Raw genomic sequence first — 57671 nt, 5'->3', positions numbered from 1 at the left:
GCTGGGCAAGGATTTCGCCACTCTCAGCGAAAAGGCGCGCGGCGACTTGCGCAACGCCTCGCTGGGCTTCGTCTACCAGTTCCACCACCTGCTGCCCGAGTTCTCGGCGCTCGACAACGTCGCCATGCCGCTGATGATACGGCGCATGAAGCGTGCGCCCGCCACCGAGCTGGCGCAGCAGATTCTCACGCGCGTCAACCTGGCCAAGCGCGTCACGCACACGCCGGGCGAATTGTCGGGCGGCGAGCGCCAGCGCGTGGCCCTGGCCCGCGCCCTCGTCACGCAGCCGGCCTGCGTGCTGGCCGATGAACCGACGGGCAACCTTGATCACGCCACGGCCGAACAGATATTCGACCTGATGCTGGAACTGTCGCGCACCCTGGGCACGGCCTTCGTCATCGTCACCCACGATATCGAACTGGCCAGGCGCTGCGACCGCGTGCTGCGCCTGACGGACGAAGGGCTGCAGCCGTACCAATACTAAGGAACCGCCATGCTGTGGATCGACACGCACTGCCACCTCGACGCGCATGAATTCGGCAGCGAATCGCTGCAGGTGGCGGCGCGCGCGGCCGCGCAGGGCGTGGCGATGATCGTCGTTCCCGCCGTCGAACGGGCCAATTTCGCCATCGTGCGCGACCTGGCGGCAGCGGCGCCCAACACCTGCTATGCGCTCGGTATCCACCCGATCTACGTGCCGCATGCCACCGACGACGACTTGATCGCCCTGCGCGAAGCCGTGGCGCTGGCCATGCATGATCCGCGCTTTGTCGCCATCGGCGAGATCGGACTCGATTTCTTCATTCCCATGCTGTGCGAACCGGCCATGCGCGTCAAGCAGGAGCATTTTTTGCGCGAGCAGCTGAAAATCGCCCGCGACTTCGACCTGCCCGTGCTGGCCCACGTGCGCCGCTCGCAGGACATCGTCCTCAAACATGCGCGCCAAATCCGCCCGAACGGCGGCATCGCCCATGCGTTCAACGGCAGCTTCCAGCAGGCGCAGGGCTATATCGATCTAGGTTTCAAGCTCGGTTTCGGCGGCGCCATGACCTTTACGCGCGCCTTGCAGATACGCCGCATGGCGAGCGACCTGCCTTTGGACGCCATTGTGCTGGAGACGGACGCGCCCGATATTTCGCCCAGCTGGATCCACCCGGGCCGCAACAGCCCCGAAGAATTGCCCCGCATCGGCGCCGTGCTGGCCGAATTGCGCGGCCTGGAACTTGCCGACGTGGCGGCGCAAACCAGCGCCAACGCGCGCGCCGTGCTGTCCCGATTACCCTTGATGGAGTGAAACCATGAACAAGAAAATGCTTGCGGGCGCCCTGGCGGCCTGCCTTTCCGGCGCCTTGGCGCCCGCCCTGGCGGCACCCGGCGCCCAGTGCGACGGCATGCCGCGCCTCGACGTCACCACGCCGGCCGGCTTTTGCGTGGCCGTGCTGGCCGACGGCCTGAAATTTCCCCGTGGCGTGCTGCCGCTGACGAATGGCGACATCCTCGTCACGGACATGACGGGATGGACGCCGAAGCAGGGTAAATTGTGGCTGTTGCAGCGCAAGGCGGCCGGCCCGGGCTACGAGCGCAAGCTGCTGCTCGACAAGCTCGACCGCCCGAACGGCATCGTGCAGGGGCCGGACGGCTTGGTCTACGTGGGCGAGGTGGGACGCATCTTCCGCTTCGACCTGCGCGATCCCGCCCGCGCCATCACCGACGTGATCGGCGGCACGGCCAAGACGCCGCGCCTGCCGGGCCTCGGTTTGCACCTGTTGACGAACATGCGTTTCAGCCCCAAGGGCGACCTGTATGTGAACGTGGGTTCGAGCACCGACCATTGCGAGAACGATGGCAAGGCGCCCGATCCGGCCAAGGCCTGTGCTTCGGCGGAAGGCCCGGAAGCGCTGGGCGCCATCCGCGAATACACGATGGCATGGCCGGCCGGCACGGTGACGAGCTGGCGCACGCATGCGCGCGGCTTGCGCAATTCGATGGCGCTGGCCTTCCACCCGGCCACGGGCGAACTGTGGCAGGCGGAAAACGCGCGCGACGCCATCCAGGCCGCCATGCCACAACTCAAAAGCGACGAGAACCTGCCGCATGAGGAACTGAATCTGATCAAGTCCGACCGGCACTACGGCTGGCCGTACTGCTACGACGACAATGTGGCCAGTCCCGAATATCCGAAAACGGCTTGCGACGCCCAATTTGCGGCGCCCGAGCGCCTGCTGCCCGGCCATGCGGCGCCGCTGGGCATGACCTTTTATACGGCCAGCCGCTACCCGGCGCTGTACAAGAACAGCCTGATCATCGGCTACCACGGCTACCGCAGCAACGGCCACCGCCTGGTGGCCCTGCTGCCCGACAAGGCCGGCGCGCCGCTGGGCAAGTCCGTTGAATTGATCGGCAACTGGGAGCGCAAGGGCAAGCAGGGCAGGGGCGCGCCCGTCGACGTCAAGCAGGGCCAGGATGGCGACATCTATATGGCCGATGACCATAATGGGCTGGTGCTCAAGCTGCACTACGAGGCGGGCAAACCGTAAGCGGCCTTCATCCGACGTCCTCGCTGGCGTTGCGGCGGGTGTCGGCTTATGGCCTTTGGCCTAAGCCGACCTACATGCTCAAGTAGGTCGGATTGGCGTGGCTATGCCGCGCGTAATCCGACGTCATTGTTGGCATTACGGGTGCGGTCGGTTTACGCTTGATCTCGCTCAGTGCGGAGCTGCCGCATCCTCCTACAATCGGCCTGATGTCCTTGTCGACCAGGGATGACGGGAGGCTGACGTGAAACCTGCATTCATCAAGCTGCGTGAAAATTACTCCAGCGTGGCGGCCGTCGATCAGGCGGCCCTGTTCCGCGAAATCGGCTGGGAAGACTTGATCGGCAAGGACAGCTTTGCCAACACCTGCGCCATCCGCGTCAGCCTGGCCCTGATCAAGGCCGGGGTCCAGGTCAAGGGTCGCATGGCGATACGCAAGGGGGCATTCAAGGGCGCGCTGATCGAACCGGGGCAGGCCAAGCTGTCGCACATGCTGGCCAGCCCCTCGATGTTTGGCGCGCCCGAAAAATTTACCGGGGATGATGCCATGGAAGGCATCGGCCAGCGCCAGGGCGTCGTCGCCTTCTTTCGCATTCCCGGCTACCTGGGCGGCGCGGGCGGGCATATCGACATCCTGCTGCCCTCCATCGGCGTGAAGGTCTGCGGCAGCGAATGCTACTGGGATTGCGGCGAGGTCTGGTTCTGGCCCGTCAGGTGACGCTTATTTGAACTTCTTCGACCGTCCGCGCGAGGCCGCATTGTGCGCGCGCAGGATGGAATCGACGCGCTCGGACGCATCGCGCGACAGGTGTTGCGCCACCGCGATATCGGGGAAGAATTCGGGCAGACGGTAGCTGAGCCAGGCATACGCGGAATAGTAGCGGCAAGTGTCTTCCACCTGCTGCAGATTCTGCGTGCCGCCGCCGTACGCGTGCTGGCGCAAGGTGCTCGTTTTTCCCTGCGACAGATTCTTCGCCCAGTGCTCCCACGCCGTCTGCAGGGACGGCACCTTGCTCGATATCGGCACCAGCGACAAGGTAAATTTGTCGGCCACGGACAGGGGCAGGGTGTCGAGCCAGACGGCGCGCTCCTTCTGGTCTTCCGTGATGCGCGGGAAGAAGAAGCCGTCCGGCACGTCGATATTGTGGATGAAGCGGCGCAGCAGTTTACTGAGCGACAGCTCTCCCGTCACCGACGAAATCCGGTGCAGATGTTCCAGCGAGGGCGCCACGGCAAAGCCGCTGGTGTTCAGCGGGTGCAGCTTTTCCTTCAGCAGCGCGCGCATCACTTCATGCGTCTCGTTGTCGTAGCCGGCCACGAGTCCCTCTTCATGCACGCCATAGCGGCCCGCGCGTCCGGCGATCTGGCGCGCCAGCGCGGCCGAAATCTCTTCCTCTTCACGGCCATTGTATTTGACGCAGGTGGTCATGACGATGCGCGCGATCGGCATGTTCAGGCCCATCGCCAGCGCATCCGTGCCGACGACGATGTCGGCCGTGCCGTCGCGGAAGCGCTGCGCCTGCGCGCGCCGCACTTCGGGCGACAGGTTGCCGTAGACGGTGGCCACCGATAATCCCGTTTCCGTGATCATGTCGCGCCACATCAGCACTTCGCGGCGCGAAAAGGCGATGACGGCGTCGCCGCGGCGCAGGTTGCGCACCTTGCGCACGGCCGTCGGCTCCATCGACAGGGGCGCCATGCGTTTCAGGACGTGCACTTCCAGCGGGCAGTCCAGGCGTTCGGCCAGCGCCTCGATGGCGCGCCGCGCTTCCGGCGCCCCCACCAGGTAGACGGTGTGGGCCGGTGCGCCGCAGACGGCCGCCGTCCACGCGGCGCCCCGGTCCGGGTCGGCCAGCATCTGGATCTCATCGATGACGGCCACTTCGACGACGGTTTTCGTATCCAGCATTTCCACCGTGCTGGCCACGTGCGTGGCGCCGTCGACGACCCTGCGCTCCTCGCCCGTGATCAGGCTCACGGCCAGCGGCTTGCCATGCGGCGCGGCTTCCTGCAGGCGTTCATAGTTTTCCAGGGCCAGCAGGCGCAATGGCGCCAGATAGATGCCGCTCTTTGCCTTGACCAGCGCTTCCATGGCGCGGTGCGTCTTGCCGGAATTGGTCGGTCCGAGCAGGGCGATGAAGCGGCGCGGCAGGCGTCGCGCCATCTCGAACGAGGCGGGGTATTCGGCCAGGTTGATGCTCTGGCGCGTGCGTGCCGCGTGCTGCTCTTCCTGCTGGCGCTCGATGGCGTGGTTGAAGCGCTGGCGGATGCGGTCGAAGACCATGCCGGCCGGCTCGGACGTCTGCATGTCGGCCAGCGTGTGCAGGAACACCATCGGGTCCGCGTCCACGTCCTCGCTCAGGCCCGCGATATCGGCGACGAAATCGACCACGTGTTGGCGCAGTTCCTCGAAGACGGCCGCGCTGGCCCGCTCGCGCACCAGGGCCAGCTTGGTCTCGCGGTCCATCTTGCGCCACTTGGCCGGCCGCGCCAGCACGCCCTGTGCAGGCACGAGTGCATACGGCACCACCAGGTGGCCTGCCTTGACGACGCCGGAAAAGCGCACGAAGACGCGGCCTTCCATCTTGACCAGGCGGATATGCTCGGCCAGCTCCCCCAGTTCCGCGACCAGGGTGGCGTCGTTATTGTCTTCGCTGCTGTCGGAAAGGTCGGTGGAAGTATCGGGAGGAAGTGCGGAGGAAGTCATGTCGTGCCTGGGTGTTGAAGTAAGCGAGGCCGATTATACCGTGCGCAGGGTAAAGATTTTCCCCCGGAGCACGGTGCCGCTGCCGCACGAGCGCTGATCTGTAAAGCGATGATTCCTTGAGGCGGATACGCAACTGGCAACCATGGAGGGCGGCGCTGCCGCCTGCTTGCCAATCATCTTGCTTGAACGCGAAATGGGAATCCGATATCCGGTGCTTTGCGCTTATCGGTTTTCCCTGCGACATTTTTATTCGGCTGGAATTTTCATGAATGTATTTTTATTAACTTTGTTAGTTTTTTGAATTTAACATTAAAATTTCAATTGCCGTGGCGCCGATGGTTACAAAGAGTATGTTTTTATCGATAGCCAGGGTGATGATATTCGTATCGCGCCTGTATTTTTCATTGTGTGAAGAATTGGCCGATGGCGCGCAATGAATTGAATTGTCTTGACAATTAATAATGGCGAGCTGATCATGGGTTCAGATTTTGCAGGGATATTTTGGTATCTTTTCAAAATATCTGAAATTGACCGCGACGTACGGCATTATTCTGGATGCCGCTCTGGCTATCGGCTGGGGCGTGCCGTTGATATGCACGGCTTTGATTTGACGGTGCTCCAGGATACGTTGGAGGCCGCAGGATTTTCCATTTCGCGCTGACGTACGACCAGCGCGCGATGACACCCGACATACCTGTGTATGTGGCCCTGCGCCAGAGGATGGCGCGCGCGGGGATTCATCAGCCATCCGACTTTGGGAGAACTCCATGAATAAAAAGCTCGCTGCATTTCTTTTTGCGTCAGGCCTCGGTTTGGCGGTGACTGCGACGCCAGCCTTTGCCAATTGCTATAGCGCCTGCGCTGCCGAATGGCGGGCTTGCATCGCCGCCGGTACCTCTCAAGCCGAGTGCGGCGCCGAGCGGTCCGCCTGCCTGCAATCCTGCAATTGACGGGAGGAATACTGCGCGCTGCGGCAGCCGCTATCGTAGCCTGTTGCCGCTGACGCCGGCAAGCCATGGCGCCCATGGCAGTTCAGGCTGCCCGTGCGCGCACGACGCGTAGTCCCCAGCCGGTGGCGATCAATCCGTCGCCGGCTTGCAGCGGCGCTGCGGCGTCCATGAACGCATGACCTTCGCCGCAGGCCAGGTCGAGCACCGCCAAGGGGTTATTGCTGACCGACACGAGGTCGGTCAGTACGGCATAGGACAAGGCGTAGCTGGTGGATGCAGTGCATGAGCGTTCTTATCCAGTGCACCATTGCGCCAGATCAGACGGCAAGGCGTGGAAAGCGATCACAGTAGCTGAGCCCCTTTCGCTGCGAGCCGATTTTGCCTTGATTCTGCCTTCCCATGCGCATCCTGATACTCGGCTTTGCCGCTGGTGCCGCCTGGTTGCAGACGCAGGCAAGCTTGCCGCCGCACGCGGGCGCGCTGCTGTCGGTGATCGCTGGCGCGGCGCTGCTGATGGCGCGGCTGTTGTGCCGACACGCGCGCTGGCGTTCCGGTTGGCGTTCCGCTATTGCGCTCTCGGCCGGCGTGGGGCTGGGCTTTTATTGGGCCGCCTGGCTGGCCCAGTCCGCCATGACGCCGCAGCTGGCGCTGGCCGACGAGGGGCAGGACATCGTCGTGACGGGCACGGTGGCCAGCTTGCCGTACCGCTTCGAGCAGGGCGTGCGCTTCAATTTTGCCGTGGAGAAGGGACTCAATGCAAAGGTGCCGCCCCTGATCGCCCTGTCCTGGTACGCGGGCTTTCGCGATGAGGTGACGAACGAGGTGGGCGACGTGCAGCCGGGCGAGCGCTGGCGGCTGACGGTGCGCCTGCAGCGCCCGCACGGCAACGCGAATCCCATGGGCTTCGACTACGAAGCGTGGCTGGTGGAGCAGGGCGTGCGCGCCACCGGTTACGTGCGGCCGCAGCCGCGCGCGGACACGCCGAACGTCCGCCTGGCGGCCTTCGTGCCCGGTTTCGGCAACGTGGTAGAGGCCAGCCGCGCGGCCTTGCGTGCGCGCATCGCGCACAGTTTAGATGGCAAGCAATATGCGGGCGTGATCGTGGCGCTGGTGGTGGGCGATCAGCGCGCCATTCCCCAGTCGGACTGGCAGGTGTTCAACCGCACGGGCGTCAGTCATTTGATTTCGATTTCCGGCCTGCACATCACGATGATCGCGGGACTGCTCGCCCTCGGGGCGGGCGCGCTGTGGCGGCGCTCGTTTTTCACGGACCGGCAGCTGCCCTTGCTGCTGCCGGCGCAAAAGGTGGCGGCGCTGGCTGGCGCGCTGGCGGCGTTCCTGTACGTGCTGCTGGCCGGCTTCGGCGTGCCCGCGCAGCGCACTTTATATATGTTGCTGGTGGTGGCGCTGGCCCTGTGGCTGGGGCGCATCACCAGCATCGTCCATATCCTGTGCCTGGCGCTGGGCGTGGTCGTGCTGCTCGATCCCTGGGCCTTGCTGTGGCCCGGTTTCTGGCTGTCGTTCGGCGCCGTTGCCACCATGCTGTACGCGACGGCGGGCCGCACCACGGCGCCTTTGCCGGAAAACGCCAGCCGCTGGCGCCGCCTGCGCGCGGCCGTGGCGCTCGGTGCGCATACGCAATACGTGGTGACGGTGGGGCTGGTGCCGTTGACGATGCTGCTGTTTTCGCAAGTCTCGCTCGTGTCCCCCGTGGCGAATGCGCTGGCCATTCCCGTCATCAGCCTGGTCGTCACGCCCTTGTCGCTGGCGGGCAGCCTGCTGCCCGCGCCTTTGTGCGACGGCTTGTTGCTGCTGGCGCATGCCATCGTGCAGATGCTGGCGCAGGTGCTGGACTGGCTGGGCGCGCGCCGCTTCGCCGTCTGGACGGCGCCCGCGCCCCCAATGTGGAGTTTTTGCTGGGCACTGTTCGGCACGGCCTGGCTGCTGGCGCCGCGCGGATGGCCGCAGCGCTGGGCGGGGATGCTGGGCTGGCTGCCCCTGTTGACGGCCTTGCCGTCCAGCCCGCCGCCGGGCCAGATGTGGATCACGGCCTTTGATGTGGGGCAAGGCATGGCCGTGCTGGTGGAAACGCATGGACACCGCTTGTTGTACGACACGGGGCCCGCCTACAGCCTCGATTCCGACGGCGCCAGCCGCGTCATCGTGCCGTATCTGCGCGCACGGGGCATCGCTACGCTCGACGGCGTGATCATTTCCCACAGCGACCTTGATCACGCGGGCGGCGCTATCTCTCTGCTGGAGAACGTGCAAGTGGGTTGGCTTGCCTCGTCGCTGTTCGATGGACATCCGGCCGTCGAGGCCCGGCGGCAAGCCGGGCGTCCGTATCTGCACTGCATGGCGGGCCAGCGCTGGACCTGGGAAGGCGTGCACTTTGCCATGCTGCACCCCTTGCCCGCCAGCCACACGGACATCAGCTTGACGCCGAACGCCCGCAGCTGCACCGTGAAGATCACGGCAGGCAAGCATGCCATCTTGCTGGCCGGCGACATCGAGGCGGCGCAGGAAGCACAGTTGCTGGCGCGCTCGGCCGATGGCGACCTGGCCGCCGACGTGCTGCTGGCGCCGCACCACGGCAGCGGCACCTCGTCGACACCGGCCTTTCTGAACGCCGTCCATCCGGCCCTGGCGATTTTCCAGGTCGGGCACCGGAACCGCTACAAACATCCGAAGCCGCAAGTGTATGCGCGCTATGGCGACATGGGCATTGCGCGGCTGCGCACGGATGTAACGGGGGCGGTGGTGCTGGAATTTGGCGAAGATATCGATGCGACGTTGTACCGGGCCAGCCGGCCACGGTACTGGCATGGGCGATAAGGCAGTGCGCCTCATCGGATGCCGGACAGGAGACCCATTATGTGCGATGAATGCAATCCCTTCGAACGCTGGTTGGCGAAGGCCGACGCTGCTTACCGGCGCTTGCGTTTGATTCGGTGGGATCAGGGGTTACGTTATGTGGAGGGGATTTCGCCAGCGTTGGCGCAGGCGATACAGCATACGGGTATTGGTATCGCGAGCGGCTTGTTTACTGGCTTGATCTTGTTTGGATTGCAATTTACGATTGATCAGCCTGTCAATGACATGGCCAAATCGCTACAGCGCAAATTCATTGTGCATTACCAGGATATTCCAGCACCCTTGTTCAATCTTGTCCTTTTTCTGGTGGCATGCACCATGTTGTTGACTGCCGAGTGGGGGCATTTTTTCAGGCAGAAAGTGCTGGTGCCTGTCATACATGGCATCTCGCATACAGTGTCAATTAGCACCGGGATGTTATTGTCGCTCGTCTTTTCGGACGTGCTGACGACGAGTTTTCTGCCGAATATCGGACAATGGTTATTCAGCCTCCTTATTATTTCGATAGTGTGGCTACTCGCAGTGACGATGAACGCAGTTATTTATTTATGTCGCTACGGCGTGGTGGGGCTATGGCGAAAGAAGAGCTGCGCTGGCGAAGAGTGTCCTGCACCGCAAAAAAAGTACGAGGTCCTGCACTTTATTTTTCCACTGGTGGGAATTTTTCTCATCTTTTACCTGTGGGGAGATGTCAAGCGCAGCGCCGTACAGGTGGCCGATGCCGCCAAGGCCAGCAAGGTGGCGGACTGTGCAGTTGCACACTAGCTGTTTTCATATTCGCTTCAGCAGCATCTCAACGGAAGAACCCAATCGAGGAGCGTTGATTGTTACATTTAAGCAGCCATTATCTGATCAGCCTGGCCCAGGCCGCCGACATCGACGCCATCACGACCTTGTTGCAAGCTAATTCCCCATCGCACGGCAGCAGCCTGACGGGCGAGTTTTCGCGCGACAAGGTGGCCAGCATGGCGGATGGCGAATCGCCCGTCATTGTGGCGCGGCGCGCAGCGGACGGGCCTGTCGTTGGCGTGTTGTTCAGCGCTGCAGCTGCCGCCGCGCAGGCGCCCGTGGTGCTGGCCATGCTGGCCGCGTATCGGGGAAGTGACAAGGCCTATGTGTATGGCCCCGTCTGCATCGCGGACTCGGAGCGGGGGCAGGGCTTGCTGGCGCTGTTGTACTCTGTCATGCGGGCGCGACATGGGGGTGCGGAGGCGGTGCTGTTCATCCGGCGCGACAATATCAGCTCGCTGCGTGCGCATGAACGACTGGGCATGCGCGAGGTGGCCGCCTTTGTTTTCGATGGCGCGCAGTTCGCCGTGTATAGCGACGTCATCGCCGCGAAATAGATGCTAACTTGCCCGTTCATCGGGTATTTCCAGCCCTCGCTGCCGCACATATTCCAGAAATAACCTTGCCCCCTTGGCCATCCTCGACGTGCCATACACGGCATGGATGCTCGGGTCCAGCTCCTTCGATGAGGTCAGCCGGTATGCCGTGCAGACGCGGCGCAAGGTGCCGGCGGCGACAAACGGCTCGGCCAGCCAGCTGGCCAGGCGCACGATGCCGGCGCCTTCCAGGGCGGCTTGAAAAGTGGCGATGCCGGAAGTAAAACGGAAGCGGGGCTGCACCTGGTAGCGCACGTTGCGCGTAGCCGAGACGAAATGCCAGTCGCGCAGGATGCGGGGGGCCGAGTGCATGATGATGTCGTGGCCGGCCAGCTCTTCCGGTTCGTCCGGCGCACCCATGCGTTCTATATACTCGGGCGAGGCGTACATGTAGCGGCGGTAGTTCCACAGGGGATAACCGATCAGCTCGCTGGACTGGGGGAAGGCGCCGCGGATGGCAAAGTCGAGCTTTTCCTGGATGGGGTCGATCGATTTGTCCGAGAAATGAATGTCCACGGACACGTTCGGATAGTCGCGCGAAAATTGCGCCACCACTTTCGGCAGGAAGCCCAGCGACAAAATTTCCGGCGCGGAGAGGCGCACCCAGCCTTGCGGCGAGTTGCTCAGCTCTGCCAGCTGGTCTTCCGCCTCGGCCTGTGTTTCCAGCAAGTGCTTGGCCGACGCGTAATAGGTTTCGCCGGCCGTCGTCAGGGTGAACTGCTTTTGCGTGCGCAGGATCAGCTCGGCGCCGATGGCGTCTTCGAGGAACTGGATGGCGCGCGTGACGGCCGACGGCGAGCGTCCCAGCATGCGCGCCGCGTGGATGAAGCTGCGCTTTTCCACCACGGTGCAAAAGGCGCGGATCTCCCACATCAGTTTCATCGACATCGCGTCACTCCCGGCAAAAGAGGCCAGTAGACCGCATGGGGCGCATTCCGTCAAGCGTTACGCCTGATTGCGTTTTCCGCAATTTGAAGTTGCATCGGAAAAAGTGTCTGACGCCTATACTGCCGCTGTCGCCCATTCCATATTGCCTATCATGCTGACCATCTCGCTGCTGTGTTTATTTGCCTTCTTTGCTGGCCTGATCGATGCCGCCGTGGGCGGGGGCGGGCTGATACAGCTGCCGGCCCTGTTCAACCTGATGCCGAACATGGCGTCGACCTCCTTGCTGGGCACGAATAAACTGGCGTCCGCCTGCGGCACCACGTTTGCCGCCCGCTCATTTGTCGGCAAGGTGCACATCCCGTGGCTGCTGGTGCTGCCCGCCGTGGCCAGCGCCTTCGTCATGTCCTTCATCGGCGCGGCCGCCGTGTCCTACGTGCCGCAGCAGGTGGTGCGCCCCATGGTGCTGGTATTGATCATCATCATGGCCATCTACACCTTCATCAAGAAGGATTTCGGCACGACGCGCGAAGCGCGCCCCATCGGCCCGCGCGAGCGCCTCCTCGCCATCGTCATCGGCGGCGCCATCGGCTTTTATGACGGCCTGTTCGGGCCGGGCACGGGCAGTTTTTTGATTTTCCTGTTCATCCGCGTCTTCGGCTTCGATTTCATCCTCGCCTCGGCCTGCTCGAAACTGGTGAATATCGCCACCAACGTGGCCGCGCTGGCCTTCTTCATTCCCGCCGGCCACGTGGTCTACGCGGTGGCAGCGCCCATGGCCGTGTGCAATATCCTGGGCGCCCTGACGGGCACCTGGATCGCCGTGCGCCGCGGCGCCGCCTTCGTGCGCATCCTCTTCCTCGTGCTGCTGGTGCTGCTGATCGTGAAGTTGTCCTACGACATCTTCTTCAAGTAAGTTTTTGAACGACAACAAGCCATGAAAACCATCCAGGGCGTGCTGTGGGACAACGATGGCGTGCTGGTCGATACCGAACAGCTGTTTTACGAAAGCAACCGCGACTTGCTCTTGCCCTACGGCATAGACTTGACGCCGAAGCAATTTTTTGACTGGTTCCTGGACAATAACTACGGCGCCTGGCATCTGCTGCTGGGACAGGGCCATGCCATCGAGCTGGTCGAGCGCCTGCGCGCCGAGCGCACCGAGCTGTTTGCGCAACGCCTGCGCCAGGCGGGGCAGCTGGACATCCCCGGCATCGGGCAAGTGCTGGCGGCGCTGCGCCCGCATGTGGCCATGGGCGTGGTCACCAGCGCCTATGAGCAACATTTCCGCATCAGCCATGCGGCCACGGGCTTGCTCAGCCACTTCGACTTCGTGCTGACGCGCGAAATGTATGGCGAGAGCAAGCCGGCGCCCGACGGCTACCAGCTGGGCTTGCAGCGCCTGGGCCTGGCCGCCGCCGACTGCGTGGCCGTGGAAGACTCGCCGCGCGGCTTGCGCGCCGCCAGGGCGGCCGGGCTGGAATGCATCGTCGTGCGCAATCCCATGAACCGTCACCATGCGTTTGACGATGCTTTTTGCGTGGTCGATTCCAACGCCGAGCTGGGCGACGTACTGGCCTCGTTCGTGCCCGGCATGGCGCCAGCGCGCCCGCTGCCAGCCCGCAAATTAGAGGTCTTCCTCTGATCCGTCTTGCCGGCATGCCATTACAATTGCCTATCGCATTCACCGGCCTCGTCCCACGATGACCCTCCCGCAACTGCACTTTGCCCACGCCAACAGTTACCCTGCCGGCACCTACCGCAAGCTGTTCGGCTTGCTGGGCCAGCACTACACCGTGCAGGCGCTCGACATGCATGCGCACGATCCGGATTACCCCGTCAGCACGGGCTGGCCCGAGCTGGTGCGCGAGTACATCGACGACCTGGAACGCCGCTACAGCGCGCCCGTGATCCTCGTCGGCCATTCGCTGGGCGGCATGCTCAGCGTGATGGTGGCCAAGCAGCGGCCCGACCTTGTGCGTTGCGTGGTCTTGCTCGATTCGCCCGTGGTGGCGGGCTGGCGCGCCTTGCTGGTGCGCCTGGCGCGCAACACGGCGCTGGGCGAGCGGTTTTCCCCCTCGCGTTTTTCCGCCAGGCGGCGCAAGCTGTGGCCCGATGCGCAAGCCGCATATGAACACTTCGCGGCCAAGGACATGTTCGCCATCTGGGCGCCGCAAGTCTTGCGCGATTACATCGACAGCGGCCTGGCTCCCCATCCGGACGGGGTGCAGCTGCGGTTTACGCGCGAAGTGGAAACGCAGGTCTACCGCAGCTTGCCGCACCATATCGGCGGCCTCGTCAAGGATGGTTTGCCCGTGCCCATCGGTTTTATCGGCGGCACGGAATCGGTGGAATGCCGCCAGGCGGGCTTGACGGCCACGCGCAAGCTGGTCGGCAAGTTTTTCCGCCAGGTGCCGGGCGGCCATCTGTTTCCCATGGAAAACCCGGAACTGACGGCGCAAGTGGTGCGCGAGATGATCACGGCATTGCTGGCGAAACAATAGCCTTCCGCCAAGGATTTTCAGGGGATGGGGGCCAACAGCGGCGGATTTTCGCGTAAAATCCTGCCATTCGGGCCGCGCCTGCACCTGGCGCGCCGCCCCAGCCATTCGATATTCTAGAAAGATACTGCTGCGATGACGATTAAAAGCGATAAATGGATACGCCGCATGGCGGAAACAACGGGCATGATCGAGCCGTTCGAACCGGGCCAGGTCAAGGAACGCGACGGCAACCGCATCGTTTCCTACGGCACCTCCAGCTATGGCTATGACATCCGTTGCGCCGACGAGTTCAAGTTGTTTACCAACATCAACACCACCATCGTCGATCCCAAGGATTTTGACGCGAATAACTTCGTCGACGTGTCGGGCAAGGGCTATTGCATCATCCCGCCCAATTCCTTCGCGCTGGCCCGTACCGTGGAATATTTCCGCATTCCCCGCAACGTCTTGACGATTTGCCTGGGCAAGAGCACGTATGCGCGCTGCGGCATCATCGTCAACGTCACCCCGTTCGAACCGGAATGGGAAGGCTATGTGACCCTGGAGTTTTCGAATACGACACCGTTGCCGGCGAAAATCTACGCCAACGAAGGCGTGGCGCAAGTGCTGTTCTTCGAATCCGACGAAGTGTGCGAAACCTCGTACAAGGACCGCGGCGGCAAATACCAGGGCCAGGTCGGCGTGACATTGCCGAAGACCTGATTGATTGCTGGAACGGGCAGGGCGCCAGTCCTGCTTTAAATCTGTTTCAGCAGCCACGCCTTCAGCGCGGTTGACGGCTGGTACAGGGGAACATGGCCGCGCAGCAAGATTTGCGCGCTGCGCCGGTAGGCCGCGCCGTCGATGGCGATGTTGCCCGTCACCCCGTCCTGGCGCGCCACGATGGTGGTGTCCAGGATGCCGGCCGGGTTGGCTAGGCCCAGTTCCATCTCTGTTTCCGCTTGCTTGACTGGCGGCACGCCGCGCGCCAGCGCATGCGCCACCGTGCCCGGTATCAGGCAAGCGGCCGCCAGGCAGCAGCCGCCCGAGACGGCCAGCGAGGCGTGGCCCGATTGCGGCGTAAAGTAACGCACCGCAATATTTCCCTCTCCCGCCGCCGGCCCCACGATGCAGAACTTGGGGATGGTTTCGCTGCGTTCCAGTTCCGCCAACGTCATCAACCCGCCATCGCGCTTGCGCAAGCCCATCAGCAGTCCCGCCGCGCTCCACACCTGGCGGATCGCCTGCATGAAAGCCGTATCCGCTTCCAGTTCCGCGATGGACTCGTGCGCCGTCTTGCCGAACTGGCTCGCTGGCGCGATGACCATGGGCACGGCCACATCCACGCACGAGACCACATAACCGTGCACTACATCCTGCGCATTGCCTGTTGGTAATAATTTTCCCGTCTTGGCGCCGGCCGGCTGCCGCAGGAACAGGTCCACGCGGGGGAAGCTGCCGGTCACGCCAGGAATGCTGGCGGCCGTAAAGCTGCCGTCGCGTTCGCGCGCCATGCGCGAGGTGGTGATGACGCCCGTGTTGGTGTTGCGGATATCGATATCGTGCGCGCCGATGGCCAGTGCCTCGATCACGCCGCTGTCGAGTCCCCACAGTTGCAGGGCGGACGACATATTGCCGCAGTTCACGCTCCAGTCGATATCGCCGTGTTCGCCAGCCAGCTGGGCCAGGGTGCTGACCAGGCGCGGCTGGCCCGCATGCTGTTCCACCTCGGCGAGGAAGACTTTATTGCTGGTGGGCGTGCCCCGACCCAGGCCCGTGATTTGCCGGTTGCCCGGCTGCCGGCCGGACTGGGGCACGCCCATCAGGTGGCGCAGCAATTCCTCGCGCAGCGTTTGCTCGGCCGGCACGCAGGTCCCGTGCAAGACCAGGCCCGTCGATGTGCCACCACGCATGTGGTGGACGGGAAACTCGATCACGCCGCAGCGTTGGCGGGGCACGAGGTCGGGCAGGGCGGGCAGCAGGGGCGTCATCATCATGGATCGTGGTCAAGGCAGGAAGCGCCAGTGTGCCAGTTTTTCTTGCTGGCGTGCAATCGGATGGTGCGCGCGGCGTCTTTACATGGCTTTACCCGCCTTTACACTTGCCGCCCTGTATTGAGTACCTTGCGCGCCGATAATAAGGTGTTGAATAATCAGGGAGGCAATATGGTAGCGGCAATCGGTTCCGGCAGCGCAGTCGGCGCGGCCGGCAGCGCCAGTGCGGGCAGCAGTGCGCAGATCGCGGCGCTGCAAAAGCAGATCACGGCGGCGCAAAAACAGTTGACGGAGTCGCAGAAGGGCGAGCAGACGGACGCGTCGCAAAAGCTGCAGCAGCAGCTGGCGCAGCAAATCCAGGCCTTGCAGGCGCAAATTGCCCAGCTACAGGCGGCGGCCGCGCAGAAGGCGGCGCAAGGCGAATCCCAATCGGCCAGCAGTGCCGAGACCGTGGCGAGTCCCGCCAGGTCAAGCGCGTCGACCCTGGGCAGCATCATCGATACGCAGGCGTAACAACACATCCACGCGCCAGGCTCGCCGGAAGGTCAGCCTGGCGTTTTGACAGGCAACAACATTTCCACGCACAAGCCGCCACCGCTGCGCAAGCTGGCCCCGATGCGGCCGCCATGGGCATTGATGACGTGCCGGGCGATAGCCAGGCCCAGGCCGTGTCCATCCGTGCTGTGCTGGGTATTACTGGCGCGGAAGAACGGTTCAAAAATGCGCGCCAGGTCCGCGCCAGCCACGCCGGGGCCCCGGTCCAGCACGGCGATGCGCAGCCAGTCGGACATGCGCGACAGTTCCACTTCCACCGTGCCGCCATCGGGGCTGTGCTTGACGGCGTTGCGCACCACGTTTTCCACGGCGCGCGCCAGCAATTCTGGCTGGCCCGTGACGCTGGCGTCGGGCATGGCCGCATCGCCCGCCAGTTCGACGTTCAACTGGCGTGCCCGCGCCTCATAGCGGGCGTCGTCCACGATGTCGTGCACGAGGTCGGCGATGCTGACGTCTTCGCTGTGCATGTGCCCGGCTCCCGTTTGCCCGGCGCCGGCTTCCAGCCGTGACAGCGTCAGCAGTTCACCGATCAGTTTATCCATGCGTTCGCTTTCGCGTTCGATGCGCTGCATCGAGGCGGCCATCTTTTCCGGCTGCTGGTGCGCCAGGCCGATGGCGGCCTGCAGGCGTGCCAGCGGCGAGCGCAACTCGTGCGAGACGTCATGCAGCAGACGTGTCTGGCTATCCATGAGGCTGCGCAAGCGGCCCGTCATGCGGTCGAAATCGCGGCCCAGGTCCGTCAATTCATCGCCGCGCTTGCCGCTGGCGTGAAAACGCGGCGCCAGATTGCCGTGCGAGGCGGCCTCGAACGCTTGCCGCAGGTCGCGGATGGGGCGCGCAAAATACCAGGCCAGCAGGAAAGAAAACAGCAGGCTGGCGGCAATGGCCGCCCCCAAGGGAATGAAGGTGCGGTAGGGCGTGTCCATGCGCGGGGGCGGGCCGCGGCCGAATTCGCCGCGTGGCGGCGCAGTGCCCGCTTCGTGGGGCCGTGGACCGGCTCCCATGGCGCGCGGGCCGCTCAGGGTGACGGCATTGAGGGTGTCGCGCGCGGCGCCCGCTTCGGCATTGCGGAAGCGTTCGGACGAGGGCAGGAACAGCAGATAGCGCTGGCCGTCGCTGCCGGTGACCGTGCGCACGACGGGATGGGCCTGGCTTTGCTCCAGCATGGCGCGCGCCTTGGCCAGCATGGCGGGATGCACCGCGCGGCCCATCAGTTCGTGTCCGCGCGCATCGACGGCAAACACGCGCATGCGCTCGAGCTTGCTCAGGAATTGCCGCAAGGCCTGGCTGCCGCCCGCTTCCAGGGTGGCGCTGGCGGCCTCGATGATCATTTGCGCGGGCGGACTGGTGTCGATGTCGAGGGCCCGCTCCTGCTGTGCCGCCCGGTTTTTCAGCCAGAAGGTGCCGCCGATGCCGATGGTTGCCGTCACTTGCGCCAGCATGATGCACAGAAAAAACTTCCAGAACAGACGGCCCACGCTTACTCCTTGATCAGCTGGTAGCCGAGACGGTACACGGTCTGCAGGCAGGACCGGCCATCGGCCAGGCTGCCCAGTTTGCGGCGCAGGCTGCTCAAGTGCACGTCGATATTGCGGTCGAAGCGGGCCATGGGACGGCCCAGACCCAGTTCCGATAATTGATTCTTGCTTACGGGCTTGCCCGCATGGCGCACCAGCACTTCCAGCAAGTTGAATTCCGTGCTCGTCAGCTCCAGGTGCGCACCGGCCCAGGAAACGCGGCGCTGTTCCGGCCACATCGTCAGTTGCCCTACGGTGAGCGGCGCCAGACCCGAGTTGTCGTGCGGCGCCGCCTGGGCGCGGCGCAGGATGGCGCGGATGCGCGCCGTCAGCTCGCGCGGCGTGCACGGTTTCGTCACGTAATCGTCGGCGCCCAGCTCCAGGCCCACGATACGGTCCGTATCGTCGCCGCGCGCCGTCAGCATCAGGATGGGCAGGTTGCTGCCGGCGCGGATGCGGCGCAGGGTTTCCAGTCCATTCATGCGCGGCATCATGACGTCGAGGATGGCGATGGCGTACAGGCCCGTCAGCGCCTCGGCCGCGCCGCTTTCGCCGTCATGCACGGCGCGGGCATCGAAACCTTCCTGCGTCAGGTATTCCTGGAACATGCCGACCAGTTCCACGTCGTCATCGATTAACAAAACCTTGCTCATGCCTGTGCTTTTTTCGGGTGAATATCGCCCGATGATAGCAGTCAACAGGCGCGGCTCTGGGCCCTTTTACCCGCTTTTACATACGTCCGCTTACATTTGCGCAGCTTCCTTTACACGCTTTTACGCGGCCCTGACGTTGCTTTACACGCCGGACGCCGACAATCAGGGCTGACCTCCACGAAAGGAACGCCCGATGAAATACCTGAGTATCGCCGTATCCCTGTTGCTGTTGTGCGCCTGCAGCATGCCGCTGGTTGCCCTGGCCCAGCAGGAAGCTGCGCCGGCCGGCCCGCCGCCGCGCGCCATGCCGGGGCCGCCGTCCGGCTTCCGTCACGGCCCAGGCGGACCCGGCGCGCCAGGCTTGCCGCCGTTCCTGCATGGCATCGACCTGAGCGAAGCGCAGCAGGATAAAATTTTTGCCGCCACCTACGCCCAGGCGCCTTTGCTGCGGGAACAGGAAAAGATCGCTTTCAAGGCCCACGAGCAGCTGCGCGCGCTGGCCGCCTCCAGCGCCTACGACGATGCGCAAGCCAGCGCGCTGGCGAACACGGCGGCGCAAGCCATGGCGAAGATCAGCTTGCAGCATGCGCGGCTGGAGCAGCAATTGCTGGCCGTGCTGACGCCGGCACAGCGCCAGCAGGTGCAGCAGCGGCACGACAGCCGCCAGGGTCCGCGCGACCTCCGGCGCTCCGGGTAAGCGGCAGGCGCGAGCGCAGGGAGAGCCAGCATGCGCATCCATGCCTTGCGTCCGGGCAGCAGCTTGCAAGCGCTCTCGCGCCATGCGACGCAGGCGCTGTACCTGTGCGCCAGCCTGAATCCCGCCTTGGCGGGCTTGCCCCACTTGATGGAATATCTATGGAACTACATGATCACGGTCTGGCATCCGACCTCGAAATGATGCGGCAACAGGCGGCCGAGCGGCGACAGGTGCTGCGCTGGCTGCTGGCCGGCGCCGCCACCTTGCCCCTGATGAGCTGCGGCGGCGGGTCGGACGCCAGCGGCGCGGCGGCAGGCAGCGCCGCCGCTGGGGTCACGACACCCAGCACGGGCGCATGCACAGTGATTCCCGAGGAAACGGGCGGGCCGTATCCTGCCGATGGCACGAACACCTATGGCGGCAGCATCATTAACGTGCTGAACCAGTCGGGTGTCGTGCGCAGCGATATCCGCGCCAGTTTTAACGGCGCCACGGGTGTGGCGGCGGGTGTGCCGCTCACCATCAAGCTGCAGTTGCTCAACGCCAGCGGCGGCTGCGCCAGCCTGGCCGGTTACGCCGTGTATGTATGGCATTGCGACCGCGACGGCCTGTATTCGCTGTATTCGAGCGGCGTGACGGCGCAAAATTACCTGCGCGGCGTGCAGGAAACGGACAGCGCCGGCAACCTCAGCTTCACGACGATCTTTCCCGGCTGCTATGCGGGGCGCATGCCGCACGTGCATTTCGAGGTCTATCCCAGCCTGGCCAAGGCGGCCTCTGCCTCGAACCGCATCAAGACCTCGCAGTTCACTTTTCCAATGGCAACGTTGAATGAGGCCTACACGGCCAGCGGCTACACGGCCAGCGTGCGCAACCTGGCGCAGATCAGCTATGCCAGCGACAATGTCTTCAGCGACGGCACCAGCCTGCAGATGGCCACGGTGACGGGCAATGCCACGGATGGCTATGTCGTCACGCTGACGATCGCCGTGAATGGCTAAGTTGTCGTCATGAACCCCAGGTCGCGCCGGCTGAAGTTGCCGATGTTCGGGAACACCTCGGCCAGCTGGCTGTCGGCCACGCCGAACCACTTGGCCAGCGTGGCGCCGTACTGGTCGACGGAGGTGGTCGGCAGCAGGGCGCCGGATCCGACGTCCAGCTCATGGCCCAGGCCCGTGACGGGGAAGGCGCCGTAGATGTCGCGGCCCTTGGCGGCGCCGCCCACGACAAAGTGGTGCGCGCCCCAGCCGTGATCCGTGCCATCGCCGTTGCTGCTGAAGGTGCGGCCGAAGTCCGACGCCGTAAAGGTCGTCACCTGGCGCCGCAGATCCGCGCCCTGCAGGGCCGCCAGGGTCGTGTCGAAGTAGGCGAGCGCATGGGCCAGCCGGGCCATCAGGTCGGCATGCAGCGCCTTTTGCCGGTCATGCGTGTCGAAGCCGCCCAGGGTCACATAAAATACTTGCCGTTTCACCCCCAGGGCGCCGCGTCCGCCGATGATGCGCGCCACCGTCTGCAATTGCACGGCCAGCGGATTGACGCCGGACGCGCCTGTGTTCGGATTGACATAAGGCGGGGGATTCGGCACGCCGCCGGGACCGGCCGCCAGCATGGCGCCGCTGAGAATGCTCTGGCTGGAGATGGCGCGCTGCACGACGGCCACGTGTTCTTGTTCGATCAGGTCGCTGCCCGCATCGTTGATGATGGCTTGCAGCGCGCCCGCGCCGCCCGTGCTGCCGTACAGGCTGCCGCTCAGGCCGCGGATGGGCACGGCGCCTGACTGGCCCACCTGGAACTGGCGAACCTGGCGTCCGCTGAGGAAAACCGTGTTGCCTGCGGCGGAGATGGCCGTGAACATGGCATTCGTATTGCCCGCGCCCGCCACGTCGCTGATGCGCCCGCCCCAGCCCGTGCTGGCTCCTTCCGGCGAACCTGATTGCCACGTCGATTGCTGATCGCTGTGCGAAAAGAGCCTGGGTGGCAAAGCCACGCTGCCCGCCTTGTACTGTGCCAGCGTGGCGGGCTTGATCAGGGTGCCCACATTGGCCACGACGGCAGCGCGGCCAATGTCGAACAAGTCTTTCAGGGGCGCGAGCTGGGGATGCAGGGCAAAGGCGCGGCCCGTTTGGGCAGTAGCGGGCACGATGGGCAAGACGCCGCCCGTCTCGCCTACGCCGGGCAGATGGATGGAATCGGCGGCGCCCGTGTTGCGCAAGCGCGTGTATTCATTCCATGACGTGGGATCGGTGGCCAGCACCGTGTTGAAGGCGTCGTTGCCGCCTGCCATGAACAGGCACACCATGGCCTTGTAGTCGCCGGCCGATTGCGCAGCGGCGTTGCCCATGGCGGCCAGGTTCAGGGCGAACGGCGCGGCCGTGGTGCCGGCCAGGCTCAGCATGGAACCGAGGAAGCGGCGGCGGGAAAAGGGGAAGTTTTGCATGTGATCGCTCTTACTTTTGTACCAAGTAGGCTGGCGAGGCCATGGTCAGGAAAATGGCCAGCTTGACGCGGTTGGCCTGGGCCGTGGCAACTTGCGCGGCATTGCTGGCCGTGGCCGCGGGGATGCTGACGCCATTGACGGCGGTCAGGATTTGCCCACGCAGCCTGGCGGGCATGCTGCCATGCATCAGGAGCAGGTCGATGCGGTCGAGCAGGGCGCCCGTGTCGGCGGCCAGTGCCAGTTCACGCGTGTAATCGGGCTTGACTTCACGGCGCTCGCCCACGCCGCTATTGATGGCTTCCTGCATGAAGTTCAGATAGCCCGTCACCGACGGTTCAGCCGTGATTTGCAGTTCCGGCGCCACCAGGCCCGCGCTGATCAGCGCGGAATTGGGCGGCGTATAGGCGGGGCGGAAAAAACTGAATACGGAGGAGGGATTCAAGGGACTTTGGCCCAGCCCGCTCAATGGGTCGTCGAGATAATAGATGCGGTAGCGCCCGTCGGCTGGCTTGGCATCGAAGGCGCGCATCCAGCCGGCCAGGCGCAGCAGCGGCTCGCGCAGCTTGCCTGTGCGCAGGGAGGTTCCGCTTGCGGACAGCGCTTCCGGGTCGAGCAGCACGGCGCGGATGACGGCTTGCATGTCGCCGCGCACGCCGCTGCCATTGTTGGCAAACGCGGCGGCCACACGGCCCACATAGGCGGGGCTGGGATTGCTGCTGACCAGGCGCTGGATCAGCTGGCGGCCAAAGAATGGTCCCGCATTGGGATGGTTGAACAGGGTGTCGAGCGCCAGTTTCAAGTCGGCCTGGCCGCTGCTGGCGCCGGAAATGCTTTGGCCCAGGAAGCGCTTGTCGCCGCTGGAATGGAAGGCCGTGTAGTTCTGCATCGGCTTCCAGTCACGGTCGGGATCGGTCGTGCCGCCATAGAAGCGCGCGGCGCTCTGGTCCGGACCGGCCCAGCTCCAGCCCGTAAACACTTTCGCCAGGCCCGCCACATCGTCGTGCGTGTAGGTCTCGATGGGTTTGCCTCCGGACAGTTTCAGGCTGCCATCCGCATTCAGCTGGTACAGGCCGATGCTAAACAGCTGCATCACTTCGCGCGCGAAGTTTTCATCGGGCGTGCGCGTGGCCGATTCCTTCTGGTTGCGCAGGTGGGACAGGTACAGTCCCATCATCGGATGCAGGGCCACGCCTTCCAGCAGGTCGCGGAAGTTGCCAAAAGCACGCTCGCCCAGCATGTCGTAATAACTGGCCACGCCACGCACTTGTGGTCGCACGGACTCATTCTGCATGGAAATGACAAAGATTTCCGACAGGGCAAAGGCGATGCGCTGGCGCAATTGATCCTCGCTGCGGATACCCTGCTGCCAGAAGGATTCATACACAGCCGTAAAACCCACTGTTTGCCCGCCGGCCGCCTGCGCCGCCAGCATGGCGTCGATAGATTTCCGATGCAAGGTTTGTGGCTTGGAAAACTGGGCCCTGAACCAGGCATCGCCGTCGCTGGCGGCCAGCGCATCGATGGCCGCCATGTTGGGACCGAACGTGGCGCGGCCCAGGAAGCGTGATGCTTGCTGGCGCGTAAAGGTGGTGGCCGCCTGGCTGGCCGGAGGCGTGGCCGCTGGCGGCACGACCGGGACGTCCTGGTTCTGGGTGGAGCTTGTCTTGCTGTCGCCGCCCCCGCCGCAGGCGGAAAGCAAACTGAATAATGTGACGGCCAATAAACGGCGCAAAGTAGGTTCGGTCATTTAGTTTCTCTCTGGCAATTCAATTCTAGCCCGCTAATTGTAGGCCTTAGCTACCAAAATCCTGTTTTCAATTGAGTATTTACATGTTGGTCGCGTTTTATTTTGGATGATGTTGGCGTTGTTTTGAGGCTATTTTTGGCGTAGTAGCGCGAACTTTGCATTTTAAGAATAAAAAATATTTTTTGCCGATCACGGGCAATGTCGCGGATAAGCGACGTAATAAATTCCCTCGAATTAAGCTTGTTTGAAAGCTCATGGACAGGGCGAAAACAGCTTCGCCGGAAACCATGGTTTTTATCGCATCGGCGAAAAGGCGTTCGCCGTCGCGTCCCGTTTTTCCCTTTGCACCTGGCTGGCATGGCCCTTGCGTCAGGGAGGCATGGACCACCCGCCCGCCTTTCACCGGAGCCTGTCATGACCAGCCGCCTGCTCGCCTATCGTCCCGAAATGGAATTGCCGGAAGCGCCGGGCGTGCTGTCCCTGCAGCACGAAGATGAGCTGGCACTGGCGGCGCAGTTGCTGGAATTGCAGGCGCCGTCCCAGTTCGATGCTTTCCTGGCGCGCCAGTTGGGCGCCACCGCGGCGGGCCAGCAAGTGCGCGGCACGCCGCTGGAAGGGCCGCTGCGCCAGCTGCTGGGCAAGGTGGTGGCGCCCCTGCTGCCCCTGCATGGCGGTTCGCCACAGGCGCTCAAGCGGCGCGCTGCGGGCATCTTCGGCATGGAACTGGAGGGCTTGAGCCCGGAAGACAAGGAATTCGAACTGGCGCGCCAGGTCGTGCATCTGATCGATGCCGTCAATACGGCGCTGACGCAGGACGGCGGCACGGGTGCGCGCGCGCCCAGGGCGCGGGTGGAAACGGCCCTGTTGCAAGTGGCACGCAGCGTGGCGCCAGGCTTGCTCAGGCAGGCGGCGCAAGCGCCGGGACCGGACGGTGGCCGCTGGCGCCGCGAGGGCGGGCACATCGTCGTGCTCGATTGTTAGCCGGACGGCCAGTCTGTCCGGCGCTGTAGTGTCAACCGAGGTGCTAACTTTTAGGAGCTCATCATGCATGACTTAGATCGTACGACCCTGGAATACGGGCAGGAGATGTCCGGCTTTGAAGCGGAACAGTTCGAGTTTGGCCAGGGCGAATGGAGCGGCGAGGGTGGCGCGAGCGCCATGTTTTCCGAAGCCGAGGAAATGGAACTGGCCAATGAACTGCTGTCGGTCAGCAATGAAGCCGAACTGGAACAGTTCCTCGGCAATTTCCTGCGCAAGGCCGCCTCGGTGGCGGGCGGCATCATCAAGTCGCCCGTGGGCCAAGCCATCGGCGGCGTGCTCAAGGGCGTAGCGAAAAAGGCGATACCGCTGGCCGGTGGCGCCATCGGCGGCTATTTCGGCGGCCCGCTGGGCGCCAAGATCGGCAGCGGCCTGGCCTCGGCCGCCGGCAATGCGCTGGGGCTGGAAGCGGAGGCCTCGTCGAACGAAGACCGCGAATTCGAGGGTGCCAAGCAGTTCGTGCGCCTGGCCGCCGACACGGTCAACCGCGCCGCGCAGGCACGCGGTTCGGGCGACCCGCGCGCCATCGCCCAGGCGGCCGCCAGCGCGGCGGCGCGCCAGTTCGCGCCCGGCCTGCTGGGCCGCCCCGGCAGCCAGGTCGCCACACAGAACGGCAGCGGCGCCGCTGCGGGCGGGGCCATGGCCCAGGGCGGCGCGGCAAGGGGCTCGGCGGGCATGCGCCCCTCCAGCGGGCGCTGGGCGCGCCAGGGCCACAAGATCGTCCTGTACGGCGTCTGACATCATGGCCATCGGCGCTTATGCTGCCTGGATGCTGGCGCAGGAGGCGCGCTCGCTGCTGACGCGGCTGGCGCGGCTGGAACCGTTCGCGCTGATCGAGCCGACGGTGCTGGCGGCCGCCCTGATGCCCAGCGCCCAGTCGGCCATCGAAAGCCAGCTGGTGCAGGGCCGGCGTGAATTGCGGCGCATGGTCGCCCAGTTCCAGCACTGGCTGCGGCGCGAGCACGCCGATGGCGCCAGCATGGCCACTGCCGCCGAGGCGCAGCGCCGCTTCACCTTTCTGCGCCTGAAATTCAATGCCGCGCTGACCCAGTTCGACCTGTTCAACGAAGTCATCACGCAGCGCAGCGAGCACAAGACGGGCGTCTGGCTGGCCGGTCTCGACATCGTTGCCGCCGATGCGCTGGCGCTGCCCGGCAATGTGTACCAGGCGCCGCCCGTGATCTGCTACCTGGACCGGGGACCGGGCGCCGCCATCCGCCGCGCACGCACGCGCCTGCCGGGCGGCGGCGACAATCCCGTCGCCATCATCCGCCTGCCGCGCGAACGCATGATCGGCAGCAGCATCGCTTCGTCGCTGGTGCACGAGGTGGGCCACCAGGGCGCGGCGCTGCTGGACCTGGTGGCGTCCTTGCGGCCCGTGCTGCAAGCCATGCAGCACGGCGGCAGCGGTCTGGTGCACGTGTGGCAGCTGTGGGAGCGGTGGATTTCCGAGATCGTGGCCGACTTCTGGTCGCTGGCGCGGGTCGGCGTGGCCGCCACCCTGGGCCTGATCGGCGTGGTCAGCCTGCCGCGCGTGTTTGTCTTCCGCCTCAATATCGACGATCCCCATCCGGTGCCCTGGCTGCGGGTGCGCCTGAGCTGCGCCATGGGACGGGCCTTGTATCCGCATCCGCAATGGGACCGGCTGGAGCAGTTGTGGCTGTCGTACTACCCGCTGACCGGCCTGCCGCCGGCCCGGCAGCGGCTGCTGGAGCAACTGCAGGCCAGCATGGCGGCCCTCGTGGGCTTGCTGGTGCAGCACCGGCCACCGGCCTTGCGCGGCGGCTCGCTGGTCGAAGCCATGGCCGTGCACACGCGTCAGCCCGCCATGCTGGCGCAGCTGTTTCGCAGCTGGACCCTGGCGCCGGCGCAGATGTACCAGGCCGCGCCGACCCTGGTGTTCGCCGTGCTGGGCCAGGCGCGCGCCAGCGGTACCTTGAGTCCGGAAGACGAAAGCGAGCTGCTGGGGCGTTTGCTGACCCACTGGGCCTTGCGCAGCACCCTGGACACGTCGGAGCTGTGCGCCGACGTCGTGCGGCATGGCCGCCAGTCCGGCAGGTTGCTGCCGCCCCTGGCATCCCGTTTGATTATCCATTGAGGAGAACGACATGAGCAGCAAGATGAGCAGCAAAAGCAGAGGGGCGGGCCAGGCGGGTCCGAAACACCACGGCGGCAGCATCGCGGTCACCGTACACGAGCAGGACAGCGGGGCCATGGTCGTCAATGCCGCCATCAGCCTGTACCGGGGAGCCGAGGCGGATTGCCACAACTTCAATGCCGCCACTTGGGTGCCTGATCCCGCCATGCTGGTGGGCGTGCGCTGGACGGATGGGCGTGGCGGCACCGTGTTTACCGACCTGATGACGGGCAGTTACGTGGGGGTGTATGGCAATTTCCCCGCCACGGCGCCCCAGTGCGTGACGGTGCAGGCCGGCTGCAGCGCCGTATTGTGCTTCACGCCCCAACTCAACCCGCAGGTGACGCTGGCGTTTGAAACGGCCGACTGCCATCCCAGCGACTGTCAGTTCGGCAGGGTGGGCGACCGCGCCATCGCCACCGTCTCGTTTGACGGCGATCAGAGCGCCGACGGGCGCGACCAGGTGCAACTGCTGGCCGCCGCGCCGTGGGTGCCCATGCGCGGTACGCCGAACGCGTTTTCCACGCCGGTGCGGCGCGCCGGCATGCACCGCTTCATGGGACAGATGATGCTGTCGCAGCGTCCCGAACTGCGCAACGCCTTGCCCGTGCCGGAAGGGCTGAGCCCGCACGCCATGCTGGCGCTCGACGCGGAATACGAGACGGAAGAGCGCCAGCCGCAGCCCATCACGGGCAACGTGGGCGTGTCGCTGACGCGCACGGAAACGGAGCCGACGGAAGACTTGCCGCTGTGGACCCTGATACGCAACAGTACCGAGGCGATGTCGTTTACCAACTACCTGCATTTCATGGACAGCCTGTTTTGCGGCGACCTGGCCAGCGTACGGGGTTTCGAGCAGGAACGCTTCGTGAAAAAGGCCGACATGTTCCAGCAGCTCAAGCAGCGCCGCGCGCTGCCGTTTTCCGATGCCGATTCCTACCGCGTGCTGAAAGTGGCGACGGAAGCGTTCGTGATGGTCAATTGCGGCGTGCTGAACCAGCCGCTGGCCTTCAATCCGGCCGAGGACAACGCCTATCTGGACCGGCGCGACATACCGCAAGGGCGCGACCTGGAAACCGTGCTGCGCAACGATTACCTGGAAAACATCGACGGCTTCCAGACCTTGCCCTACCTGGCCGTGATCCGCCGCAAGCTGCCCGACATCCCCATCAGCATCCCGCGCGGCCAGGAAGGCGAGGTCGACCTGTGCTTTGGCATCATCCAGGAAAAGCTGGCCAATCCCTGCCTGCTGGAACTGATCTGGTCGTACTGGCATGAAGAAGGCATGCTGGTGCAGACCATGAACGCCATCGCGCAGCGCTTCCAGAACCTGCGCGCGCCGGGCAACCATCTCGATCCCTTGTCGAACACGGAAATCGACATGCTGCGTCCGCTGAATAATTTACTGTGGGGATACACGCAGGATGAACAGCATCGGCTGACCGTGATGCGCCGGAACTACGAGTATGACCATCACTACGGTGTGCGCCTGGACGGCAAGGCAGTGCAGCATTTCCGGCCAGCCGACAGCCGCTCCAAATTCCTGGAGGCCTTCCATCACTTGCTGCGCCTGCTGACCTCGTTCTACAAGCAGGATGACGACACCACCGTGAAGGCGGACGCCTTTCCCGTGCTGAATGCCTTGAAGGAAATCCACCTGATCCTGTCGCAGGGCGCGCACAACCAGTTCGGCGACTTGCCGTCGACGGCGCGCATCGAGATGCTGATGCAGCAATGGATGCTGGCGCGGCCAGAATTCCGCGAATTTTTGCCCACGCGCGTGATGGTCGCGTATCCGGAACCGTGGATGGACCGGGTCGACGCCATGAAGAAACTGCAGGGCTGGACGGACACGAGCGTCATGCATTTCCGTAACCTGGCCATCTTTGGCGAGCAATTGCTGCTCTCCGTGCGCTACGGCAACTGGAGCGATATCTATGAACCCACGCAGGCATTCAACTGGGCGCGCTTCTGGCGGCCGCAAGTGCAGGGCTATATCCACGGCTACCGTGCCGCCACCGGGGTCGATCTGTCCGTCGACAGCAGCGACCCGGTGGTCGAATCGACGATGCCTTCGGTGTTGCTGCGCCAGCGCCTGAGCCAGCAGTTGCGCAGCGTCTAGGGCGGGAGCGGGGCGCGTGCATGCTCGACTTTACCAGTGCCCTGTACCTGGGCATGCGCCATCCGGCGGCCTCGCTGGCGCCGTGGAGCAGCCTGACCCTGGGCCAGCCGGCCGCGCTGCGGGAGCCGCCGGGCGCGCAAGCGCTGGCCGCGGACTTGGCTGCGTTGCAAGGCTGCGAGGCGGCCTGCGTGCTGCCGTCGACCCTGCACCTGTTCTGGGACCTGTTCGGCATGCTGGCTGCCGAGCGGCTGGTGATCCTCATCGATGGCGGCAGCTATGCCATCGCGCGCTGGGGCGCCGAGCGGGCGCAGGCGCTGGGCTTGCCGCTGCGCTTGTTTCCCAGCGGCGATATGGCGGCGCTGCGGCGCCTGGCGGCGGCTTGGGGCAGGCAGGGGCGGCGTCCACTGATCCTGGCCGACGGCTACGTACCGGGCAGCGACCAGGTCTTGCCGCTGGCCGCTTATGCGGCCCTGGCGCGCCAGGGCGGCGGCTATCTGCTGCTGGACGATACACAGGTGCTGGGCGTGGCGGGCGCGCAAGGCGGCGGCTCGGCGCGGCTGCACGGCTTGCAGGGCGCTTGCGACGAGGCGGGCGGCCATTTGATCGTCGGCGCCTCGCTGGCCAAGGGCTTTGGCGTGCCGCTGGCCGTGCTGGCGGGCAGCGGCGGCCTGTTGCAGCGCTTTGCGGCGCACAGCCAGACGCGCGTGCATGCCAGTCCGCCGTCGGCCGCCGTGCTGGCGGCCGCGCGGCGTGCCATGGCGCTCAATGCGCGCCACGGCGACGCGCTGCGCGCGAGGCTGGCGGACAGGGTGGCGCAATGGAGGACGGGGATGGCGGCGTCTGGCATCGCTTGCCGGGGCGGCAGCTTTCCCGTGCAGCGCCTGCCCGGACGCGCCCACTTGCAGCCAGCCTTGCGCGCGGCGGGCGTGCTGGCGCTGGCGCAAGCGGGGGAAGGTCCCGGGGCGCTGACTTTTCTGCTGCGGGCCGATCAGACGCCCGGGCAACTGGAGCAGGCGATGAATTTGCTTGAACATCACACGAGGAGGCGATATGAACGACGCGTTTGAAATGCTGCCCTTTGCGGGGCAAGCGGGAGCGGCAGGTGAGTACGAGTGGGAGCAGGAGCAGGAGTGGGCGCAGGAGGGGGAATCCGAGTCCGAGTGGGAGGGCGAGCGCTGGCGGCCCGGCAGCGGGCGCTATGGCGGCGGCGTGCGCGCGCGGCCCCCACTGCGCGGCCCGCGCCGCCCCATGCCGCCGCGCTACCAGGCGAATCCGGCGCGTCGGCCCCCACGCCCGGCGCCGCCGCCCTTGCCCTACCTGCCGCCGCGCTACCGGGGCTGGGGCGGCTATCCGGCCATCTATCCCACGCTTTATCCGGCGCCCTATCCCGTGGCGGAACCCGCGTTTGGAGACCAGCAGGAGCCGGAACCTGACCAGGACCAAGGGCAGGACCAGGGGCAGGACGACGGCCAGCAGCAGGGCGAAATCCCGCCGACCCTGGCCGGCACCATGGGCCGGGTGCCGGAAGCGGCCGCCCTCAATTACCTGGCGCTGGGGACGCTGGCCAATGCCTTGCGCGATCCGAATGGCCGGGGGCCGGGCCTGTATGTGATCGAATTCGATGCGGGCGGGCGCCGCCGCGCCTACAGCGGCCAGACGGACGAGCTGCACCGGCGCCTGCTGCAGCACCGGCTGTGCGGCCAGATGATGGGCGTGGACCTGAGCGGGCACCAGGTGTATGTGGCGCCCCTGTCCTCGGCGGCGCAGCGGCGCCGCATCGAGCAGCGCATCCACGACGACATGTTCGCCAACCAGCGCGGCGTGCTGACCAACCAGCGGCGCGAACTGGAACTGGCCGTGCTCGGTGAAATGTGGAGCTGAATGTGGACCCGGAAGCCACGCCTTGATCATTGCGAAGGAGAGCATCATGCACCAACTCGAATGCGCATGCGCGCAATGCCGGCAGCGGGCCGGCGCCGCGTTTGAAGTGCTGGAATTCGGCCCGGACTGGCCCGGCAAGGGGGCGGCGCCGGCCGTCTTGAGCGAAGAGGAGGAATTGCAGCTGGCCATGGAATTGCTGGAAGTGGCCAGCGAGGAGGAACTGGAGCAGTTTCTCGGCAAGGTCTTCAAGAGCGTATGGAAGGGCGTCAAGAAAGTGGGTTCCACTATCGCCAAGGTGGCCAAGCCCCTGGGCGGCGCCTTGAAGGCCGTGGCCAAGACGGCTTTGCCCTTCGTCGGCGGCGCTCTCGGTTCGATGATACCGATACCGGGCGTGGGCACGGCGCTCGGTTCCGCCCTGGGGCGCGCGGCCAGCGATGCGCTGGAGCTGGAAATGGAAGCCGAGGCGCCGGCCGAGCGCGAACTGGAGATGGCGCGCCGCTTCGTGCGCATCGCGGGGCAGGCGGCCCGTCTGGCGGCCGACGGCGATGGCAGTGCGCGCGCCGTCGAGAGTGCGCTGACGCGGGCCTTGCATCAGCAATTGCCGCATTTCCGCTCGCCTGCGCCGCAGCAGGAAGAGGAAAGCGGGCGCTGGCGCCGACGCGGCAACCGCATCGTCGTCATGGGCGACTGGAACTGAGCGCAGGGAGGCGGGCATGGCGCTGGTCATCGATAGTCACTGCCATGCGGGGCCAGGCGACGGCTTGAGCGGGCCGTGGGACAGCGATGCGCCGCTGCACGCCTACCTGCGCCGCGCCCGGGCGGCCGGCATCGCCCGCAGCGTGCTGTTCGCCGCCTTCCACTCCGATTATGCGATTGCCAACCACGGCGTGGCGCGCCTGGCCGCTTCCGATCCGCAGCGTTTTTATGGCTTTGCCTTCGTGCATGCGCGGCGCGACCGGGGCCGCATCATGGACCTGGTGCGCACGGCCGTCGAACGCTATGGTTTTGTCGGCATCAAGGCGCACCGCTTTGACGCGCGTATCAGCGGCGAAGTGTGCGACGCGGCCCGTTTCTTCGGTCTGCCCGTGCTGTACGACCCGGCCGGCGAGGTGGCCGTGGCCGAACTGCTGGCGCAGCAGTATCCCGACGTCAACTTCATCCTGCCCCACCTGGGCAGTTTCGGCGACGACTGGGCGGCCCAGCTGGCGCTGATCGACCATCTGGTACGCCACCGCAACATCCATACGGACAGCTCGGGCGTGCGCCGCTTTGATTTGCTGGAACAGGCCGTGCGCCGTGCCGGGCCGCACAAGGTCTTGTTCGGCTCGGATGGCCCCTGGTTGCATCCGGGGCTGGAATTGCACAAGATTCACTTGCTGGGCTTGCCGCCGCTGGATGCGGCGCTGATCACGGGCGGCAATTTTTTGCGGCTGGCGGGGCTGGCGTGAGACAGATCACAGGGCGGCTGGCGTGGCCAGCGGTGTCGCGGCAGTAGCGGCTTGCGCCGTGCAGGCGGCCGCCTTGCGGCGTATCTGCAGGGCGCGGTCCGTCACACCCAGGCGGGCGGCGGAGCGCTGGTTGTTGCCGTGTTCCTCGGCCAGCACCAGGCGGATGGCCACGTCGGCGGCGCAGCGTGTGATGTGCGACAGCTTGCAGCCTTGGGCCAGGGCCCGCCGCACGGCCGCCTCGAAATGCTGGTCGGGCCAGGCCGGCGCCAGCAGCCGTTCCTCGGGCGGCAGGGCGCCGATGGTGATGGGGCCGGGGCCGCAATGGCGGTGCCAGATGCGCGTGACGGTCTGGCGCAGTTCGCGCACATTGCCCGGATAATCGCGCAGCAGCAGATATTCGCGCACGGCGGCGTCCAGCGGGGGCGGCTCTTGTTGGGCCAGTTCAGCGAGAAAATGCCGGGCCAGCGGCAGGATGTCGTCCTGGCGCTCGCGCAGGGGCGGCGTCTGGCAACGCCAGCCGGCGATGCGGTAATACAGGTCGGCGCGAAAGGCGCCGCGCGCCACTTCGTCTTCCAGTTCGCGGTTGGTGGCGCAGACGAGGCGAAACTGGGTTGGCTGCCAGGTATTGCCGCCCACGCGCTTGTATTTGCGTTCCTGGATGGCGCGCAGCAGCTGGGCCTGCAGCGGCAGCGGCAGTTCGCCTACTTCATCGAGGAAGAGCACGCCGCCGTCCGCCAGGGCAAAAGCGCCGTCGCGCGCGGCCGCCGCGCCCGTAAAGGCGCCCCGTTCATGGCCGAACAGTTCGCTGCCCGCCAGTTCCGGCGACAGGGTGGTGCAGTCGAGGACGATGAAGCCGCCGCTGCAGTTGCCGAGGCGGTGGACCAGTTGCGCCAGTAAATCCTTGCCCGTGCCCGTTTCACCCATGATCAGCATCGACGCCTGGCTGAAGGCGGCCATTTCCACCACCTGGTGCAGCAGGGCGCTCCAGGCGGCGCTGTCGCCCACCAGCTGCCGGCGCACGGCGCTGGACGTCAGCAGCTGCGCCACGGCTTGCCAGCGCTGCAGGCGCGCCAGCACCGGGCCCGCATCGACGCTGCCCGCCGGCCACAGCAGCACGTCGAGCACGCCTGCCGCCATCAGCGCGCGCTGTTGCGCGCAGCTGGGGGACTGGCCGCAGGCGGCAATGGCCAGCACGCGGGCATGGCCGCACAGCGCCGGCAGTGCTTGCAGCAGCGCGGCATCGGCCTCGGCAAACAACACGATGCCCGCTGCATCTTCCTCACCTTCGTGCCGCCGGGCTATAGTTACCTGAGCCTGCTTCAAGGCCGTCATCAGCAAGGCGCCACTGCCAGCCGCCGCCTGCTGCACGATTTCCAGCCACACCTTGAGCATCATATGCCAGCCATCACAGGGCACGAGTCGCCCATCTTAGAAGCCCGATACCCCAGCCGTTTGATCTGGCGCAAGCGTGCGCGGAAGGCGCACAATGAAAAACGCCGCCTGACTCACATCAGGCGGCGCTATTGAATGACGTACAACAAACGTCAGAATTAACCGTTTTTAACGAACGTGACGACGGTGCATCCAATCGTAGCGAGCGGAAGCGAATTGTGGCCGAGAAGCGCAACCGTACTGAAGTACGGTGAGCATCGCAGGCCGCAAGTCGCGACGCGTAGCAGATTGGATGAATCGTTACTGACGAACGCAGTCGACGAAGTAACCACGCTTGCCATCGACTTCGCGTTTCACCAGACCATGCACATCCGTCTCGAAGCCCGGGAAGCGCTCGTTGAAGTCGCGCGCGAAGCGCAGGTAGTCGACGATGGTCTTGTTGAAGCGCTCGCCCGGGATCAAGAGCGGGATGCCTGGTGGATACGGCGTCAGCAGGATGGACGTGATGCGGCCTTCCAGTTCGTCGATGGCCACGCGCTCGATTTCGCGGTGCGCCATCTTGGCGAACGCGTCCGACGGCTTCATGGCGGGGATCATGTCCGACAGATACATTTCCGTCGTCAAGCGCGCCACGTCGTACGCCTTGTAGAAATCGTGGATTTGCTGGCACAGGTCGCGCAAGCCCATTTTTTCATAGCGCGGGTTGGCCGCCGCGAATTCCGGCAGGATGCGCCACATCGGCTGGTTCTTGTCGTAGTCGTCCTTGAATTGCTGCAACGCCGTCAGCAGGGTATTCCAGCGGCCCTTGGTGATGCCGATGGTAAACATGATGAAGAACGAGTACAGGCCGCATTTTTCAATGATGACACCGTGCTCGGCCAGGTATTTGGTGACGATGGACGCGGGAATGCCCGTGTCGCCGAACTGGCCGTCCAGCGACAGGCCCGGGTTGACGATGGTCGCCTTGATCGGGTCGAGCATGTTGAAGCCGGGAGCGAGGTCGCCGAAACCGTGCCAGTCATCCTCGGCGCGTATCATCCAGTCTTCCTGCTGGCCCATGCCTTCGTCGTTGAAGGTGGACGGACCCCACACCTGGAACCACCAGTCCTGGCCCCATTCCTGGTCGATCTTCTTCATGGCGCGGCGGAAATCGAGCGCTTCCATGATCGACTCTTCCACCAGGGCCGTACCGCCCGGCGCTTCCATCATGGCCGCGGCCACGTCGCACGAGGCGATGATGGAATACTGCGGCGAGGTCGAGGTGTGCATCAGGTAAGCCTCGTTGAAGGCATCCTGGTCCAGCTTGACCGTGTCCGATTCGCGCACGAGGATTTGCGAGGCCTGCGACAGGCCGGCCAGCAATTTGTGCGTGGACTGGGTCGAGAAGATCATCGATTCCTTGGCGCGCGGACGGTCCTTGCCGATGGCGTGCATATTCTTGTAGAAATCGTGGAAGGTGGCGTGCGGCAGCCATGCTTCATCGAAGTGCAGGGTGTCGATCTTGCCGTCCAGCATTTCGCGCAGGGTTTCCACATTGTAGATCACGCCATCGTAGGTCGATTGCGTGATGGTGAGAATGCGCGGCTTCTTGTTCTTCGCTTCGCGCGCGAACGGGTTCGCCTCGATCTTGCGGGCAATGCTTTCCGGCGTGAATTCATGCAGCGGGATGGGGCCGATGATGCCCAGATGATTGCGCGTCGGCATCAGGAACACGGGAATCGCGCCGCACATGATGATCGAATGCAAGATTGACTTGTGGCAGTTGCGGTCGACGACGACGATGTCGCCCGGTGCCACGGTCGAGTGCCACACCATCTTGTTCGAGGTCGAGGTACCGTTGGTGACAAAATAGCAATGATCGGCATTGAAGATGCGCGCCGCATTGCGCTCGGACGCGGCGACCGGGCCCGTATGGTCGAGCAGCTGGCCCAGTTCCTCGACGGCGTTGCAGACGTCGGCGCGCAGCATGTTTTCACCGAAGAACTGGTGGAACATCTGGCCGATCGGCGACTTCAGGAAGGCCACGCCGCCCGAGTGGCCGGGGCAGTGCCACGAGTAGGAACCATCGTTGGCGTAGTGCACCAGCGCGCGGAAGAATGGCGGCGACAGGCCGTCCAGGTAGGATTTCGCTTCGCGGATGATGTGGCGCGCGACGAATTCCGGCGTATCTTCGAACATGTGGATGAAACCATGCAGTTCGCGCAGGATATCGTTGGGGATGTGGCGCGAAGTGCGCGTCTCGCCGTACAGATAGATCGGGATGTCGGCGTTCTTGTAGCGGATTTCCTCGACGAAGGCGCGCAGGGACTTGAGCGCGTGGTCCGTTTCCTCGATGGAACCGCCGCCGAATTCTTCATCGTCGATCGACAGCACGAAGGCTGACGCGCGCGATTGTTGCTGGGCAAATTGCGACAAATCGCCGTAGCTGGTCACGCCCAGCACTTCCATGCCTTCTTTTTCCATTGCGGCGGCAAGGGCGCGAATACCCAGGCCGGACGTATTTTCAGAACGGAAATCCTCGTCAATGATGACGATGGGGAAACGAAATTTCATGCATGTCTCCAAAAAAGCAAGCCGCCCCTGACAGATGTGAAGGGGCGGACTAGGGCGCGACGGTCAGGCGGTCGTACAACCCGGCAGCCGCAGAAAAAAAATAAGAACGGGATTCTCGCAGAAATGCGGCGTCTGCGGGAAAAAAATATCGCATCAAAGCGTCACAAGCGTACGCTAGCGTGACGCATGGGTGTGACAGGGGTATTACAGCAACATGCTGGCGATCGACATCACCTTATCAGGCTTTGCGTTCCAGCGTGACAAAGGCGTAAGGCAGGCCGGATTTCTCCGAAACATGGGCCTCGCGCGCGGTTTCTTGCCACACGGCATGGTCAACGGCAGGGAAAAACGCGTCGCAATCAAAGGTCTGGCCGATTTCCGTGATGATCAAGCGCTGGGCCAGGGCCAGTGACTGCCGGTAAATCTCGGCGCCGCCGATGACGTAGCCTTCGGCGCCATCGAGCAGGGCGATGGCCGCTTCCACCGACGGCACCGCTTCCACGCCCTCATGGCGCCAGTCGGCATTGCGCGTGATGACGATGTTGCGGCGGTTCGGCAGCGGCCGGCCGATGGAATCGAAGGTCTTGCGGCCCATGAGGATGGGGTGGCCCGTCGTCAGGCGCTTGAAATGCGCGAGGTCTTCCGGCAGTTTCCACGGCAAGGTGTTGTTGATGCCGATGCCGCCTTGCTGGTCGGTGGCGACGATGATGGTCAAATGGCTCATTGCTTCTGTCAAAGTGGTGGGGGCATGGCCCGATGCCCGTCATTATCGTTGAAATTGCCGGCAGCCTCCAGATGCGCACGCATGGCTTGCGCCAGCTCGCTTGGTGCTTCCAGCGGAATCATGTGGCCGGTGTTGTCTTTTAGTAAGTGCAAGGTGGCTTGCGGCAGGCGGGCCGCCATGGCGCGCAAATCGTCGGGATGGACGAGCTTGTCGTCTTCGGCGCCCACGATCAGCACGGGGAAATCGAGTTCCGGCAGGCGTGCCATCAGGTCGGGGCGGTCTATCGTGGTGATGAATTGCGCCAGCAGCACGTCCTTGCCCAGGTCCAGGCCCATTTGCCGGATCAGGCCCGTGATGGCGGCATCGTCCAGGTGCGACGGGTGCAGCAGTTCACGCAGGCGCTGGCGCGTGATGCCCGCATAGGCATTGCGCTCGAGCATGGCGACGATGCGCTGGCGCGCTTCGATTTCCGCCGGCAGCAAACCTTTGGCGGAATTGGCGATCAAAGTCAAGGATTGCACGCGTTGCGGGTGCGTCAGCGCGTGTTCGAGCGCCAGGTAGGCGCCCAGCGAAAAGCCCACCAGGTGGGCTTGCGGCGCACTGTGGCTGGCGATCAGCTCCTGCATTTGCGGGCGCGTGCGTGCCTGGTGCAGCGGCACGTGCCGTAGATCGAAGGCGTCGCCCAGGGCAGGCGCCAGGCGTGACCACAAGCGTTCATCGCACAGGGTGCCGGGGATGCAGTCGAGTTGTATCTTGGTATTGTGCAAAGACAAGCCCGGGTTCAAGTCGCTCATGAGGGTGAAAATTTTCGTCGAGCGGCATTATCCGTCATTTTGCGTATTGGGGCAGCCGTACGGCATTTTCCGCATGGCATTATTTTCAATAGTGCGCGGCTGACAAGCAGGAACTTTATGGTAGGCTCATGGCTCATCAAGCCGGGGTACCGGCGACGTGACCTGAAACACCGAATGCAACCCACACATTAAAGAGGAAACACCATGGCGATCAGTTTGCAAAAAGGCGGCAATGTCAACTTGAGCAAGGAAGCTCCTGGCTTGAAGAAAATCGTGATTGGCCTGGGCTGGGACCCGCGCGCCACCGATGGCGCCGCTTTCGACCTGGACGGCAGCGCCTTCCTGCTGAAAACGGATGGCAAGGCCCGTTCCGACGCTGATTTCATTTTTTATAACAACCTGAAGTCGGCTGACGGCTCCATCGTCCACGCGGGCGACAACACCACGGGCGGCGGTGACGGCGACGACGAGAAAATCGCCGTCGACCTGGCCAACGTGCCGGCCGACATCGACAAGATCGCCGTGGCCGTCACCATCCACGATGCGGAAAACCGCAAGCAGAACTTCGGCATGGTGGGCAAGGCTTACATCCGTTGCCTGAACGGCGACAACGGCACGGAAATCGCCCGCTACGACTTGTCGGAAGACGGCTCGACGGAAGCGGCGATGATCTTCGGCGAAATCTACCGCGCCGGCAGCGAATGGAAATTCAAGGCCATCGGCCAGGGTTTCAAAGGCGGCCTGGGCCCCTTGGCACGTTCTTTCGGCATCAACGCCTAATAACACCTGTCAAAACCTACTGCGCGTCGCGATTTGCGGCCTCCGATGCTCACTGTGCTAAAGCACAGCTCCGCGTCTCGGCCACAACTCGTTGCCGCTCGCTACGGTTTTGTCAGGCGTTGCAATGTAAAAAAGCGGCCCATGGCGGCGTTGCGCCGCCATGCACGTTCCGTACTATTCGTACTGTCTTCGGACGACGCGCCTTGCCCTGGGTCGTTGTCCGAAACTTTCACATCTGAATACATCATCCCATGGAAAACCTGATCAAGGGGCAGCGCCTGGCGCTGTCCGGCCTCGTCACGGGCAATGTCGTGCAACTGGGGCTCGCCAGCGCCGGCGTGCCGCTGGATTTCGCCTGTTTCGGCCTCGATGCCGCCGGCAAATTGTCCGACGACCGCTACATGACTTTCTTTAACCAGCCGCGCACGCCGTGCGGCGGCGTGGAAACATCGGCGCCGTCCGGCGATACGGCAGGCTTCAGCTATCAGCTGGACCGTTTGCCTGCTTCCATCGACCGCCTCGTCGTCACGGCCGCCATCGATGGGGCAGCCACCATGGCGCAGCTCGGCAGCGGTTACCTGCGCCTGCTCGACGGCGGGCGCGAACTGGCCCGCTTCGCCTTTGCCGGGTCTGATTTTTCGCAAGAAAAAGCCGTCATGCTGGGCGAGTTCTACCGCAAGGACGGGGGCTGGCGCTTCATGGCCGTGGGCCAGGGTTTCAATGGCGGCCTCGATGCACTGGTCGCGCATTTCGGCGGCGAAGTGGCGCAGGCGGCAGCGGAACCGGCGCCGGCACCCAAGATTTCCTTGTCGAAAATTTCGCTGACCAAGGCGGGCCAGACGCACAAGGTGTCGCTGGAAAAGGGCGCGGGCGCGCCGAGCAAACTGACCGTCAAGGCCACCTGGGTCGATAACGGCGATGGCGATGACGATAACGACGATCTCGACTTGCGCGTCGGCATCCTCTTGCCGAACGGCCAGATGCGCTTCATCCAGGCACCGGACGCGGCCGGCAACTTCGACAGCATGCCTTTCGTGCGCCACCTGGGCGACGTGGCGGGCGCATCGGGCAAGGAACCGGCCACGGAAACGGTGGAAGTCAATCCCGCACTGGCGCAACACTACGGCGGCACGGTGGGCCTCGTCTTCAGCGTGTATTCGGCGGTGGCCAATGGCGCCGTTTCCGTCGCTTCCATGCGGCCGAAGATGGTGATGCAGTATGGCCAGCAGATCGTCGAGTGCGACTTCGATTTCCGTTTGTCCAAGGCGGCCGGGGACGATAGCGTCTACACCTATGTGATCGGCATGGCGCGCATCACGCCCGACAGCATTATTCTCGAGCCGTCCGGCAAGACGTCCGAGCCGGGCAGCGAAGCGACGCCGTGGCTGAGCTGGCAGGGCGAGAACCTGCAGCTGGCCTTCAACGGTCCCGTCGTCTTCAAGGGCGAGGACAAGGAAGATGAAGATGATTGCAATGCGGACAATCCACGCCGCTATATCGCCTAGGAGGCACTGATGGAAACCTTGAGCAAGGGACAGCGCTTGCCGCTGGCCAATCTCGTTCCCGACGGCGTGCTGGACATCGGCGTCGCTGCGCAGGGCCTGGCGCTCGACATGGCCTGTTTCGGCCTCGATGCGGCCGGCAAGCTGTCCGACGAGCGCTACATGACTTTTTTCAACCAGCCGCGCACGCCGTGCGGCGGCGTGGAAGCGCGCGCCGGCAGCGGTGGCGACATGGCCGAGTTTGCCTTGCAGCTGGCACGCTTGCCGGCCGGAATCGACCGTCTCGTCGTGACGGCGTCCATTGATGGCGGCGGCGTGATGTCGCAACTGCAATCGGGCCACGTGCGTTTGCAGGCGGGCGGACGCGAACTGGCCCGCTTTGCGTTCGCGGGCAGTGATTTCGCGCAAGAAAAAGCCGTCATGCTGGCAGAAATTTACCGCAAGGATGGCGGCTGGCGCTGCATGGCCGTGGGCCAGGGTTTCAATGGGGGACTCGATGCGCTGGTGCGCCACTTCGGCGGCGAAGTCGACCAGGCCTCTCCTGCCACCCCTGCCGCGCCTGCGGCCGCCTCTGTCGTCATGCAGGCAAAGATCAATCTGGAAAAGCGCGTCGAACGCGAGGCGCCGCAACTGGTGAGCCTGGTCAAGCAGGCGGGCGTGTCCTTGCAAAAAGTGGGTCTGTCCGACCATCGGGCCAAAGTGTGCCTGTGCCTCGATATTTCCGGCTCCATGGGACGGCTGTATAAAGAGGGGCTGGTGCAGCGCTTTGCCGAGCGCATCCTGGCGCTGGGCTGCAAGTTCGACGACGATGGCGAGATCGACGTTTTCCTGTTCGGCAAGAACGTCCACCATCCGGCACCGATGGCCTTGAGTAACTGCAATACCTACGTAGGCCAGGCCATACAGCGTCATCCGCTCGAAGGCGACACGCGCTATGGCGCCGCCATGCAGGCGATCCGCGCGTTTTATTTCCCAGACAAGGCCGGCGGCGAGCGCACGCGTCCCATCGCGGCCGAGCTGCCCGTGTACGTGATGTTCGTCACCGATGGCGGCACCAGCGACCAGGCGACAACGGAGAAACAGTTGCGCTGGGCCAGTAACGAGCCCATCTTCTGGCAATTCATGGGCATCGGCAAGGGACGCAAGTCGAAAAGCAAGTTCCTCGCCGCCTTTGCCGATTCCGATTTCCCGTTCCTGGAAAAGCTCGACGAACTGCAGGGCCGCTTGGTCGACAACGCCAATTACTTTTCCGTCAGCTCGCCCGACGAGCACAGCGATGCGGAACTGTATGATTTATTGATGACGGAATATCCGGGCTGGCTGAAACTGGCGCGCGGCCATGGCTTGCTGAGCTAGCGAAGGAGCAGGAGCGTCGCATAGGTGTTGCGCAGATACCGCATCTGACTTGATACTAATCATAAAAGATTGCCCTAAAGCAGCAATTTATGCGATGCTTGAGCATATCGCACCATCCAAAAAGAAGCTGTCATAGACGACAGCCTTCCACATCCGCCCAGACCCGCAGTTGTGCCTGTACGTGTTTTGTCTGCTATTGCCTGGAACTCCCGCCCACATACGTCGAGAGAACTGCGCAAGGCCGCGACAAACTCCTACTATTTTCCGTGTCGCCTCGCTTGGTGGCACGCTGACAAAGCACATTGAATAGAGGTTTGTATGAACCATATCTATCGCGTTGTTTGGAATGCCACGACCGGTTTGTGGCAGGCGGTTTCGGAATTCGCTTCCGGGCGGACAAAATCGACTACGTCGCGCACGCGCCGTCGTCAGACGGCAGTTGCGCTGCTGGCAGGTGCCGCAAGTGGTATCGCCGCCGCTGGTCCCTTGCCCACGAACGGGCAGCTTGTAACAGGCCAGGCATCGGTGGCTTATGCAGGAAAGACGATGACGGTCAACCAGTCCAGCCAGAAAGCAGCGCTTGACTGGACATCCTTTTCCATTGGACAAGGTCATACAGTCAACTTCGTGCAGCCTTCCGCCTCATCGGTCGCACTGAACCGCGTGGTGGGCGCCGACCCATCGATTATCCAGGGTGCACTGAATGCGAATGGCCACGTGTTTTTGGTCAATCCCAACGGCGTGCTGTTCAGTCCAACGGCACAAGTTAACGTAGGTGGCCTGCTGGCATCCACATTGTCGATGGGCACCGATGATTTTATGGCGGGCCGCTACCAGCTCGCGGGCAAGAGCACTGGCACGGTCGCGAACCAGGGCACCATTAATGCCACTGCCGGCGGCAACATCGTGCTAGTGGCGGCCCGGGTACAAAATAGCGGACAGATCGGAGCCGAACGCGGCAATGTCCTGTTCGGCGCCGGCAGCGAAGTGCTGGTCGATTTTGGCGGCCCCGTCAAGTTGCAGGTGCAGAAGGGCGCAGTCGACGCGCTGGTCGAAAACGGCGGCGCGATCCGTGCAGACGGAGGCAAGGTGCTCATGACGGCCAAGTCCGCCGGCGAGCTCACTGGCTCGGTGATCAACAACACCGGCATTATCCAGGCGCGCACGCTCGCGACGGGCAAGCGCGGCGAGATTTTGCTGCTGGGCGACATGCAGTCCGGTACCTTGCATGCCGGTGGACTGCTGGACGCCAGCGCGCCGCATGGCGGTAACGGCGGCGATATCGAGACTTCGGCGGCCCATGTCAATACGGCACCGGATCTCGTTGTCAACGCCGGCGCGGCCGCAGGCAAGGGTGGCGACTGGCTCGTCGATCCCTACGATTACACGATCAACCTGGCCGCGGCTACCACCATTACCGGCGCGTTGAACCAGGGCACGAACGTCACCATAACGACCCAGGCGCCGGGCGGCACGGGCGTGACGGGCAGCGGCAGCGGCGATATCACGGTATCCAGCCCGATCGCCAAGACCGCTGGCGGCGATGCCAGCCTGACCTTGCGTGCCGACCGCAACATCGTCGTGGGTGCCGACGTCACGTCGACATCGGGGCGGTTGAACCTGACACTGTCGGCAGGCAATGCAGCGGGCGCCACGACGGGCGGCGTCAACGTTGCCGGCAACTTGTCCTCCAATGGCGGCAATATCCTCGTCGGAGGCGCCAACGGCAGCGCGAACGGCAACATCGCCTATGCGCTCAACACCAGTTCCAGCACCCCCGCCATTATTATCGGCACCGGCAAAGCCATCGATTCTGGCGGCGGGGATATCACGATCAACGGTCGCTCGCTCGTCGGCTCAAACAATGGCAGCTACGGCGGCGCGACGGCCGGCGTGTACATCCAGTCGAATGCCACGATCCGGTCGGGCAGCGGCAATCTGCTCATTAACGGCGAGAGCACCGGAGGCATCAAGACGTTTGGCCTGGCATTCCAGGGCGGTTCGAACACGGTGACCACGCTGGCCTCGTCAACTACAGGCGGCACGATGCTGCTGAACGCGGTCAACGCCACGCCAGGCAACTATACGTCTGCCGACCTCAACGCGGGAGCCATTGGACTGGTCTCATATGGAAGCCGTGCCCAAGTCGTATTTCAGGGCCCGTCGGTCGCCGGCTGGCTGGTCTATGTCAACGGCGCGCCCCAGTTGTCGGCCTACACGCAGGCGCCTCAGCTGTCCAGCTGTTCGGCACAGCTGCCCAATTGCGGGACGATGGTCGTTCCGGGTTCCAACAACAGCTACCTCTACGCGACGTATCAAGCCGTCGACATGGCCACGCGCGCGCTGTTCATTACCCAAGCCGGTTCCGGCAGCAAGATCTACGATGGCAATACAGCGACCTCCGGCCTGACGTATTCGGCCACCACCGACATTGCTAACTTTTCGGTGTCGAATCTGGTTCCGGCGCCTGCCTTCGCTACCACCAGCAAGAACGTCGGCACGTATACCAAGCTCGTGGCTGCATCGGCCAACCCCACCAATTACACGACGGGCGGCACGACGTATGCGGTCGGGTATTTCAACACCGGCAGCTTTTCCATAACGCAAAAACAGCTGACGCCCAGCGCCGCCGACAAGGTTTATGACGGCAACACGACGGCTGCAGTGTCAGTGGCCGGCGCGATCGCAGGCGATGTCGTCACGGCCAGCGGCACGGGTACTTTCGGTGCCAAGAACGTGGGCACGTACTCCGTCAATATCTCGGGCATTACGCTCGGCGGCGCGGACATGGGCAACTACAGCCTGGCAGCTAATTCCGCCAGCGCTACGGCGCAAATCACTGCGCGCACGGTCACACTTGGCGGCACCAGGACGTACGATGGATCGGCTGCTTTCTCGAGCGTCATCCTCGGCAATCTGGTCGCCGGCGAAGACCTCGGCGTGAGCGGCGCGACCGCCAACAGCGCCAACGCCGCTTCAGCGCGCTGGATCACGACGGCGTCGCTGCTCAACGGCGTGGGCGGCCTGGCCAGCAACTATCAGCTGCCCGGCCTGGGCGCGGCCAGCGCAAGCAATGCCGTGTTCATTACGCCCAAGGCGCTCACCGTCAGCGGTATCAGCGCAACAAACAAGGTCTACGACGGCACCACGGCGGCCACGCTGTCGGGGGGAACGCTATCCGGCATGGTCGGTAGCGAGACGCTGAACCTGGGCGCTATTGCCGGTGCGTTTGCCAGCAAGGATGTCGGCACGGGCAAGGCGGTGAGCTTGTCGACAATATCGCTAACGGATGGCACGGGTTCGGCCTCGAATTACACGTTCTCGCAGCCTGCCGGGGTAACGGCCGACATCACGCCGAAGGCGCTGACGGTGTCCGGCATCACCGCCGCCAGCAAGGTCTATGATGGCAGCACGGCTGCCACGGTCAATGCATCGAACGTCGTGCTCACGGGCCTGGTCGCCGGCGATGCGGTAACGGTCGGCGCGACCGGCGCCTTTGCCGACAAGAACGCCGGCAACGGCAAGACGGTGATACTGACCAGCGCGCATGGCGGCGCGGACGCGGGCAACTATACGATCACGGACCAGGCGAGCGGCACGGCCAGCATCACGACAAAGGCGCTCAGTATCACCGGCGTGTCGGCCGCGAATAAAATCTATGATGGCGGCACGGCGGCCACGCTGACCGGCGGCACGCTGTCGGGCCTGGTCGGCAACGAGACGCTCGCCTTGGGTGCATTGACGGGCACGTTTGCCGACAAGAATGCCGGCAACGGCAAAACCGTGACCGTCAGCGGCGGCCAGCTGGGCGACGGCACGGGCCTGGCGGCCAACTACAGCGTGACCGCGCCGGCCAGCGTGACGGCGGCCATTACGCCCAAGGCGCTCAGTATCACCGGCGTGTCGGCCGCGAATAAAATCTATGACGGCGGTACGGCGGCTACGCTGAGCGGCGGTGCGCTGTCTGGCCTGGTCGGCAACGAGACGCTCGCCTTGGGCGCATTGACGGGCACCTTTGCCGACAAGAATGCCGGCAACGGCAAAACCGTGACCGTGAGCGGCGGCCAGCTGGGCGACGGTAGTGGCTTGGCGGCGAACTACAGTGTCACTGCACCGGCCAGCGTGACGGCGGCCATTACGCCGAAAGCGCTCAGTATCACGGGCGTGTCGGCTGCGAATAAAATCTATGACGGCGGCACGGCGGCTACGCTGAGCGGCGGCACGCTGTCGGGCCTGGTCGGCAACGAGACGCTCGCCTTGGGTGCATTGACGGGTGCGTTTGCCGACAAGAATGCCGGCAACGGCAAAACCGTGACCGTGAGCGGCGGCCAGCTGGGCGACGGCACGGGCCTGGCAGCGAACTACAGCGTGAATGCGCCGGCCAGCGTGACGGCGGCCATTACGCCGAAAGCGCTCAGTATCACGGGCGTGTCGGCCGCGAATAAAATCTATGATGGCGGCACGGCGGCCACGCTGACCGGCGGCACGCTGTCTGGCCTCGTCGGCAACGAGACGCTCGCCTTGGGCGCATTGACGGGGGCGTTTGCCGACAAGAATGCCGGCAGCGGCAAAACCGTGACCGTCAGCGGCGGCCAGTTGGGCGACGGCACAGGCCTGGCGGCGAATTACAGCGTGAGCGCGCCGGCCAGCGTGACGGCGGCCATTACGACGAAGGCGCTCAGTATCACGGGCGTGTCGGCTGCGAATAAAATCTATGACGGCGGCACGGCGGCCACGCTGAGCGGCGGTGCGCTGTCGGGCCTGGTCGGCAATGAAACCCTGGCACTGGGTGCATTGACGGGTGCGTTTGCCGACAAGAATGCCGGCAACGGCAAAACCGTGACCGTCAGCGGCGCCCAGCTGGGCGACGGTAGTGGCCTGGCGGCGAACTACAGCGTGACCGCGCCGGCCAGCGTGACGGCGGCCATTACGCCGAAACTTGTTACCGTCAGCGGTCTCGCCGTTGCCGACAAGACGGCTGACGGCACGACGACGGCAATGATTGCAACGCCAGGAACGCTTACAGGGCTCGTCGCCAACGATACCGTTAAGCTCGATGCCAATTCGGCCTCAGCGAAATTCGCACAGGCATCTGCCGGTATTGCCATTCCGGTCAGCGTCACCGGCCTCACTTTGAGCGGTGCAGATGCCGGCAATTACCTTATCCCTGCGTCAAGTTCAAGCACAGGCAGGATACTGACGGCACCAGCCCGGGCAAACTCGACGGCAACGGCAACGGCAACGGCAACGGCAACGGCAGCCGCGGCGACGATTACGCCGCAGGCGGCGGGTATTACGTCGTCGTTTGCCGCGCCCGCGGTCGGCGGGCTGGCCTATGTCGCCGTGGCTGAAAGCGTGACTGCGCCGCAGTCGGGGACAGCACAGACTGCCATGAGCGAGGGGACGGGCGCTAATGCGGCACCGGCCAGCACCACGCAGCGGCGCCAGTCGTCGACCCAAGGCGCTGGTGCCAACCGCGATGCCAAATATCTCGATGTAATGGTCGTATCTGGCGGCATCCGCATGCCTGCCAGCGCAAGCAGCGATACCTCCAACGCCCCGGCGCCGAATAATCTCTGACACCTTCAGGACATGGGTATTCTATGAAGCATCCATCCACTGTTTTGCCGATGACGCTGTTCGTCACGGCCTGCATGCCCGCGCTTGCCCAGCAATTACCTGAGGCGGGTACGCTGCTGCAGGAAAATGCGCGTACGCTGCCGCAACCGACCAGTCGTGCGGCACCCACGCTGCGCGTGCTGCCTGCGCCTCAACCGGCGGCACAGGTTTCCGGTGGCGTGCAAATAACGCTGCAGCGCGTGACGATAAGCGGCAACACGCAGATCCCGAGTACGGAACTGCTGGCCGACCTTGGCCCGGTCACAGGCAAGACATATGACTTCGCGGGACTGTCCGCGCTTGCCGCACACATGACCTCCCGTTATCAGCAAGCCGGCTATCCTTTCGCGCGTGCTTACCTGCCACAACAGGATCTGTCCGCTGGCGAATTACGCATCGAGATCCTCGAAGGTCGTTATGGCCTGGTGCAGGCGACGGGCGATGGCGCATTGACGTCAGGGGCGCAAGGCTTCCTGTCGGCACTGCCGAAGGGCGCCTTGATCGAGGCGCACCTGTTGGAGCGCACGACCCTTTTATTGAACGATCAGCCCGGCGTGATCACGGCGCCGCTGATGCGCCCTGGAAAGGAGGTCGGCACTGGCGACCTGATCGTCGATGTGCAAAGGGATCATCGTTACAAGGGGGAAGCGGGGATCGACAATTTTGGCACGCGGGCGACCGGCCGCACGCGTCTTCACGCGAGCCTGGATGCCGACAGTCCATTCATGCTCGGTGATCAACTCTCGCTGCAGGCGCTCTATACGGATGCCCAAATGTGGTTTGGATCGGTGGCGTATGCGGCACCCATCGGTTACAGCGGCTTGCGCGGACGCGCCAGTTACACGCATTCATACTACGAACTTGCAGGCAGTTTCGCGTCCCTCGGCGCGCGCGGCACGGCGGACGTGGCGAGCGTCGGGATGAGCTATCCGATCGTCCGCTCGCAGTCGCGCAACCTGATCGTCTCGGCCAGCATCGATCACAAGTCCCTGCAGGACCGCCAGGGGGCGACTTCGTCGTCAAGTGACAAGCGAAGTACAGTCGTGCCGGTCAATTTGTCCTTTGACGTGCGCGATCAGTTCATTTACGCCGGCATCACCTACGGTGTCGTCTCGTGGGTGCATGGGCGCCTCGGACTGGATAAGGCAAGCGAGACCATCGACAGCGCGAGCGCCCGCACGGCCGGTGCGTTCTCCAAGCTGAACATCGACCTGGCGCGCGTTCAGTCTCTCAATAGCAAGATTGACCTCTATGGTCGCCTGTCCGCGCAGCGCGCGGGGAACAACCTCGACCCGTCCGAAAAGCTGGGCCTTGGGGGCGTGAACGGTGTGCGGGCGTATCCGAACGGCGAGGCGTATGGTGACAATGGCTGGCTGGCACAGGCCGAGGTGCGCTACACAATCGGTGCGGCGGTGCCGTTCGTCTTCTACGATATGGGACGAGTTGACATCAACAAGGACGCCTTGGCGAGTACGGGAAACCGGCGCACGCTGGCCGGCAGTGGCGTCGGCGTCCGCTATGCAGGCGCAGCATGGAGCGCAGGCATGACGCTGGCCTGGCGTACCCGCGGGGGAGCTTCGCTGACTGAGTCTTCGTCCCATAATCCGACCTTGCTGGCTAGCCTGGCGTACCGTTTTTGAGGCCGGCGAAAACTACGCGCGCGACGCGGGTGCCGGCCATGGCAACACGGCGCTCGCGACGCTTGCGGGCATCGGAGATATCCCGGGCAGCGCGAGCTGCATGGCATGAGGCTGGAATGCCACAAGCACCGGAGATTTGTAAATTGAAGTAAATAACAATGGTTCGCATTTGCTTTGCTCCTTGCAATCGTGGCATGCTTGGCATGTGCTCTCACGCTGCGGCGTAGTGCCTCATCCGTAGCGTCTCGATTATCTTTTAGCCAAATGCATAAACTTCTTTTCCATTGCCTGGCGGGCGGCAGCCTGCTCGTCTCCGGCGCCGCTGTCCAGGCGCAAACCGTCACCGGCGACAATGCCGTCAAGCCGGCGCCGGCCGCCGGGTCTCCGCCTTCCGTCAGCGTGACGGCCGAACGTCCCACTGGCCGCATCGACCGGCAAGTCTACGACGTCAAGTCCGACGTCGGCAGCACCAATGGCACGGCGGCCGATGCCTTGAACAATGTGCCGTCGGTGGCCGTCGATCCCGATGGGTCCGTCTCCCTGCGCGGCAGCAGCAATGTGCAGATATTGATTGATGGCAAGCCGTCGGCCATGCTGCAGGGCGATTCGCGCGGCGCCACCCTGAACGCCATGGCCGCCGACGATATCGAATCGGTGGAAGTGATCAACAATCCCGGCGCCCAGTTCGGCAATGAGGCCGGTGGCGGCCCGATCCTGAACCTGGTGATGCGGCGCAACCGCAAGCCGGGCGGCTTTGCCACCGTGAACGCGAATGCCGGCATCGCCGGGCGCTACAACAGCTCCGTCTCCGGCACCTATAACGAAGGGCCGTGGGGCTACCAGGGCGGCATCAATGTACGCCATGACGGCCGCAATTCCGTCGCCGAGGTCAGCCGCGAGCGCCTGGAACGTGGCACGGGCGCGTTCGCCCCCAGCAGCCAGCAGTCCACCAGCAATGGCTTGAACGACTCGCTGGGCTTGCACGGCACCGTCAATTACAACCTGAACGCCAATGACACCCTGGCCGCCAGCGTGTCGTATAACGGGCGCAGCAACGACCAGCGCTCGCTCGACCGCTACCTCAATGGCGACAGCACGGGCAGCACCATCGGCGACTATGTGCGCAGCACCGTGCGCAACGGCGACAGCCGCAACTACAGCTGGGGCGCGCGCTACGACCACAAGGGCGAGTTGCCGGGCGAAACCCTCAAGATCGACCTGCGCGTGTCGTCGTCGACCAACGAGAGCGACAGCGATTACGCCAATACCTACGCGGTCGCGCCCGTCAACACCTTCGACAGCCGCGCGCGCCAGCACAGCGAGACGGGCAACCGCATCGTCGACTTCAGCGGCGACTACGAGCGTCCGCTGGCGGGCGGCACGGCCAAGCTCGGCTACAAGGTGGCCGACAACAAGAGCAGCTTCGACACCCTTTACACTGACATCCATCCGATCAGCCCGCTGGAAACCGTCAACCCCATGCGCAGCAACCGTTTCGAGCTCGACGAACGCACCATCGCGCTGTACGGTTCCTACCAGATGCGCCTGAGCGAGCGCTGGGGTGCGCTAGCCGGCTTGCGCGCCGAATACACGGACTTGAACGTGCGCCAGATCACCAGCGGCGTCGAGGCCGGCAACAATTACGTCAACTACATTCCCAGCCTGTTTGCCACGTATAAGGTCAGCGACGAGAGCAATTTGCGCTTCAGCTATGCACACCGCCTGCGCCGCCCGAGCGCGGGCGACCTGAATCCGTACGTGATCTACCGCGATGAGTTCAATGTGTCGGCCGGCAACCCGAAGCTGAAACCCACGCAGACGGATTCGTTCGAGATCGGCTATGAAACGAAATTGTTTGGTCTGGAAAGCAGCTTGCGTGCCTACCACCGGCGCGACACGGATGCCATCGTCGATTACCGCTATTTCATCAGTGACAATGTGCTGCTGACAACGCGGGAAAACGGCGAGGGCAGCCATTCGAGCGGCCTGGAGTTCAGCGTCAGCGGCAAGCTCACGCCATCGTTGACCCTGAACACGAGCGGCAACCTGGCGCGCAGCCAGCAGACGAGTTCCGACGACCTGGGCAACCGCAGCACGCGCACGGCGAATGCCCTGAGCGGCCGCGCGCGCCTCAATTACCAGATCAACCCGGCCAACCAGCTGCAGCTGGCCCTGCAAATGCAGGGCAAGATGCTGTCGGGACAGGGCTACCGTTCGCCGAACAACACCTTGAACGTGAGCTGGCGCCACACTGTGACGCCGCAGCTGAGCCTGGTCATGAATGTGACCGATGTGTTCAGCAGCAACAAGATGGAAACCGTCATCAACAGCGCTTCCTTGCGCGAGACGAGCACGCGGCGCTTCGATGGCCGGATGATTTACGTGGGGCTGTCGTACCGCCTGGGCGGCGCCACGTCGGCGGCGAAAGAGGGCGAGCGCGAACCTCGCTTCGGTCCGCCGGGCGGACGGGGGCCGGGCGGCCCAGGCGGTCCCGGCCCTGGCGGACCGGGAGGCGAAGCAGGCTAGGCGGCTGCCGCGATCTCGTTCAGGAAGTCGATGAAACTGTCCGCATGGCGCTCGAAGCGCCATGCCCCCATGCCGTGTTCTGCCGTGTACACGGGCGCATCGCCGCCGGCAATGGCGCCCAGGTCCAGGCAATACGGATCGGCGCCCGCGTCGGCGATCACCAGGTATTGTTCCGGCCAGCCGGCGATGGCGGCGCCGCTGACGGCATCCCAGGCGTAACCGGACTGGGCCTTGACCAGCTCGGCCGCGCCGTACAGGCTCAAGCCCTGGAAATACTGTGGGCTGTCGATCAACACCCGCAGCGGCGAATGGCAAGCCAGGAAGCGCCGGTACTGCTCCGGCAAGGCCCAGCGCTGCGCGATGCCGGCCATGTCGGCGGCGCTGGCGATGGTCAGCCAGTTCGATGGCTGCGCCAGGTCCTGCTCCTTTTTGCGCCGGGCCGCCAGTTTTTTCTCCAGCCTGGCGGCAGCCTTTTCCAGCGGCGTGCGCGGCTCATCGAGCGCCGCGTGGGTGGCCGGCGCCGCATGGCCTGCGCCATCCGGGTAGCCATCGCGCTGCCAGGCCTGCACAGCCTCCAGTCGCAGCTGCTCTTCCTTCCAATGGCCGGGATCGTACGGCAAACCGGCATCGAAAGGCTGGCGGCTGAAGGCGGCCAAGCTTTTCACGGCCTTGGCGCGCACGCTCAGCTTGGCATTTTCCGCAGTGGCCAAGGCCACGAGCGGAGCATACGCCTCCTTGCCCATGCTTTTGAGCATGCCATCCACGCCCCAGTAGGCGAGGCCGTCCATATCAAGGCTCCAGCTGAAAAAATCGCCGTATTCTCCCGGTTCGGCCAGGGCGACGATATCCGTCATCAGGAAGGCGCGCCAGTGCAGCAGCTGGCCTTCCCTTGCGTAGGCGGTCAGGATAGCGAGCACGGCCAGCCGGTCATCTGCGGCATGCTTTTTCAGCAACCGGTCTTTCAGATTGGAAAACTTGACGCCGTCCGTTTCGTCAAACAGTTTGCGGTGCAGCGCCGCCAGCGGTGCGACCGCCATCAGACGGCCATCGCCGCCTTGATCGGCGCATGGTGTTCATAGCCTTCCAGCGAGAAATCCGACGGTTCGATCTTTTCCAGCCATTCCGGCTCGTACTTGCCCGTCTTCGCGTAATCGGGCACGCGCTCGGAAATGACAAACTTGGGCGCCGGGAACGGCGTGCGCTTCAGTTGTTCTTCCACCATGTCGAGGTGGTTTTCATAGATGTGCGCGTCGCCGATGAAGTAGGTGAACCAGCGCGGCGTGTAGCCCGTCAGGCGCGCCACCAGGTGCAGCAGGGCCGCGCCTTCGGCGATGTTGAACGGCGTGCCCAGGCCGATATCGTTGCTGCGCACATATAAACACAGCGAAATTTCGCGCGTGCTGGCGTTCGCGATGAACTGGTACAGCAAGTGGCAGGCGGGCAGGGCGACGGCATCGAGCACGGCCGGGTTCCAGCCGTGGAACAGGATGCGCCGGCTGCCGGGATTGGTCATGATGGTGTCCAGGCATTCGCGCAACTGGTCGACGGCCTTGTACAGCAGCACTTTTTGCACGCCGTCCTCGACGATGGGGGCAACCAGGGTAAAACCGTTCGCTTGCGCGTCGGCGATTTGCGCGGGCTGGTCGGCGTCGAGCAGCTTGTACGCAGGCCATTGACGCCATTGCACGCCATACACGGGACCGAGGTCATCCTCGCCTTCGCGGTAGGGGTTGGCCAGCCATTGCGCATTTTCATTGGCGTTCTGGTCCCACACCTTGCAGCCCAGCGCGCGGAACTCGGCCGCGTTGCGCGAGGCCCGCAGGAAGGCGCACAATTCGCCGATCACGGATTTGAAAGCCAGTTTCTTGGTCGTGACGGCAGGGAAGTTGCCGTTGGCCAAGTCGAAACGCATCATGGCGCCCGGCACGCTCAGGGTGCGGATGCCCGTGCGGTTGTCTTGCCAGCTGCCCGTTTCGAGCACGGTCTTGATCAAATCTTGATATTGCTGCATGTATTTCTCCAACGGTAAGGATGGTGATTGTAACGCAGGCGCGACAGGCGGTCTGCGGGCCGCATACATAATTACGCGGCCGGCTTACCTGTAAACATGACTCTGTGGTAATTTGTGTGTCCTTGAAGAAATACACAGAAACGGCAGACGCTGCACCATGTTCTTGCGACAATTTGTAAATAATAATAACGGCGCCGTAGTGGAGATGAGCAGGGCCGATTTTTTCAAGGCCAATCTGCGCCTGATCCTGGCTTGGCCCTTGCTGGGGCTGGTCCTGTGCGCGGTGCTGTGGACGGCCACCTTGCTGCAGCTGGAGGCGGAAAAAAAGGTGGCGCAGCAGCAGGCGCTCAACAGCGTTTCCTCGTTGTCGAAAGCCTACAGCCAGTATCTGCTGCGCACCCTGGAGCAGATGGACCAGCTGACCTTGCAGCTCAAGTATGAATGGGAAAATTCGCGCGGCCAGTTGCGTCTCGACCAATTGAAGACGCAGGGCATGTATGCCTTGCCGCAATTTGCCATCGTCGCCATTCTCGACCGCAAGGGCCATCCCGTGACGGCCACGGCGCCGCTGCAGCGCCTGCGCGTCAACGAGCGCAGCGATTTCCTGCTGCGCCACTGGCGCAGCAATTCCAGCGCGCTGCGCATCGCGCTGGGGAGGGCGAGCGAAGCGGCGGCACCCCCGGGCGCCGACGAAAGCCTCGTGCATTTCACGCGCCGGCTGGAAGACGTGGATGGCAATTTCGACGGCGTGCTGCTGATCTCCATCCACTCCAGCTATTTTTCCGAATTCTACAACAGCGTCAATTTCGGCAAGTTCGGCATGTCCGCCATGGTGGGCGAGGAGGGCGAGCTGTTCAGCACGCGTCTCGGTGCGCGCGTGTTGCCGGCCCAGAGCGCACAGGGCACGCCATTCCTCGACACCAGTTTCCTGGAAACGGAGAGCGGCGCTCTGCATTCGGGCGGCCGGATCGCTTTTTCCGACAAGCAAAGCCGTTATGTGGGCTGGCAGGCGCTGAAAGCCTATCCGTTTACGGCCGTGGTCGGCTTGTCGGATGGCGAAATGCTGCACCCCTACGAGGAAACGCGCACCATCTATATCGGCATCGCGCTGGCCGTCACCGTGCTGCTGCTGGCCTTTGCCGCCGTCGCCACGGTGCTGTCGCTGCGCCTGGCGTGGCGCCACCACCAGTCCGAAGGCGTGCGCAATGCCTACCGCATGGCCACCGAAGGCACGAGCGACGGCTTTTATATCATCGCCGCCCTGCGCGGCGCCGATGGCAGCATCCTCGATTTCGAGATGGTCGACTGCAACGAGCCGGGCGCCGGCTACTTCGGCGTGCGGCGCGAACAATTGCTGGGCATGCGCCTGCAGTCGCGCGCCCATGAGCCGTATTTCCGCGACCTGATCCACAATTACCGGGCCGCCATGGAGTCCGGCTTCTCCGAGGAAGAGATCGAGCTGCCGGAAGGCAATCCCTTCAAGCTGCGCTGGATACGCCGGCGCCTGGTGCGCAGCGGCGACCGCCTGGCCGTCACCCTGCAAGACATCAGCACGGCCAAGGAGCACGAGCGCGACTTGCGCCGCCTGGCCAACGAGGACGGCTTGACGGGCTTGCCCAACCGATACTGGCTGCAGCAATTCCTGCCCGGCGCCCTGGGCCGCGCCGCCATCGCGCGGCGCATGCTGGCGCTGCTGTTCATCGACCTGGACGGCTTCAAGGATATCAACGATACGCAGGGCCACGCCGAGGGAGATAAAGTGCTGCGCGCCGCCTCGCTGCGCCTGAAGGCCGTGCTGCGGCCGGGCGACCACGTCGTGCGCCTGGGCGGCGACGAATTCGTTGTCGTGCTCGACCCCGTGGAGGACGACAGCCGCGCCGAGCAGGTGGCGCAGCGCATCGCCATCGCCTTCGACGAACCGTTTTACCTGGGCAGCGAACGCCACAAGATGGGGGCCTCGATCGGCATCAGCCTGTATCCGCGCGATGGCGCCGAGACGGAAGTGCTGCTGAAGAACGCCGACATCGCCATGTACGCCGTGAAAGTGGCGGGCAAAGGCCATCACCGCTTTTTCCAGCCGGAATTGTTCGAAACCATCCGCAGCCGCCGCGAACTGGAGCAAAGCCTGGTGGCGGCGCTGGAGCAGGACCAGTTCCTCGTCGTCTACCAGCCGCGCGTCGACGCCATGAGCGGGCAGCTGTGCAGCATGGAGGCGCTGGTGCGCTGGCACCATCCGCAGCATGGCATGGTGCCGCCGCTGGAATTCATCCCCGTGGCCGAGAGCAGCGGCCTGATTTCGCAGCTGGGCGAAGTGGTCATCGAAAAGGTGTGCCTGCAGATGGCGCGCTGGCAAGCCAGCGGACTGGAACTGGTGCCCGTATCGATCAACGTGTCGGCGCGCCAGTTCGGCCGTGGCGACGTGCACCAGGTGCTGGCGTCCGCGCTGACGCGCCACCGCATCGATGCGCGCCTGATCGAGGTGGAGATCACGGAATCGGCCATGATGGATGAGCAGAACCGCGCCGTGGAGCAGCTGTCGGCCATCCGCGCGCTGGGCGTGCGCCTGCTGGTCGACGATTTCGGCACCGGCTATTCCTCGCTGTCGCAGCTGCAGAAGTTCGCCATGGATGGCTTGAAGATCGACCGCGCCTTCACCATGGAGCTGGGCCGCTCGGAGCAGGGCGAGGTCTTCGTGCGCGCCATCCTGTCGATGGCCCATGCGCTGGGCATGAGCGTGGTGGCCGAAGGCGTGGAGACGCGCGAGCAGCTCGACATCCTGCGCGCGCTGCAATGCAATGAAGTGCAGGGCTATTTCATCTCGCGTCCCGTGCCGGCCGAACAGATGCTGGCGCTGATGCATCAGCGCTTCCTGATACCGCTTCCAGCCCCGGCGCCGGTGCTGTAGAGCGTCGTGATGGGCATGGAAAACAACGCTGTTTCATAAAAAGAGCGAACGTTCGCTTTTTTCTAAAAAATATTATATGCTTCGCTCATGCCGTCAGTGAATTGGAGTTCACGGCGGCAAGAACAGTGCAGGACGGGTGAGGTTGAGCTACCCGGGACAATGTGACGAAGACACTTCATATAATAAAGAGAGACTAACTTGAAACATAAATATCTGCCCCTCCTCATCGCCGTCGCATGCGCCGGCTTCGCTTCCACCGCCCAGGCATCGGGCTACCGTTTCGGCTCGCAAAGCGTTTCCGCCCAGGGCACGGCCGATGCCAGCGGCGCCGAAGCGGCCGACGCGTCGACCATTTTCTATAACCCGGCCGGCATGGCGCGCCTGGAAGGCACGCAATTCGTGGGCGGCGGCACCCTGGTGGTACCGCATTCGACCTACACGGATTCGGGCTCCAAGCCTTTCTTCCCGGGCAACCGCACGCCTTACGCGGCAACCAAGGACTATGCGCCGGATGCCGTGTTCGCGCCAGCGCTGTATGCCAGCAAGAAAATCAATGAGCAGTGGACCGTCGGCGCTGGCCTGTTCGTGCCGTATGGCGCCAAGCTCGACTACGGCAACGACTGGTATGGCCGCTACGCGATCACCAATATCAAGCTCGAAGCCATCGCCCTGAATCCTTCCGTGTCGTTCAAGCTGGACCAGCACCACTCGTTCGGTTTCGGCGTGACGGCCGAATACATGAAGGCGGAACTGGGCCAGGGCGTGGACGTGCCGGGTTCGGTTGCCTTCCTGGGCAAGTTTGCGCCTAGCGCATCGCAGGCCTTCCTGGCCAATATCGCCAAGACGCAGGGCCTGGCTGCGGCGCAAGCTGCAGGCGCCGCGCTGCAGGGCCCGATCAAGGATGGCCATGCCTCGATGGATGGCCATGACTGGGGCTTCGGCTTCAACCTGGGCTACCTGTACCAGCTGAACGAAGGCACGCGTTTCGGTATCGCTTACCGCTCGTCGATTTCGCACAAGCTCAAGGGCAGCACCATCTGGGACTTCTCGCAAGTGACGAGCAATCCGGCCGTGAACGCTTTCATCGCCAAGGCGTCGAACAAGGTCAATTCGGAAGCGCTGGTGGAATTGCGTACGCCGGAAACCCTGTCGGTCAACGCCTTCCATCAGATGGATGATAAATGGGCCTTGATGGGCGACGTCACCTGGACCCGCACTTCGCGCCTGCAGAACCTGGACATCCAGTTCCCGCCGACGGCCGAAGGCGCCGAGCGCATTCGCCAGAACTGGAAAGACACCTACCGCGTGTCGCTGGGCACCAACTACAAGTACAGCGAAAGCCTGATGTTGCGCGCCGGTATCGCCCACGACCAGGCGCCGGTCCGCAGCGCCGAATTGCGCCACCCGGCCTTGCCGGACAGCGACCGCATGCAGTATTCGATCGGCGCGAACTGGAAGCTGAACGCCAATTCCTCGATCGACCTGGCTTACAGCTATATCGACTTCAAGGATGCTGACGTCAACTACACAAACGACTGCTCGCCGGTCAAGACGGGCTGCACCGGCAACGGTGAAACCACCAAGGGCCTGTTCAAGACCCGCATGCAGTTGATCGGTCTCGCTTATAACTACAAGTTCTAAGCAGGTAGTGGCGGCCGACCCGGCCGCCATGAATGAAAAAAGCGCCTTCGGGCGCTTTTTTTTTTGGGGCAGACCCCAGCGGTGGTGCGCTGTTGGGCGCGGTAGGGTGTAGATACTGTTATCCCCGTCAAGCGGCGTGCAAGGCCGGATCAAATATTTTTCCCGACCTGAGCACGCCGAATGC

The 57671-nt window shown here is 64.0% G+C and carries 48 protein-coding genes (1 of these 48 running past the window's edge); 33 read left to right on the top strand and 15 right to left on the bottom strand.

The window, feature by feature from the left end; genetic code table 11:
- The 4 genes from lolD to IGS60_RS26960 form a co-directional block, all read left to right on the top strand.
- Positions 1-484: the 3' portion of a lipoprotein-releasing ABC transporter ATP-binding protein LolD gene (gene lolD / locus IGS60_RS26975; protein ID WP_076571574.1), read on the top strand. Its footprint begins 242 nt before the window's first position; 484 of the gene's 726 nt are visible here — the last part of the coding sequence; its start codon lies off the left edge, out of view; it ends in the stop codon at positions 482-484.
- Positions 485-496: 12 nt separating this feature from the next.
- Positions 497-1294, top strand: a complete 798-nt coding sequence (locus IGS60_RS26970) for a TatD family hydrolase (RefSeq protein WP_230506739.1) — start codon at positions 497-499, stop codon at positions 1292-1294.
- A 4-nt stretch (positions 1295-1298) separates the two neighbouring features.
- On the top strand, positions 1299-2537 hold the full coding sequence (locus IGS60_RS26965; protein ID WP_230506723.1) for a sorbosone dehydrogenase family protein: 1239 nt from the start codon (positions 1299-1301) through the stop codon (positions 2535-2537).
- Positions 2538-2778: 241 nt separating this feature from the next.
- Entirely contained in the window at positions 2779-3252 is a 474-nt protein-coding gene (locus IGS60_RS26960; protein ID WP_070220009.1) for a T6SS effector amidase Tae4 family protein, read from the top strand.
- A 3-nt stretch (positions 3253-3255) separates the two neighbouring features.
- On the opposite strand, the gene IGS60_RS26955 is transcribed toward IGS60_RS26960, so the two are convergent.
- On the bottom strand, positions 3256-5241 hold the full coding sequence (locus IGS60_RS26955; protein ID WP_230506722.1) for a helicase-related protein: 1986 nt from the start codon (positions 5239-5241) through the stop codon (positions 3256-3258).
- Between the two features lie 448 nt (positions 5242-5689).
- Between IGS60_RS26955 and IGS60_RS26950 the strand changes: the two genes are divergently transcribed.
- Positions 5690-5902 (top strand): hypothetical protein, encoded by a 213-nt coding sequence (locus IGS60_RS26950; RefSeq protein WP_230506721.1) that lies wholly within the window; start codon positions 5690-5692, stop codon positions 5900-5902.
- Positions 5903-6008: 106 nt separating this feature from the next.
- The gene (locus tag IGS60_RS26945; protein WP_139143755.1) at positions 6009-6191 is read left to right on the top strand and encodes a hypothetical protein; all 183 of its coding nucleotides are present in this window, start codon (positions 6009-6011) and stop codon (positions 6189-6191) included.
- Between the two features lie 82 nt (positions 6192-6273).
- Here the strand turns inward: IGS60_RS26945 and IGS60_RS26940 are convergent, their stop codons facing one another.
- Entirely contained in the window at positions 6274-6450 is a 177-nt protein-coding gene (locus tag IGS60_RS26940) for a hypothetical protein (RefSeq protein ID WP_230506720.1), read from the bottom strand.
- A 140-nt stretch (positions 6451-6590) separates the two neighbouring features.
- On the opposite strand from IGS60_RS26940, the gene IGS60_RS26935 reads away from it, so the two are divergent.
- The 3 genes from IGS60_RS26935 to IGS60_RS26925 are packed head-to-tail and all read left to right on the top strand — an operon-like array spanning position 6591 to position 10411.
- Positions 6591-9026, top strand: a complete 2436-nt coding sequence (locus IGS60_RS26935; protein ID WP_230506719.1) for a DNA internalization-related competence protein ComEC/Rec2 — start codon at positions 6591-6593, stop codon at positions 9024-9026.
- 39 nt (positions 9027-9065) lie between these two features.
- Complete coding sequence (locus tag IGS60_RS26930; RefSeq protein WP_230506718.1) at positions 9066-9830, top strand: hypothetical protein; 765 nt, start codon at positions 9066-9068, stop codon at positions 9828-9830.
- 59 nt (positions 9831-9889) lie between these two features.
- Positions 9890-10411: a GNAT family N-acetyltransferase gene (locus tag IGS60_RS26925; protein WP_230506717.1), complete on the top strand. Its 522-nt coding sequence runs from the start codon at positions 9890-9892 to the stop codon at positions 10409-10411.
- Between the two features lie 3 nt (positions 10412-10414).
- On the opposite strand, the gene IGS60_RS26920 is transcribed toward IGS60_RS26925, so the two are convergent.
- A complete protein-coding gene (locus IGS60_RS26920; RefSeq protein ID WP_230506716.1) occupies positions 10415-11338 on the bottom strand; it encodes a LysR family transcriptional regulator in 924 nt (307 codons plus the stop codon).
- Positions 11339-11489: 151 nt separating this feature from the next.
- Here IGS60_RS26920 and IGS60_RS26915 point away from each other — a divergent pair, with 151 nt between their 5' ends.
- From IGS60_RS26915 to dcd, 4 genes are all read left to right on the top strand, one after another.
- Positions 11490-12251 carry a TSUP family transporter gene (locus IGS60_RS26915; RefSeq protein WP_086139670.1) on the top strand — a complete coding sequence of 254 codons (762 nt, stop codon included), beginning with the start codon at positions 11490-11492 and terminating at the stop codon, positions 12249-12251.
- 21 nt (positions 12252-12272) lie between these two features.
- Complete coding sequence (locus IGS60_RS26910; protein WP_230506715.1) at positions 12273-12980, top strand: HAD family phosphatase; 708 nt, start codon at positions 12273-12275, stop codon at positions 12978-12980.
- A 58-nt stretch (positions 12981-13038) separates the two neighbouring features.
- On the top strand, positions 13039-13839 hold the full coding sequence (locus IGS60_RS26905; protein ID WP_230506714.1) for an alpha/beta fold hydrolase: 801 nt from the start codon (positions 13039-13041) through the stop codon (positions 13837-13839).
- A 132-nt stretch (positions 13840-13971) separates the two neighbouring features.
- Positions 13972-14541 (top strand): dCTP deaminase, encoded by a 570-nt coding sequence (gene dcd, locus IGS60_RS26900; RefSeq protein ID WP_034755486.1) that lies wholly within the window; start codon positions 13972-13974, stop codon positions 14539-14541.
- Positions 14542-14576: 35 nt separating this feature from the next.
- On the opposite strand, the gene IGS60_RS26895 is transcribed toward dcd, so the two are convergent.
- Positions 14577-15815, bottom strand: coding sequence for a PrpF domain-containing protein (locus tag IGS60_RS26895; protein WP_230506713.1), 1239 nt, complete (start codon positions 15813-15815; stop codon positions 14577-14579).
- A gap of 168 nt (positions 15816-15983) precedes the next feature.
- On the opposite strand from IGS60_RS26895, the gene IGS60_RS26890 reads away from it, so the two are divergent.
- On the top strand, positions 15984-16325 hold the full coding sequence (locus IGS60_RS26890; protein ID WP_230506712.1) for a FlxA-like family protein: 342 nt from the start codon (positions 15984-15986) through the stop codon (positions 16323-16325).
- A 32-nt stretch (positions 16326-16357) separates the two neighbouring features.
- Here IGS60_RS26890 and IGS60_RS26885 read toward each other — a convergent pair whose 3' ends face one another.
- Positions 16358-17845 (bottom strand): cell wall metabolism sensor histidine kinase WalK, encoded by a 1488-nt coding sequence (locus tag IGS60_RS26885; RefSeq protein WP_121669788.1) that lies wholly within the window; start codon positions 17843-17845, stop codon positions 16358-16360.
- Positions 17846-17847: 2 nt separating this feature from the next.
- A complete protein-coding gene (locus IGS60_RS26880) occupies positions 17848-18537 on the bottom strand; it encodes a response regulator transcription factor (protein ID WP_070310889.1) in 690 nt (229 codons plus the stop codon).
- Positions 18538-18730: 193 nt separating this feature from the next.
- Between IGS60_RS26880 and IGS60_RS26875 the strand changes: the two genes are divergently transcribed.
- From IGS60_RS26875 to IGS60_RS26865, 3 genes are read left to right on the top strand one after another with little or no spacing between them, the layout of a single operon-like run.
- Positions 18731-19234, top strand: coding sequence for a Spy/CpxP family protein refolding chaperone (locus tag IGS60_RS26875; RefSeq protein WP_230506711.1), 504 nt, complete (start codon positions 18731-18733; stop codon positions 19232-19234).
- Positions 19235-19264: 30 nt separating this feature from the next.
- Positions 19265-19435 carry a hypothetical protein gene (locus tag IGS60_RS26870; protein ID WP_162995707.1) on the top strand — a complete coding sequence of 57 codons (171 nt, stop codon included), beginning with the start codon at positions 19265-19267 and terminating at the stop codon, positions 19433-19435.
- Complete coding sequence (locus IGS60_RS26865; protein ID WP_230506710.1) at positions 19393-20235, top strand: intradiol ring-cleavage dioxygenase; 843 nt, start codon at positions 19393-19395, stop codon at positions 20233-20235. The genes IGS60_RS26870 and IGS60_RS26865 overlap by 43 nt, the downstream gene beginning before the upstream one ends.
- On the opposite strand, the gene IGS60_RS26860 is transcribed toward IGS60_RS26865, so the two are convergent.
- The 3 genes from IGS60_RS26860 to IGS60_RS26850 form a co-directional block, all read right to left on the bottom strand.
- A complete protein-coding gene (locus tag IGS60_RS26860) occupies positions 20232-21671 on the bottom strand; it encodes a DUF1501 domain-containing protein (RefSeq protein ID WP_230506709.1) in 1440 nt (479 codons plus the stop codon). The two genes, IGS60_RS26865 and IGS60_RS26860, sit on opposite strands and share 4 nt — an antisense overlap.
- Before the next feature lie 10 nt (positions 21672-21681).
- Positions 21682-23418, bottom strand: coding sequence for a DUF1800 family protein (locus IGS60_RS26855; RefSeq protein WP_230506708.1), 1737 nt, complete (start codon positions 23416-23418; stop codon positions 21682-21684).
- Between the two features lie 97 nt (positions 23419-23515).
- The gene (locus tag IGS60_RS26850) at positions 23516-23806 is read right to left on the bottom strand and encodes a hypothetical protein (RefSeq protein WP_230506707.1); all 291 of its coding nucleotides are present in this window, start codon (positions 23804-23806) and stop codon (positions 23516-23518) included.
- Between the two features lie 26 nt (positions 23807-23832).
- Here IGS60_RS26850 and IGS60_RS26845 point away from each other — a divergent pair, with 26 nt between their 5' ends.
- The 8 genes from IGS60_RS26845 to IGS60_RS26810 all read left to right on the top strand — a co-directional run bounded on the left by IGS60_RS26845 (position 23833) and on the right by IGS60_RS26810 (position 32044).
- Positions 23833-24399, top strand: coding sequence for a hypothetical protein (locus IGS60_RS26845; RefSeq protein ID WP_070224459.1), 567 nt, complete (start codon positions 23833-23835; stop codon positions 24397-24399).
- A gap of 63 nt (positions 24400-24462) precedes the next feature.
- A complete protein-coding gene (locus IGS60_RS26840; protein ID WP_071654456.1) occupies positions 24463-25194 on the top strand; it encodes a hypothetical protein in 732 nt (243 codons plus the stop codon).
- A 55-nt stretch (positions 25195-25249) separates the two neighbouring features.
- On the top strand, positions 25250-26554 hold the full coding sequence (locus IGS60_RS26835) for a hypothetical protein (RefSeq protein ID WP_368858626.1): 1305 nt from the start codon (positions 25250-25252) through the stop codon (positions 26552-26554).
- Positions 26555-26564: 10 nt separating this feature from the next.
- Entirely contained in the window at positions 26565-28715 is a 2151-nt protein-coding gene (locus IGS60_RS26830; RefSeq protein ID WP_230506706.1) for a hypothetical protein, read from the top strand.
- 20 nt (positions 28716-28735) lie between these two features.
- Positions 28736-29782, top strand: a complete 1047-nt coding sequence (locus tag IGS60_RS26825) for an aminotransferase class I/II-fold pyridoxal phosphate-dependent enzyme (RefSeq protein WP_230506705.1) — start codon at positions 28736-28738, stop codon at positions 29780-29782.
- Positions 29766-30596, top strand: coding sequence for a hypothetical protein (locus IGS60_RS26820; RefSeq protein ID WP_230506704.1), 831 nt, complete (start codon positions 29766-29768; stop codon positions 30594-30596). The genes IGS60_RS26825 and IGS60_RS26820 overlap by 17 nt, the downstream gene beginning before the upstream one ends.
- Before the next feature lie 46 nt (positions 30597-30642).
- The gene (locus IGS60_RS26815; RefSeq protein ID WP_139143845.1) at positions 30643-31293 is read left to right on the top strand and encodes a hypothetical protein; all 651 of its coding nucleotides are present in this window, start codon (positions 30643-30645) and stop codon (positions 31291-31293) included.
- Between the two features lie 16 nt (positions 31294-31309).
- Positions 31310-32044: an amidohydrolase family protein gene (locus IGS60_RS26810; protein WP_230506703.1), complete on the top strand. Its 735-nt coding sequence runs from the start codon at positions 31310-31312 to the stop codon at positions 32042-32044.
- 6 nt (positions 32045-32050) lie between these two features.
- Here IGS60_RS26810 and IGS60_RS26805 read toward each other — a convergent pair whose 3' ends face one another.
- The 4 genes from IGS60_RS26805 to IGS60_RS26790 form a co-directional block, all read right to left on the bottom strand.
- Positions 32051-33439, bottom strand: a complete 1389-nt coding sequence (locus IGS60_RS26805; protein WP_230506702.1) for a sigma-54 dependent transcriptional regulator — start codon at positions 33437-33439, stop codon at positions 32051-32053.
- 297 nt (positions 33440-33736) lie between these two features.
- Positions 33737-35989, bottom strand: a complete 2253-nt coding sequence (locus IGS60_RS26800; RefSeq protein ID WP_070224452.1) for an arginine/lysine/ornithine decarboxylase — start codon at positions 35987-35989, stop codon at positions 33737-33739.
- 238 nt (positions 35990-36227) lie between these two features.
- Positions 36228-36713 (bottom strand): dihydrofolate reductase, encoded by a 486-nt coding sequence (locus tag IGS60_RS26795; RefSeq protein ID WP_121669778.1) that lies wholly within the window; start codon positions 36711-36713, stop codon positions 36228-36230.
- An 8-nt stretch (positions 36714-36721) separates the two neighbouring features.
- Positions 36722-37507 (bottom strand): alpha/beta fold hydrolase, encoded by a 786-nt coding sequence (locus IGS60_RS26790; protein WP_230506701.1) that lies wholly within the window; start codon positions 37505-37507, stop codon positions 36722-36724.
- A 204-nt stretch (positions 37508-37711) separates the two neighbouring features.
- Here IGS60_RS26790 and IGS60_RS26785 point away from each other — a divergent pair, with 204 nt between their 5' ends.
- The 6 genes from IGS60_RS26785 (at position 37712) to IGS60_RS26760 (ending at position 50930) form a co-directional block, all read left to right on the top strand.
- Positions 37712-38287: a TerD family protein gene (locus IGS60_RS26785; RefSeq protein ID WP_070291613.1), complete on the top strand. Its 576-nt coding sequence runs from the start codon at positions 37712-37714 to the stop codon at positions 38285-38287.
- Between the two features lie 251 nt (positions 38288-38538).
- Positions 38539-39792, top strand: coding sequence for a TerD family protein (locus tag IGS60_RS26780; protein ID WP_230506700.1), 1254 nt, complete (start codon positions 38539-38541; stop codon positions 39790-39792).
- 9 nt (positions 39793-39801) lie between these two features.
- Positions 39802-41145: a VWA domain-containing protein gene (locus tag IGS60_RS26775; protein WP_230506699.1), complete on the top strand. Its 1344-nt coding sequence runs from the start codon at positions 39802-39804 to the stop codon at positions 41143-41145.
- A 318-nt stretch (positions 41146-41463) separates the two neighbouring features.
- Entirely contained in the window at positions 41464-46725 is a 5262-nt protein-coding gene (locus tag IGS60_RS26770) for a YDG domain-containing protein (protein ID WP_230506698.1), read from the top strand.
- A 23-nt stretch (positions 46726-46748) separates the two neighbouring features.
- On the top strand, positions 46749-48404 hold the full coding sequence (locus IGS60_RS26765) for a ShlB/FhaC/HecB family hemolysin secretion/activation protein (protein WP_230506697.1): 1656 nt from the start codon (positions 46749-46751) through the stop codon (positions 48402-48404).
- A 264-nt stretch (positions 48405-48668) separates the two neighbouring features.
- Positions 48669-50930, top strand: coding sequence for an outer membrane beta-barrel family protein (locus tag IGS60_RS26760; RefSeq protein WP_230506696.1), 2262 nt, complete (start codon positions 48669-48671; stop codon positions 50928-50930).
- Here the strand turns inward: IGS60_RS26760 and IGS60_RS26755 are convergent.
- Complete coding sequence (locus IGS60_RS26755; protein WP_230506695.1) at positions 50927-51967, bottom strand: SMI1/KNR4 family protein; 1041 nt, start codon at positions 51965-51967, stop codon at positions 50927-50929. The two genes, IGS60_RS26760 and IGS60_RS26755, sit on opposite strands and share 4 nt — an antisense overlap.
- Positions 51967-52941 (bottom strand): thymidylate synthase, encoded by a 975-nt coding sequence (locus IGS60_RS26750; RefSeq protein WP_230506694.1) that lies wholly within the window; start codon positions 52939-52941, stop codon positions 51967-51969. Before IGS60_RS26750 ends, IGS60_RS26755 begins: the two co-directional genes overlap by 1 nt.
- A 205-nt stretch (positions 52942-53146) precedes the next feature.
- On the opposite strand from IGS60_RS26750, the gene IGS60_RS26745 reads away from it, so the two are divergent.
- Positions 53147-55846 (top strand): EAL domain-containing protein, encoded by a 2700-nt coding sequence (locus IGS60_RS26745; protein WP_230506693.1) that lies wholly within the window; start codon positions 53147-53149, stop codon positions 55844-55846.
- 198 nt (positions 55847-56044) lie between these two features.
- The gene (locus tag IGS60_RS26740) at positions 56045-57487 is read left to right on the top strand and encodes an OmpP1/FadL family transporter (RefSeq protein WP_070224443.1); all 1443 of its coding nucleotides are present in this window, start codon (positions 56045-56047) and stop codon (positions 57485-57487) included.
- The last annotated feature ends 184 nt before the right edge of the window (positions 57488-57671 follow it).

Origin of the sequence: Janthinobacterium sp. FW305-128, assembly GCF_020858135.1 — a bacterium.
In the GTDB taxonomy this organism is placed as follows: Bacteria; Pseudomonadota; Gammaproteobacteria; order Burkholderiales; family Burkholderiaceae_D; genus Janthinobacterium.
Note: the sequence above shows the minus strand (reverse complement) of the source record. Positions and strands in the feature narration are given on the sequence as shown.

Bases quoted from the DNA above. Each gene is read 5' to 3' on its own strand.
- IGS60_RS26965 (WP_230506723.1), top strand. From the start codon at position 1,299: ATGAACAAGAAAATGCTTGCGGGCGCCCTGGCGGCCTGCCTTTCCGGC.
- IGS60_RS26955 (WP_230506722.1), bottom strand. From the start codon at position 5,241: ATGACTTCCTCCGCACTTCCTCCCGATACTTCCACCGACCTTTCCGAC.
- IGS60_RS26945 (WP_139143755.1), top strand. From the start codon at position 6,009: ATGAATAAAAAGCTCGCTGCATTTCTTTTTGCGTCAGGCCTCGGTTTG.
- IGS60_RS26935 (WP_230506719.1), top strand. From the start codon at position 6,591: ATGCGCATCCTGATACTCGGCTTTGCCGCTGGTGCCGCCTGGTTGCAG.
- IGS60_RS26930 (WP_230506718.1), top strand. From the start codon at position 9,066: ATGTGCGATGAATGCAATCCCTTCGAACGCTGGTTGGCGAAGGCCGAC.
- IGS60_RS26920 (WP_230506716.1), bottom strand. From the start codon at position 11,338: ATGTCGATGAAACTGATGTGGGAGATCCGCGCCTTTTGCACCGTGGTG.
- IGS60_RS26915 (WP_086139670.1), top strand. From the start codon at position 11,490: ATGCTGACCATCTCGCTGCTGTGTTTATTTGCCTTCTTTGCTGGCCTG.
- IGS60_RS26910 (WP_230506715.1), top strand. From the start codon at position 12,273: ATGAAAACCATCCAGGGCGTGCTGTGGGACAACGATGGCGTGCTGGTC.
- IGS60_RS26905 (WP_230506714.1), top strand. From the start codon at position 13,039: ATGACCCTCCCGCAACTGCACTTTGCCCACGCCAACAGTTACCCTGCC.
- dcd (WP_034755486.1), top strand. From the start codon at position 13,972: ATGACGATTAAAAGCGATAAATGGATACGCCGCATGGCGGAAACAACG.
- IGS60_RS26895 (WP_230506713.1), bottom strand. From the start codon at position 15,815: ATGATGATGACGCCCCTGCTGCCCGCCCTGCCCGACCTCGTGCCCCGC.
- IGS60_RS26890 (WP_230506712.1), top strand. From the start codon at position 15,984: ATGGTAGCGGCAATCGGTTCCGGCAGCGCAGTCGGCGCGGCCGGCAGC.
- IGS60_RS26880 (WP_070310889.1), bottom strand. From the start codon at position 18,537: ATGAGCAAGGTTTTGTTAATCGATGACGACGTGGAACTGGTCGGCATG.
- IGS60_RS26875 (WP_230506711.1), top strand. From the start codon at position 18,731: ATGAAATACCTGAGTATCGCCGTATCCCTGTTGCTGTTGTGCGCCTGC.
- IGS60_RS26870 (WP_162995707.1), top strand. From the start codon at position 19,265: ATGCGCATCCATGCCTTGCGTCCGGGCAGCAGCTTGCAAGCGCTCTCG.
- IGS60_RS26865 (WP_230506710.1), top strand. From the start codon at position 19,393: ATGGAACTACATGATCACGGTCTGGCATCCGACCTCGAAATGATGCGG.
- IGS60_RS26860 (WP_230506709.1), bottom strand. From the start codon at position 21,671: ATGCAAAACTTCCCCTTTTCCCGCCGCCGCTTCCTCGGTTCCATGCTG.
- IGS60_RS26855 (WP_230506708.1), bottom strand. From the start codon at position 23,418: ATGACCGAACCTACTTTGCGCCGTTTATTGGCCGTCACATTATTCAGT.
- IGS60_RS26845 (WP_070224459.1), top strand. From the start codon at position 23,833: ATGACCAGCCGCCTGCTCGCCTATCGTCCCGAAATGGAATTGCCGGAA.
- IGS60_RS26840 (WP_071654456.1), top strand. From the start codon at position 24,463: ATGCATGACTTAGATCGTACGACCCTGGAATACGGGCAGGAGATGTCC.
- IGS60_RS26830 (WP_230506706.1), top strand. From the start codon at position 26,565: ATGAGCAGCAAGATGAGCAGCAAAAGCAGAGGGGCGGGCCAGGCGGGT.
- IGS60_RS26825 (WP_230506705.1), top strand. From the start codon at position 28,736: ATGCTCGACTTTACCAGTGCCCTGTACCTGGGCATGCGCCATCCGGCG.
- IGS60_RS26820 (WP_230506704.1), top strand. From the start codon at position 29,766: ATGAACGACGCGTTTGAAATGCTGCCCTTTGCGGGGCAAGCGGGAGCG.
- IGS60_RS26815 (WP_139143845.1), top strand. From the start codon at position 30,643: ATGCACCAACTCGAATGCGCATGCGCGCAATGCCGGCAGCGGGCCGGC.
- IGS60_RS26810 (WP_230506703.1), top strand. From the start codon at position 31,310: ATGGCGCTGGTCATCGATAGTCACTGCCATGCGGGGCCAGGCGACGGC.
- IGS60_RS26805 (WP_230506702.1), bottom strand. From the start codon at position 33,439: ATGATGCTCAAGGTGTGGCTGGAAATCGTGCAGCAGGCGGCGGCTGGC.
- IGS60_RS26800 (WP_070224452.1), bottom strand. From the start codon at position 35,989: ATGAAATTTCGTTTCCCCATCGTCATCATTGACGAGGATTTCCGTTCT.
- IGS60_RS26795 (WP_121669778.1), bottom strand. From the start codon at position 36,713: ATGAGCCATTTGACCATCATCGTCGCCACCGACCAGCAAGGCGGCATC.
- IGS60_RS26790 (WP_230506701.1), bottom strand. From the start codon at position 37,507: ATGAGCGACTTGAACCCGGGCTTGTCTTTGCACAATACCAAGATACAA.
- IGS60_RS26785 (WP_070291613.1), top strand. From the start codon at position 37,712: ATGGCGATCAGTTTGCAAAAAGGCGGCAATGTCAACTTGAGCAAGGAA.
- IGS60_RS26780 (WP_230506700.1), top strand. From the start codon at position 38,539: ATGGAAAACCTGATCAAGGGGCAGCGCCTGGCGCTGTCCGGCCTCGTC.
- IGS60_RS26775 (WP_230506699.1), top strand. From the start codon at position 39,802: ATGGAAACCTTGAGCAAGGGACAGCGCTTGCCGCTGGCCAATCTCGTT.
- IGS60_RS26770 (WP_230506698.1), top strand. From the start codon at position 41,464: ATGAACCATATCTATCGCGTTGTTTGGAATGCCACGACCGGTTTGTGG.
- IGS60_RS26765 (WP_230506697.1), top strand. From the start codon at position 46,749: ATGAAGCATCCATCCACTGTTTTGCCGATGACGCTGTTCGTCACGGCC.
- IGS60_RS26760 (WP_230506696.1), top strand. From the start codon at position 48,669: ATGCATAAACTTCTTTTCCATTGCCTGGCGGGCGGCAGCCTGCTCGTC.
- IGS60_RS26755 (WP_230506695.1), bottom strand. From the start codon at position 51,967: ATGGCGGTCGCACCGCTGGCGGCGCTGCACCGCAAACTGTTTGACGAA.
- IGS60_RS26750 (WP_230506694.1), bottom strand. From the start codon at position 52,941: ATGCAGCAATATCAAGATTTGATCAAGACCGTGCTCGAAACGGGCAGC.
- IGS60_RS26745 (WP_230506693.1), top strand. From the start codon at position 53,147: ATGAGCAGGGCCGATTTTTTCAAGGCCAATCTGCGCCTGATCCTGGCT.